This is a genomic window from Novosphingobium sp. CF614, from assembly GCF_900113255.1.
In the GTDB taxonomy this organism is placed as follows: Bacteria; Pseudomonadota; Alphaproteobacteria; order Sphingomonadales; family Sphingomonadaceae; genus Novosphingobium.
Map to the genome: position 1 here is coordinate 1 of NZ_FOOR01000007.1, position 57,671 is coordinate 57,671.

52 protein-coding genes (1 of these 52 running past the window's edge) are annotated in these 57,671 nt (G+C 63.7%); 31 read left to right on the top strand and 21 right to left on the bottom strand.

Going from position 1 to position 57,671, the window contains the following annotated elements:
• Nucleotides 1–409 precede the first annotated feature (409 nt).
• From BM052_RS09680 to BM052_RS09690, 3 genes are all read right to left on the bottom strand, one after another.
• Nucleotides 410–1,663, bottom strand: coding sequence for an HlyD family type I secretion periplasmic adaptor subunit (locus tag BM052_RS09680; RefSeq protein WP_177198416.1), 1,254 nt, complete (start codon nucleotides 1,661–1,663; stop codon nucleotides 410–412).
• 80 nt (nucleotides 1,664–1,743) lie between these two features.
• Nucleotides 1,744–3,453, bottom strand: coding sequence for a type I secretion system permease/ATPase (locus BM052_RS09685; protein ID WP_091146100.1), 1,710 nt, complete (start codon nucleotides 3,451–3,453; stop codon nucleotides 1,744–1,746).
• A gap of 178 nt (nucleotides 3,454–3,631) precedes the next feature.
• Nucleotides 3,632–6,055 carry a calcium-binding protein gene (locus BM052_RS09690; protein WP_091146102.1) on the bottom strand — a complete coding sequence of 808 codons (2,424 nt, stop codon included), beginning with the start codon at nucleotides 6,053–6,055 and terminating at the stop codon, nucleotides 3,632–3,634.
• 195 nt (nucleotides 6,056–6,250) lie between these two features.
• Between BM052_RS09690 and BM052_RS20415 the strand changes: the two genes are divergently transcribed.
• On the top strand, nucleotides 6,251–6,562 hold the full coding sequence (locus BM052_RS20415; protein ID WP_369821521.1) for an integrase core domain-containing protein: 312 nt from the start codon (nucleotides 6,251–6,253) through the stop codon (nucleotides 6,560–6,562).
• 333 nt (nucleotides 6,563–6,895) lie between these two features.
• Here the strand turns inward: BM052_RS20415 and BM052_RS09700 are convergent, their stop codons facing one another.
• The 9 genes from BM052_RS09700 to BM052_RS09740 form a co-directional block, all read right to left on the bottom strand.
• Complete coding sequence (locus BM052_RS09700; protein WP_255406059.1) at nucleotides 6,896–9,574, bottom strand: TonB-dependent receptor; 2,679 nt, start codon at nucleotides 9,572–9,574, stop codon at nucleotides 6,896–6,898.
• A 207-nt stretch (nucleotides 9,575–9,781) separates the two neighbouring features.
• Nucleotides 9,782–11,068, bottom strand: coding sequence for an MFS transporter (locus BM052_RS09705; RefSeq protein ID WP_255406060.1), 1,287 nt, complete (start codon nucleotides 11,066–11,068; stop codon nucleotides 9,782–9,784).
• A gap of 108 nt (nucleotides 11,069–11,176) precedes the next feature.
• The gene (locus tag BM052_RS09710) at nucleotides 11,177–12,178 is read right to left on the bottom strand and encodes an ABC transporter permease (RefSeq protein WP_091146112.1); all 1,002 of its coding nucleotides are present in this window, start codon (nucleotides 12,176–12,178) and stop codon (nucleotides 11,177–11,179) included.
• Between the two features lie 24 nt (nucleotides 12,179–12,202).
• Nucleotides 12,203–13,747 (bottom strand): sugar ABC transporter ATP-binding protein, encoded by a 1,545-nt coding sequence (locus BM052_RS09715; RefSeq protein ID WP_091146114.1) that lies wholly within the window; start codon nucleotides 13,745–13,747, stop codon nucleotides 12,203–12,205.
• 50 nt (nucleotides 13,748–13,797) lie between these two features.
• Nucleotides 13,798–14,601, bottom strand: coding sequence for a 5-deoxy-glucuronate isomerase (iolB, locus tag BM052_RS09720; RefSeq protein WP_091146116.1), 804 nt, complete (start codon nucleotides 14,599–14,601; stop codon nucleotides 13,798–13,800).
• Complete coding sequence (iolE, locus tag BM052_RS09725) at nucleotides 14,601–15,503, bottom strand: myo-inosose-2 dehydratase (RefSeq protein WP_091146118.1); 903 nt, start codon at nucleotides 15,501–15,503, stop codon at nucleotides 14,601–14,603. The genes iolB and iolE overlap by 1 nt, the downstream gene beginning before the upstream one ends.
• A complete protein-coding gene (gene iolD, locus BM052_RS09730) occupies nucleotides 15,500–17,332 on the bottom strand; it encodes a 3D-(3,5/4)-trihydroxycyclohexane-1,2-dione acylhydrolase (decyclizing) (protein ID WP_255406077.1) in 1,833 nt (610 codons plus the stop codon). The genes iolE and iolD overlap by 4 nt, the downstream gene beginning before the upstream one ends.
• Nucleotides 17,333–17,334: 2 nt before the next feature.
• On the bottom strand, nucleotides 17,335–19,263 hold the full coding sequence (iolC, locus tag BM052_RS09735; RefSeq protein ID WP_091146123.1) for a bifunctional 5-dehydro-2-deoxygluconokinase/5-dehydro-2-deoxyphosphogluconate aldolase: 1,929 nt from the start codon (nucleotides 19,261–19,263) through the stop codon (nucleotides 17,335–17,337).
• Nucleotides 19,264–19,397: 134 nt separating this feature from the next.
• Nucleotides 19,398–20,237, bottom strand: coding sequence for a MurR/RpiR family transcriptional regulator (locus tag BM052_RS09740; RefSeq protein ID WP_091146125.1), 840 nt, complete (start codon nucleotides 20,235–20,237; stop codon nucleotides 19,398–19,400).
• Nucleotides 20,238–20,339: 102 nt separating this feature from the next.
• Here BM052_RS09740 and iolG point away from each other — a divergent pair, with 102 nt between their 5' ends.
• From iolG to BM052_RS09755, 3 genes are read left to right on the top strand one after another with little or no spacing between them, the layout of a single operon-like run.
• Nucleotides 20,340–21,338 (top strand): inositol 2-dehydrogenase, encoded by a 999-nt coding sequence (iolG, locus tag BM052_RS09745; protein WP_091146127.1) that lies wholly within the window; start codon nucleotides 20,340–20,342, stop codon nucleotides 21,336–21,338.
• On the top strand, nucleotides 21,338–22,282 hold the full coding sequence (locus tag BM052_RS09750) for a substrate-binding domain-containing protein (RefSeq protein ID WP_091146129.1): 945 nt from the start codon (nucleotides 21,338–21,340) through the stop codon (nucleotides 22,280–22,282). The genes iolG and BM052_RS09750 overlap by 1 nt, the downstream gene beginning before the upstream one ends.
• A gap of 9 nt (nucleotides 22,283–22,291) precedes the next feature.
• Nucleotides 22,292–24,814 carry a glycosyl hydrolase 115 family protein gene (locus BM052_RS09755; RefSeq protein WP_091146131.1) on the top strand — a complete coding sequence of 841 codons (2,523 nt, stop codon included), beginning with the start codon at nucleotides 22,292–22,294 and terminating at the stop codon, nucleotides 24,812–24,814.
• 17 nt (nucleotides 24,815–24,831) lie between these two features.
• Here BM052_RS09755 and BM052_RS09760 read toward each other — a convergent pair whose 3' ends face one another.
• The 7 genes from BM052_RS09760 to BM052_RS09790 are packed head-to-tail and all read right to left on the bottom strand — an operon-like array spanning nucleotide 24,832 to nucleotide 35,033.
• A complete protein-coding gene (locus BM052_RS09760) occupies nucleotides 24,832–25,767 on the bottom strand; it encodes an ROK family protein (protein WP_091146134.1) in 936 nt (311 codons plus the stop codon).
• Nucleotides 25,767–28,037, bottom strand: a complete 2,271-nt coding sequence (locus BM052_RS09765) for a GH92 family glycosyl hydrolase (RefSeq protein WP_091146136.1) — start codon at nucleotides 28,035–28,037, stop codon at nucleotides 25,767–25,769. Before BM052_RS09765 ends, BM052_RS09760 begins: the two co-directional genes overlap by 1 nt.
• 3 nt (nucleotides 28,038–28,040) lie before the next feature.
• On the bottom strand, nucleotides 28,041–30,329 hold the full coding sequence (locus BM052_RS09770; RefSeq protein WP_255406061.1) for a GH92 family glycosyl hydrolase: 2,289 nt from the start codon (nucleotides 30,327–30,329) through the stop codon (nucleotides 28,041–28,043).
• Nucleotides 30,330–30,332: 3 nt separating this feature from the next.
• Nucleotides 30,333–31,496, bottom strand: coding sequence for a CehA/McbA family metallohydrolase (locus tag BM052_RS09775; protein WP_091146139.1), 1,164 nt, complete (start codon nucleotides 31,494–31,496; stop codon nucleotides 30,333–30,335).
• Entirely contained in the window at nucleotides 31,493–32,860 is a 1,368-nt protein-coding gene (locus BM052_RS09780; protein WP_091146141.1) for a mannitol dehydrogenase family protein, read from the bottom strand. Before BM052_RS09780 ends, BM052_RS09775 begins: the two co-directional genes overlap by 4 nt.
• Nucleotides 32,857–34,257 carry a glucuronate isomerase gene (gene uxaC, locus BM052_RS09785; protein WP_091146143.1) on the bottom strand — a complete coding sequence of 467 codons (1,401 nt, stop codon included), beginning with the start codon at nucleotides 34,255–34,257 and terminating at the stop codon, nucleotides 32,857–32,859. The genes BM052_RS09780 and uxaC overlap by 4 nt, the downstream gene beginning before the upstream one ends.
• A gap of 8 nt (nucleotides 34,258–34,265) precedes the next feature.
• Nucleotides 34,266–35,033, bottom strand: a complete 768-nt coding sequence (locus BM052_RS09790; protein WP_091146146.1) for a FadR/GntR family transcriptional regulator — start codon at nucleotides 35,031–35,033, stop codon at nucleotides 34,266–34,268.
• Between the two features lie 95 nt (nucleotides 35,034–35,128).
• On the opposite strand from BM052_RS09790, the gene manD reads away from it, so the two are divergent.
• Complete coding sequence (gene manD, locus BM052_RS09795; protein ID WP_091146149.1) at nucleotides 35,129–36,337, top strand: D-mannonate dehydratase ManD; 1,209 nt, start codon at nucleotides 35,129–35,131, stop codon at nucleotides 36,335–36,337.
• A gap of 12 nt (nucleotides 36,338–36,349) precedes the next feature.
• Nucleotides 36,350–37,270: a sugar kinase gene (locus BM052_RS09800; RefSeq protein WP_091146150.1), complete on the top strand. Its 921-nt coding sequence runs from the start codon at nucleotides 36,350–36,352 to the stop codon at nucleotides 37,268–37,270.
• A 1,040-nt stretch (nucleotides 37,271–38,310) separates the two neighbouring features.
• Here the strand turns inward: BM052_RS09800 and BM052_RS09805 are convergent.
• Together BM052_RS09805 and BM052_RS09810 are read right to left on the bottom strand one after the other, a co-directional pair.
• Nucleotides 38,311–39,396, bottom strand: coding sequence for a phage portal protein (locus tag BM052_RS09805; protein WP_255406062.1), 1,086 nt, complete (start codon nucleotides 39,394–39,396; stop codon nucleotides 38,311–38,313).
• 14 nt (nucleotides 39,397–39,410) lie between these two features.
• Nucleotides 39,411–41,342: a terminase large subunit domain-containing protein gene (locus BM052_RS09810; RefSeq protein WP_091146511.1), complete on the bottom strand. Its 1,932-nt coding sequence runs from the start codon at nucleotides 41,340–41,342 to the stop codon at nucleotides 39,411–39,413.
• Between the two features lie 181 nt (nucleotides 41,343–41,523).
• Here BM052_RS09810 and BM052_RS09815 point away from each other — a divergent pair, with 181 nt between their 5' ends.
• The 25 genes from BM052_RS09815 to BM052_RS09930 form a co-directional block, all read left to right on the top strand.
• Nucleotides 41,524–42,360, top strand: coding sequence for a GPO family capsid scaffolding protein (locus BM052_RS09815; RefSeq protein WP_091146153.1), 837 nt, complete (start codon nucleotides 41,524–41,526; stop codon nucleotides 42,358–42,360).
• Nucleotides 42,361–42,407: 47 nt separating this feature from the next.
• Complete coding sequence (locus BM052_RS09820) at nucleotides 42,408–43,511, top strand: phage major capsid protein, P2 family (protein WP_091146154.1); 1,104 nt, start codon at nucleotides 42,408–42,410, stop codon at nucleotides 43,509–43,511.
• 173 nt (nucleotides 43,512–43,684) lie between these two features.
• Nucleotides 43,685–44,443 carry a phage terminase small subunit gene (gpM, locus tag BM052_RS09825; protein WP_143084799.1) on the top strand — a complete coding sequence of 253 codons (759 nt, stop codon included), beginning with the start codon at nucleotides 43,685–43,687 and terminating at the stop codon, nucleotides 44,441–44,443.
• Between the two features lie 110 nt (nucleotides 44,444–44,553).
• The gene (locus BM052_RS19455; RefSeq protein WP_143084800.1) at nucleotides 44,554–44,763 is read left to right on the top strand and encodes a hypothetical protein; all 210 of its coding nucleotides are present in this window, start codon (nucleotides 44,554–44,556) and stop codon (nucleotides 44,761–44,763) included.
• Nucleotides 44,764–44,779: 16 nt separating this feature from the next.
• Entirely contained in the window at nucleotides 44,780–45,271 is a 492-nt protein-coding gene (locus BM052_RS09830; protein WP_091146159.1) for a head completion/stabilization protein, read from the top strand.
• Complete coding sequence (locus BM052_RS09835) at nucleotides 45,271–45,450, top strand: hypothetical protein (RefSeq protein ID WP_091146162.1); 180 nt, start codon at nucleotides 45,271–45,273, stop codon at nucleotides 45,448–45,450. Before BM052_RS09830 ends, BM052_RS09835 begins: the two co-directional genes overlap by 1 nt.
• Entirely contained in the window at nucleotides 45,447–45,659 is a 213-nt protein-coding gene (locus tag BM052_RS09840) for a tail protein X (protein ID WP_091146164.1), read from the top strand. Before BM052_RS09835 ends, BM052_RS09840 begins: the two co-directional genes overlap by 4 nt.
• Before the next feature lie 12 nt (nucleotides 45,660–45,671).
• On the top strand, nucleotides 45,672–46,160 hold the full coding sequence (locus BM052_RS09845; RefSeq protein ID WP_091146166.1) for a phage tail protein: 489 nt from the start codon (nucleotides 45,672–45,674) through the stop codon (nucleotides 46,158–46,160).
• Between the two features lie 3 nt (nucleotides 46,161–46,163).
• Nucleotides 46,164–46,646 (top strand): phage virion morphogenesis protein, encoded by a 483-nt coding sequence (locus tag BM052_RS09850; RefSeq protein ID WP_091146168.1) that lies wholly within the window; start codon nucleotides 46,164–46,166, stop codon nucleotides 46,644–46,646.
• A 69-nt stretch (nucleotides 46,647–46,715) separates the two neighbouring features.
• The gene (locus BM052_RS09855; protein ID WP_255406063.1) at nucleotides 46,716–47,621 is read left to right on the top strand and encodes a baseplate assembly protein; all 906 of its coding nucleotides are present in this window, start codon (nucleotides 46,716–46,718) and stop codon (nucleotides 47,619–47,621) included.
• A complete protein-coding gene (locus BM052_RS09860; RefSeq protein WP_091146170.1) occupies nucleotides 47,618–48,244 on the top strand; it encodes a phage tail protein I in 627 nt (208 codons plus the stop codon). Before BM052_RS09855 ends, BM052_RS09860 begins: the two co-directional genes overlap by 4 nt.
• On the top strand, nucleotides 48,244–49,605 hold the full coding sequence (locus tag BM052_RS09865; RefSeq protein ID WP_091146172.1) for a gp53-like domain-containing protein: 1,362 nt from the start codon (nucleotides 48,244–48,246) through the stop codon (nucleotides 49,603–49,605). The genes BM052_RS09860 and BM052_RS09865 overlap by 1 nt, the downstream gene beginning before the upstream one ends.
• Complete coding sequence (locus BM052_RS09870) at nucleotides 49,605–50,075, top strand: hypothetical protein (RefSeq protein WP_091146174.1); 471 nt, start codon at nucleotides 49,605–49,607, stop codon at nucleotides 50,073–50,075. The genes BM052_RS09865 and BM052_RS09870 overlap by 1 nt, the downstream gene beginning before the upstream one ends.
• Complete coding sequence (locus BM052_RS09875) at nucleotides 50,072–50,749, top strand: hypothetical protein (RefSeq protein ID WP_091146176.1); 678 nt, start codon at nucleotides 50,072–50,074, stop codon at nucleotides 50,747–50,749. The genes BM052_RS09870 and BM052_RS09875 overlap by 4 nt, the downstream gene beginning before the upstream one ends.
• Nucleotides 50,746–52,557, top strand: a complete 1,812-nt coding sequence (locus BM052_RS09880) for a hypothetical protein (protein ID WP_091146179.1) — start codon at nucleotides 50,746–50,748, stop codon at nucleotides 52,555–52,557. Before BM052_RS09875 ends, BM052_RS09880 begins: the two co-directional genes overlap by 4 nt.
• Nucleotides 52,558–53,295, top strand: a complete 738-nt coding sequence (locus tag BM052_RS09885; RefSeq protein WP_091146181.1) for a hypothetical protein — start codon at nucleotides 52,558–52,560, stop codon at nucleotides 53,293–53,295.
• Nucleotides 53,292–53,657, top strand: coding sequence for a hypothetical protein (locus BM052_RS09890; RefSeq protein WP_091146183.1), 366 nt, complete (start codon nucleotides 53,292–53,294; stop codon nucleotides 53,655–53,657). Before BM052_RS09885 ends, BM052_RS09890 begins: the two co-directional genes overlap by 4 nt.
• 1 nt (nucleotide 53,658) lies before the next feature.
• Nucleotides 53,659–53,910 carry a hypothetical protein gene (locus tag BM052_RS09895; protein WP_091146185.1) on the top strand — a complete coding sequence of 84 codons (252 nt, stop codon included), beginning with the start codon at nucleotides 53,659–53,661 and terminating at the stop codon, nucleotides 53,908–53,910.
• The gene (locus tag BM052_RS09900) at nucleotides 53,907–54,371 is read left to right on the top strand and encodes a lysozyme (RefSeq protein ID WP_091146187.1); all 465 of its coding nucleotides are present in this window, start codon (nucleotides 53,907–53,909) and stop codon (nucleotides 54,369–54,371) included. Before BM052_RS09895 ends, BM052_RS09900 begins: the two co-directional genes overlap by 4 nt.
• A complete protein-coding gene (locus BM052_RS09905) occupies nucleotides 54,368–54,955 on the top strand; it encodes a hypothetical protein (protein WP_091146189.1) in 588 nt (195 codons plus the stop codon). The genes BM052_RS09900 and BM052_RS09905 overlap by 4 nt, the downstream gene beginning before the upstream one ends.
• Complete coding sequence (locus BM052_RS09910) at nucleotides 54,952–55,524, top strand: phage baseplate assembly protein V (protein WP_091146192.1); 573 nt, start codon at nucleotides 54,952–54,954, stop codon at nucleotides 55,522–55,524. Before BM052_RS09905 ends, BM052_RS09910 begins: the two co-directional genes overlap by 4 nt.
• 18 nt (nucleotides 55,525–55,542) lie before the next feature.
• On the top strand, nucleotides 55,543–55,887 hold the full coding sequence (locus BM052_RS09915; protein WP_091146193.1) for a thermonuclease family protein: 345 nt from the start codon (nucleotides 55,543–55,545) through the stop codon (nucleotides 55,885–55,887).
• Between the two features lie 101 nt (nucleotides 55,888–55,988).
• Nucleotides 55,989–56,345, top strand: a complete 357-nt coding sequence (locus BM052_RS09920) for a GPW/gp25 family protein (RefSeq protein ID WP_255406064.1) — start codon at nucleotides 55,989–55,991, stop codon at nucleotides 56,343–56,345.
• 10 nt (nucleotides 56,346–56,355) lie between these two features.
• Complete coding sequence (locus BM052_RS09925) at nucleotides 56,356–57,513, top strand: phage tail sheath subtilisin-like domain-containing protein (protein WP_091146198.1); 1,158 nt, start codon at nucleotides 56,356–56,358, stop codon at nucleotides 57,511–57,513.
• 72 nt (nucleotides 57,514–57,585) lie between these two features.
• On the top strand, nucleotides 57,586–57,671 hold the 5' portion of the coding sequence (locus BM052_RS09930) for a phage major tail tube protein (protein WP_091146200.1). The gene runs 424 nt beyond the window's last position; only the first 86 of its 510 coding nucleotides appear in the window; it begins with the start codon at nucleotides 57,586–57,588; the stop codon falls past the right edge of the window.

The window sequence follows — 57,671 nt, forward strand, 5'->3', positions numbered from 1 at the left end:
GTCTTCGACACCTACGACGCCATCCTCGACGCCTGTTGCGACGCTTGGAACTGGCTCATCGCTCAACCAGAGCAAATCACTTCAATCGGGTCACGCAAATGGGCACAGGTCAATCAATGAAGCCGAGCGTATAACACCCCAAAAAAGACCGAGGATGCCGACCATCGGGTTCTGATCCGCTGGTCGATCCAGGAAGTCCGACGCATCGCCAACAAGCTGGCCATGCGCCAGATCCAGCCCGCACGTATCATCGCGTGGTCATGTTGGCGACGCGCTCACCAAGCCGCCGCAAGACGCGCTCATCTGAGGGTTAAAATGCAACTGTAATGCTAGGGCGGCTTTTGGGAGGAAGGATCTATGAGGAAGGCTCTATAAGCAATATGGCGAACGAGTTTGCGCCGTTACACGATCAATCTTCGCGCATGGCATGAGCGAGTTGATCAAACAGGGGTTTGAACAAATAGGACCAAACGGAGCGCCGGCTGGTCTCGAAGAAAATCTCCGCCGGCATGCCGTCGACCAGCGGCGCGGCAATAGCGTGGGCTAGCCGGCGGCGGTCGAAGCTGACATGGACGCGGAAATACGGCCGTCCGGTCAAGGCGTCTTGCCCTGGTTGCGCCGATACGAACACGACTTTCCCCGTCACATCCGGGGTGGTCTGGCGATTGAGCGAGGGGAAACTCACCCGCGCCGACTGGCCGATACGAATCTGATCGATGTCTCTGGGATTGACACGGCCCTCAATAACCAACTCTCCGGCATCAGGAACGATCTGCAGGATTGGCTGCCCCGGCGGGATCGCGCTGCCGATGGTCGTATAAGCCAGTTTGTCGATCACACCGGCCTGCGGCGCGCGCACCGCACTACGCTCGAAGGTCGATACGGCACTGGCGCGGCGAACCATCTGTTCGTTCGTCTGGGCGTTGACTTGCGCCAGTTCGGCCGCCGCGCCGGCGCGTACGTTGACTTCGACGCCGAGCATCTGTTCGCGCGTTTCCGCGATCTGCGCACGGACTTGCGCGATACTGGCCTGCAGCGCCGCGCGGTTCCCCTCGATCTCGACCGCCGCTCGCTCCAACTGGTTGAGCCGGCCGACCGTCACCAGCTTGCGCTCGTAAAGATTGCGAAGGCCGGCGAGCTCGGGCTCGATCAGTGCGGACTGCCGGCGATTGGCGGTGACCTGCGCCTCAAGGTTGCGAACTTGCGCCTCGCCCTGGGCAACCCGTTCGCGCAGCAGGGCGAGCGTGCTGTTGCGGCTGTTGAGGTTCAGGGCGAACTGCCTGCGTTCACGCTCGATCAGCGCGGTAACACCCTCGTCAGCGGAACCGGTAAGTTCAGGCGCGAAGCTGATCGCCAGGCGATTGTCCCGCTCCGCCTCCAGCCGTGCGCGCCGGGCGAGCAGTTCGTTCAGCCCCATCCCCGACCGGCTCGCATCGATCGCTGCGACGCTGGTGTCGAAGCGCATCAGGATCTGGCCGGAGCTTACACGATCGCCATCACGCACGTAGAGCCCGCTGAGCACGCCCCCGCTGGGGTGGATGATCGTCTTGACCCGCGACTGCACCGCAACCTGACCCACGCCGATCACCGCACCGCCGATCCGGGCGAACAGGCCGATCAGCAACAAACTGACCGCCAGTGCGCCGATCAGCAGCGCCGTCATTCGCACACGCTGCGCCAGCCGCTCGGCCGGGTCGCCGCGTACCCGTTCGAAACTGGATACCATAGCTTGCGCAGCGCTTATCACGCGTTTCCGCCCGGCACTACAGTAAGCGTACTCGTTGCGCTCGGCTGCGTGAGGCGGGTGACCATTTCGTCGCGAGCGCCGAAACCCTTGATCCGCCCCTCACCCATCACAAGCACATGGCTGACCGCCTGCAGCACGGACGTCCTGTGCGCGGCGACGATCACGATCGCGCCGCGCTGGCGGGCGTCAAGGATTGCCCGCGCCAGCGCGCGCTCACCATCGGGATCAAGATTGGCGTTGGGCTCGTCGAGCGCCAACAGAAACGGGTCGCCGTAAAGCGCGCGAGCAAGAGCGATGCGCTGACGCTGCCCGGCAGAGAGGTGCACGCCGTTCTCGCCTACCGACGTCGCATAACCTTGCGGGAACTGGAGGATCATATCATGAACACCTGCGGCCCGCGCCGCAGCGATCACCGTTTCGGAAGGAGCATCGGGGTCCATCCGTGCAATGTTTTCTGCGATTGTCCCACCGAGCAGTTCGACGCTCTGCGGCAGATAGCCGATCGCCGCGCCGATCACCGCGCGGTCCCACTGGTCAATCAAGGCTCCGTCCAACCGCACCGTCCCGCGCGCCGGCGGCCACACGCCGATGAGGCCGCGCAGCAGCGCCGATTTGCCCGCTGCACTCGGGCCGAGAATAGCTACGGCCTCGCCGGCGCTTGCGGCGAAGCTCGCCTCCATCACCACGATCCGTTCGCTGCCGGGTGGCATGAGGGTGAGGCCTTCGGCGGCTATGCGCTCGGTAGGGAGCGGCAGCACGACTGCGGGCGAAGCCTGTACCGGTGTCTCCGCAAGCATCCGGTTGAGCCGTGCCCAGCTCTCACGCGCGGCAACGAAGGGCCGCCACGCGGAGATCGCCTGATCGATCGGCGCCAGCGCGCGGCCTGCGATGATCGAGCTGGCAAAGATGATCCCGCCCGATGCCTTGCCATCGATCACCAGGATCGCGCCCACTGTCAGAACCGACGATTGCAGGAAAACGCGGAACACGCGGCTGACTGTTGAAAGCTGGGCGATCTTCTCGTTCAGCTCTCCTTGCATATCGAGGAACCGGACGTGAACTTGCGTCCATGCCTCGCCGATGCGCGCACCGATGCCGAGCCCTTCGATCAGCTCGGCGTGGCGCATCTGCCGATCCGCGGCGAGCCGCCTTGCATTGGCAGCCTGCGCCAACGCCTTAGCCCGGCCCTTGGTTACCCGCTCCGCACGCCAAGTCAGCAGCGCAAGCACGATGCCACCGGCCAGCGTTACAACGCCCAGCCAGATGTCGATCAGCGACAGTACTGCGAGATAGATGGCCACCCACGGCATGTCGATCAGCGCCGCGGGGCCGGTGCCCGTCGCGAAGGCGCGTATCTGGTCGAGATCGCGGATCGCACTCGCGCCGTGCTCCGGCTGGCGCAGCACACGCGCCATTTCTACCGCCTGCACCCGCGGTGTCATCACCCGGTCGAAGGCGGCGCCAATGTCCAGCAGCAGGTGCGCGCGCAGCGCTTCGAACAAGCCGGAGAAAAGGTATGCGATAGCAACGATGGCAAACAGCGTAAGAAGTGTCGCCAGTTGCTGCCCGGGCAGCACCCGGTCGTAGACCAGCATCAGGTAGATCGAGCTGCTGAGCGCAAGCACGTTGATCATCGCGCTCAGTGTCACCACTGCGCCGATGCCCGCGCGGAAGCGGCCAACGGCGCCTTGCAGTTCGGACGTCATGGTCCCGGCCGTGTAAAGCGGGAGTCAGCCGCCGCTATCCGGGCGCGACCCCCGCACGAAATCGGGAGGGTCGCCATCGCCCGGCAACCCAGGCCATGCGCGCTGAGCATAAGCAAGGTCAGTCCCCCTCTGCCAAGCGCTTTGCCGATCGTCATGGATCGCCAAAGCGTCCTTGCGCTTAACCGAAGTAAAAGTCGCTGCTCGTCAGATCAGCCTTGTTTACCCCTGTCATGACCATGGTCCAACCCGGCCCGAAGTTAAAGATGGTATTCCCGTTCACCGTGCTGGCGACGGCCATTACTTCGTCGAACGAATCATAGGCCGAGCCGAGATCGATGTAGACCTCGTCCTCAGTACCGCCCGTAACGAAATCTGCGATCCGTTCTTCGGCCGATGCCGGGCCGAAATAGAACATGTCGTCGCCAGCCCCGCCGACTAGCGTATCAGTGCCGCCTTCGCCGCTGATGAAGTCTCCGCCGCCGCCGCCTTCGATCCGGTTGTTGCCCGAATTGCCATAGAGGGCATCGCCGACCTCGCTGCCCCGGATATTCTCGAAATTGGAAATGACATCGCCGTAACCTTCGGCGCCCAGCGCGAGATTGTCAGCAAGAATGACCGTGACCCACTCGGTGGAACCGGCGAAGCTCAGTGTATCAACCCCGGCGCCGCCGTCCAGCGTATCGCCGCCGGCCCCGCCGTTGATCAGGTCGTTGCCGTTGCCGCCCAGAAGGGTATCTACGCCAACCCCGCCGATAAGCGAATTGTTCCCAGCGTTGCCCGTAAGGTGATCGCCAAAGGCACTGCCGATGACGCCCTCCACCCCGCTGAAGGTGTCACCCTCAGCGTCGCCACCGGAAGCGGCGCCGGTCAGCAGGTTTACCGTCACGCCTTCACCGGAGGTGCTGTAGGACGCCAGGTCCGTGCCCGTACCGCCGATCAGGGTGTCAGCGCCCACGCCGCCGATCAGGGTGTCGTTGCCACCCCTGCCGTCAAGGGTGTCGTTGCCGCGGCCGCCGATGAGAAGATTCGCTCCGTTGCTTCCCAGTAACGTGTCGCTGTGACTGCTGCCTTCGGCGTTGACGAAGCTCGACAGTGTATCGCCGGTGGCATCGCCGCCGGTGGCGGTTTGGGCCTGGAGGTCGACGGTTACGGCACGCCTGGAGCCGGCATAGCTCACGCCGTCGGCACCCGCGCCGCCGCGCAGGACGTCCGCCCCGGCACCGCCATTCAGCCAGTCGTCGCCGCCATCGCCGAACAGCGTGTCGTTGCCGCGACCGCCTTCCAGACGATTGTTAAAATCGTCTCCCGACAGCACATCGCCAAAGTCACTGCCTATCAGCCCCTCGATCGAACTGAAACTGTCGCCGATCGCCTCGCCCGCCGTGCCCCTGCCTGTGGCCAGATTGACCGAAACCGCTGCGTCTGCAGCGCCGTAGCTTGCCATGTCGAAGCCCAGGCCGCCGATCAGTTGATCGGCCCCGAGACCGCCGCCGAGGAAATCGTCGCCCATGCCCCCTTCCAGCACGTCGCTGCCGCCCCGACCACTCAGGTAATCGGTGTTGTAAGAGCCGGTCAGTGTATTGGCGCCATTGTTGCCGAAACCGCGAAAGACCGCCAGGTTACTGAGATTGACGAGATTTTCGACATTGAATCCCAGCTTGTAGGATTCCAGATCCCGAACTCCCACCGTGTCCGTACCTTCGCCGACGCGTTCGATCACCTTGTCGGTATTTGTCGACACTACGAAAAAGTCGTCGCCGATTCCACCTTCCATCCGATCGACACCAGGACCTCCATCAAGAAGGTCGTTGCCCGCGCCGCCATGCAAAGTGTCGTCGCCATAAGAGCCAAAAAGCTGGTCGTCCCCGCCAAGCCCGCTGAGCACATTGGCGTCGTCATTGCCGCTGATCTGGTTGTCCCGCTCATTGCCGGTCCCATTCAGGGCGCCGGGACCGTAGAGGCTGAGCCATTCGACATAGTCGCCGAGCGTATAGCTGACGAGGGAGAGCACGCCGTCATTGCCGCCGCCCAGGTTTTCCACTGCCGTATCGCCGGCATCATCAACGTAATACAAATCGTCGCCGGCGCCCCCGGTCATTGCGTCGATGCCACCTCCGCCGACCAGTACGTCAGCACCCTCGCCGCCATCGAGCGTGTCGTCACCGTCGCCGCTGTCGAGATAGTCGTTGCCGCCGAGGCCGGTCAGGACGTCGTTGCCCGAGCCCGAAATGATGATGTCGTCCTGGTTTAGGCCGGTGAGCGTCTTGTCTTCGACCGCATAGCCGGCATTGAGAATGTGCCAGCTCATCTGCGCGGATTCGCCGCTGAAGTTGTTGTACGCCGTAAAGTCCAGGGTGGCATCCGCATAGGAGTCGCCCGCAAAGCCTATGTTGATGTTCGCGAAGCCCGAATCCCAGCCATATCCGCTGCCATTCCCGTAATTGCCGGAGTTGGCGTCATAGTAGCTGAAATTCCAGTACGTTTCGTAGAACGATTCCCCCGTTTCCGGGTCGTTGTAGCCGGGAATGTAATAATCGACATTGATATCGAAAAGGCCGGAAGCCCTGTCCAATCCAATGCTGTAGGAGACTGATCCAGACATCTTCTCTCTCCACCCACTTGAGTCGATTTCATTGAAGAATACCTAGCACATAAATTGAAATGATCCAGTGTGCCATCCGCGCTTACGGACTGTGCATTTTTAAAATTATCCCCTCGTCACACATGTATTTTATTGCGCGTATATTGCCTTTTCCGCGTCCGGACCCCGACTGGTGAACAGATTCTATATCGACGGGTGTGTCACGGGAGATGTTCAATCTCGCCGCGGCGATCTTTCGCGATCTGTGGGACGAACAGGCGAACAGCGCCAAGGAGCGTAAGAAGGCGATGGCCAAGGAGGTCGCCGAAATCGACCGGACGGTTGCTCAGGTGGTGGACCGGCTCGAAGCTGCGGGCTGGCCTTGGCCGATGGATCACCTATTACAACACCCAGCGTCCGCACTCAGGACTGGCCGGGCGAACCCGGGTGGAGGCCTATCGGCGGATCGGGCAATCAGATCATGGGAGGCATGCCTCCCATGATCTGATGATCAAACAGGCGGCGTGAACGACAACCGGGATTAGCTTAACTCAGCCGCCAAACTGTCCAAGAAGGCGGGACCACCTCACGTCTGCCGTGAGGACGTAGGGATTGTCCTTGATTTCCAGTTGCGCAGCGATCACGTCGAGGGCCATCTGTGGAAATGGCCGAACACCGCCGTCCAATACCAGCGCTGCGCTTGTGCCTCAGCCGAGCGTCGACATCGGATGCATCGTCGGCAATATCGACGCCATGACGATAAACCGGAGGAAGAGAACGCATCATTCATCATATATGAAAGAAAGAAGCGATGCACCCAGAGAAGGAGAGGAGCGCATCGCTTCTTTCAAGCCACTTTTCTTATAGTTTAAGCGTGGCGGAAACGTAGTAGCTGCGGCCGACGAAGCTGCTTTCCTGCCAGATCGACGGATCGGTCTTGTAAGCCTCTTCACGGCTGTTGTTCAGGTTGATCACACCCGCGCTGAAGCTGAGGCGATCGTTGGGCGAGTAGCCGCCGCTGAGGTCGATCTGGGTGCGGGCGCGGACGGTGTGATCCTCGCGGGCGAAGAAGCTGTCGGCGTTGCTCTGGTCATATCCGCTACGATGGTTGATCGAGGCACGGATGTTGAAGTGCTCGTTCTCCCAGTAGGGCACCAGGTTCCAGGTGACCTTCGACAGGTTGCGGACCGTGTAGCCCGTGCCGATCGCCAATTTCTGCGGATAGACCCGGGTGAGGTTGGCCATGATGCCGAAGCCATCGACCGGCAGCAGGTCGTCGAAGTTCTGATTCCAGCTGACCTCGAAACCCTTGAGCTTGATCGTGCTCGGATCGTTCAGGTTCGCCGTGATGTCATAGATGGCTCCCGAGCTGTCGACGCAGTCGCCGGTCGAGTTCGTGGAGAGCGCGGTGCCCTGCCAGGAAGACGGGCAAACCAGAGTCGAATAAGTGCCGTTCTTGATCCACTTGTAGAACCCGGCGATCGTGATCGCGCTGCCACGGCCGTAATACCACTCGACGCCCAGGTCGAGCTGGTCGGCCGTGAGGGCCTTCAGGTTCGCCTGGCCGAGATTGATCGAGTAGGTATTCGTGCTCGAAGAGTACGACTGGGTCCGCGCCATCGGGGTGGTGGAGTCCATGATCGGACGGACCAGCACCTTGGCGGCGGCGAAGCGGACCTGCAGATTGTTGGCCGGTTCCAGCACCAGGTTCAGGCTGGGCAGGATGTTGCCGTAGTTCTGGCTGATGGTGTAGTCGCCGATGTCTGCTTGGACGTCGGTATAGCCATCAGTCCGCCCAGTGGTGACGTTGCCGTTCACCTTTTGCTTCGTGTGTTCATAGCGCACACCGATGTTGCCGCGTAGCGGCATGCCGCCGATCGTGGTGTCGATGTCGCCCATGAAGTAGCCCGACGCCATGTAACGGTTGACGCTGAAGCTGCCTTCCGGCGCGTAGATATCGGAGACCGTGAGCCCGGAGGCCTTCAGTCCGGCCGCCCAGGCCGAGATATCCGGGGCCACCCAGCTGTTCGGTATGGAGAACTCGCCGTTCATGAAGTTGGTGACGTTGATATTGGAGCTGGAAAGGGTCGGGAAGATGGTGGTCTGCGCCCCGGGGTAGGTGCCGTTGACCTTCAGTTGGTAAAGGTCGTGGCGGGTTACGTAACGGTTGAAGTTCTCGTCGCGGTACTTCGCGCCAAGGGTCAGCGTCTTGATCGGGCCGAGCGCCACTTCCTTGCTGATATCGACCTGACCCGACACCTCGCGCGAGGACATCAGGCGGGTTGCGCCGCTCGGATAGTCGTTGCGGTACAGGTTGGCCGGAGCATAGATCGACGGATCCGACAGGTTGGTGCTGCCGGTCGTGAAGATGATGTTATTGGGATCCGCGATGTTGATGTTCGCGGTCGGCACATAGATGCCCATAACCACGGCATCTTCCCTCCAGTAGGTATTGCCGCGGGTATAGTTGCCCACTCCTCGCACGGTCCAGCCATTGTCGCCGGTCCACTTCGCCGACAGGGTGTAACCCTGGCTGGTCAGCTTGCGATCTTCGTGCTGGCGGTTGTTTTCCAGCTGCAGGTTGTTTGCAGTTGTATCGACCGCGACGCCGTCCACCACCTCATTGGCGGTTACCGACGCAGTTCCTAGCGGAGTGCTGCCCGAGGTGTTGAAGAAGAAGACCTGCTGGTTGAGGTCGTATTCGGTCTTGTCGCGGGCCCAGATCCCCGTGGCCATGACCTCGAGGTTGTCAGTCGGCTGCCATTGCAGACCGCCGCTGGCCATCAACTGCTCGGTCGTGCGGTCGATGCGGCGATAGCGCAGGCGACGCGGGGTGAGGGTCGAACCGTTGATGTTGTTGGTCCACCAGCGGTCCATCCAGACGTAGTCCGCGCGGTCCTGCAGCTTCTGGTAGCCGACGTTCAGGTAAACCCCCAGCGTCCCGCCAGCCAACTGGTCGACATAGCTGCCGCTGATCTTGGGCGTGACCTTGCCGCCCGCGTATTCGGAATTCTGTCCCTTTACGGTCAGGACGATTTTGCGCTCGTTATAGTCCAACGGCTTGGTGGTCACGATATTCACCGTGCCGGAAAGGCCGCCCGCATCCATGTCGGCGGTCGGCGACTTGATGACCTCGATGGAACTCGCCAGCTCGGTCTGGATGATGTCGTAGCGAAAGCCGTCCGTGAAGTCGGCGGTCTTGAAGGTCTGGCCGTTGACCGTGGTCATCGCATACTGCGGCCCAAGGCCACGCACGCTGATCGTGGCGCCGCGCCCGTTGATGTTGGACATCTGGACGCCGGAGATGCGCTGGATGGCTTCGGTGATGTTCTGGCTGGGGAACTTTCCGAGATCTTCCGACGAAATGCCGTCCAGCACGCGAACGTCGTTGCGCTTCACCTGAAGGGCATTGTCGATCGATGCGCGGATGCCGGTAACGACGATCTCGCCGCCCGGCTCTTCCGGCGTCGCCTGGGCATCTGCCGATTGTGCGTAGGCCGACGTAGAAATCGCCAGCGCCGCGGTGCAGCCGGTCGCCATCAGCGCGATTCGACGCAAGCGAGCGCTCCGCATGCGGGTATCATGTGCAATTTTCATATTAACCCTCCCATTAATCCCCGAAAGACGGCTGGCGCCTTTATGGTCTTACCAATTTTATAGACAGATTTTTGATGGTTGGTCAAGATATGTTCATCAGCATGTGTGCCGTGAAAATTCCGGGCCTCATCAGCAAAGAGCGTAGGGCCTTCAGGCCGCGCCGAAGTCCGGGCCGATGGAATTGCGCTTGTCTGACAGCACGATCCAAAGAACGGCCATGCCGATCAGGTCCAAGCCCGCCAGCGCCACGAAAAGTGGGTTGTAGCCGTAGACATCGGCGCTCTTGCCGATAAGCAGCGTGAACAGCATCCCGCCGATCCACGCCATCGTTCCCGCCATTCCACTGGCGGTTCCCACGGTGCGGCTGGAGAAGATGTCCGAACACAAGGTAATCAGCGCACCGTTGAGCATCTGGTGTGCAAATCCGCCCACGCAGAACAGCGCGATGGCAACTCCGGGCGATCCGGACAGGCCAATGCAGGCCGGACCGATCATGCAGAGCGCGCCGACCGACATGGTGATCTTGCGCGAAGCGAGCATGCCTGTTCCCCTGCGCATCAGCCATGACGGCAGCAGGCCAGCGACGAGCGAACCCAGATCCGCCGCAACGAAGGGCATCCAGCCCCATAACGCCACGCTCTTGAGATCGAGGTTCCAGACCGCGACGAGGTAGAGCGGGATGAAGAAGTTGAACGTCTGCCAGGCCGGTTCGGCGAAAAACCTGGGAATGGCGATCGCCCAGAAGCCGCGCGACTTCAGCACCTCCATCCGGGTCGAGGGACGGCCGGCTTGCTCATCCCCCGCCTGCCCTGCGGAGATCAGGGCATGCTCCTCCACGCCAAGCCGTCCGTGACGGTCCGGGGTGTCGTATCCGAACCACCACAGCAGGGCCCAGCACAGACTGAGCGCGCCCGTGAACAGGAAGGCCGATTGCCAACCCCACGTCAGGATGCAGAACACGACCAGCGGCGGCGCGACGACGGCGCCTACGCTCGTGCCCATCTGGAACGCGGAGGTCGCCAGCGATCGCTCGCGCGCGGGAAACCATTCCGATACGGCCTTCGTTCCAGCCGGAATCGCCGCAGCCTCGGTCGCGCCGAGCAGGCCGCGGAATATCGCGAGCCCCTGCCAGCTGGAGGCGAGGCCATGCGCCATGTTGGCGAGCGCCCAGCCTACCGCGAAAAGGAAGAAACCAAGGCGCGTGCCCAGCAGATCAAGCACCGCTCCCGCCACGGTCTGCATCACCGTGTAGGCAAGCTGGAAGGCCATGACGACGTAGCTGTACTGCTCGGTCGACATGCCGAACTTTTCCGTGAGCGTGGGCGCGGCAACCGAAAGCGTCGAGCGGGCCAGATAGTTCAGGATCGTGCCCAGCGTGACCAGGCCGATGATCCACCATCGCAAATGGCGGATGCGCGCTTTTCCATTCCCGCTCAAATCGTGCTCCCCCAAGGCTCGCGGACCGGGGCACTCGCCAAGCGATCGCAAATTGGTCTTACCATTTGGCAGGACACATGGATGATGTCAAATCCGCTGGTGGAACCCTCAGCCGATGCGCTTCTTGGCGTAGGTGTCGAAGATCACGGCCAGAACTATGATCACGCCGATCACGATCTGTTGGTAGTACGCATTGACCCCCATCATGACGAGACCGTTCGAGAGCACGCCAATCAGAAGCGCCCCGATCAAGGTGCCGCCGATGCCACCCACGCCACCGGCCAGACTGGCTCCGCCGATGACGACGGACGCAATGACGCGCAGCTCGTAACCGACGCCGCCCACTGCTTCGGCGGAATTGAGCCGCGCCATCAGCAGAAAGCCTGCAAACCCCGAAAGACATCCCACGATCACGTAGACACTGGTTTCCAGTCGCTTGATGTCGAGGCCACTCAGGCGCGCGGCCTCGGCATTACCACCGACGGCGTAGATCTGGCGGCCAAACCGGGTATACCGTTGCACGACGTATCCGACGAATGCCACCAATGCGAACACCGCCACCGGAACCGGCACGCCGAGGATGGCGCCGGTGCCCCACCAGCGCACCCCTTCACTGAAACCGCTGATCGGTCCGCCGTCGTTGACCAGCAGCGTGGCGCCCCGCCACACGGTCATGCCGCCCAGCGTGGTGATGAAGGCCGGGACATTGAACCAGGTCGTAACCTTGCCATGGACAAAGCCGACCAGCGTTCCAACAAGGACCGCGATGCAAAGGCCGAGCAGCCAATCGGGGCCGAAAGCCCAGCCCGAGAGGTTCATCGCCCAGGCCGCGCAGATCGACGCGAGAGCCAGGGTCGATCCCACCGCCAAGTCGACGCCGGCAGTGATGATGACGAAGGTCATTCCCACCGCGATGACTCCGTAGATAGAGACGTCCGCCAGAATGTTGCCGATGTTGCGCAGTGAAAGGAAATGCGGGTTCTGGGACAGGAAAAACAGGCACATGAGGACCAGGAAAACCCCGGTCCCATAGCGATTGAGGAACTCGATCGTCGACGACCTGCGCGGTGCAAGCTCTTGCGTGGCGGGCTCCTGAACTCTGGCGTCCATCGTTTTTATCCCTGTCTGCATGGTTCAGGCCGCAACTGGCGGGCGGTCCTGCCCGACCGTCATAAGCCGCATCAATGTTTCCTCGTCGGCACCGTCTCCCGGAACCACGTCCATGATCCGCCCTTCACGGAACACTGCGATCCGGTCGCTGACAGCCATGACCTCCGACAGTTCGGAGGATATGACGATCACCCCCACTCCATTGGCGGCCATGTCCGCCAGCACCTGATGCACTTCGGCCTTGGCGCCGATGTCGATGCCGCGCGTGGGTTCGTCCACGATCAGAACACGCGGCGCCAGCGCCATGCAGCGGGCCAGCAGCACTTTCTGCTGGTTGCCGCCGGAAAGCTTGCCGATCGGGGTCGACTGGCTAGGCATGCGAATACTCAGCGCCTTGCGATAATGCTCCACCAGCGCCTTCTCCGCTGCGTCGTCGACAAAGATCTTCCAACGGGCGAGTGCCGGCAGGTTGGGCAGAACCATGTTCTGGCGAACGGAATGGTTCAGGAAGCATCCTTGTTGCTTGCGATCCTCCGGCACCAGCGCGATTCCTTTGCGTAACGCTTCGCCGGGAGAACGCAGCGGCCGCATTTCGCCGCCGCCCAGCCACAATACGCCGTCGTCGCAACGGTCCGCACCGAACACGATCCGCGCCAGTTCGGTCCGTCCGGCTCCGACCAGGCCTGCGAAGCCGAGTATCTCGCCCGCGTGAACTTCGATCGAAAGGTCCCTCAGTTCGGTCGCATGCGGATCGCGGCTGCTGCGCGCCCTGTTGATGTCCTCCACCTTCAGGACGACCCGGTCCGTTGCAGTGCTGACGGGACGGCGGATGAACTCCACGTCACGCCCGACCATCAGCCGGATGAGATCGGGAATGCCGTGCTCCGCCACAAGGCCATCCGCAACGAAGCAGCCGTCGCGAAGGACCGTGAAGCGGTCGCATACTTCCATCACCTCGATCAGCCGATGCGTCACATAGATGATCGAAACGCCCCTGGCCCGGAGATCGGCGACGATCCGGTGCAGCACCCGCACTTCGCGGTCGGACAGGGCCGCCGTGGGCTCGTCCATGATAATCAGCCGCGCCTGAAAGGTCACGGCGCGAGCAATTTCCACCATCTGCTGTTCAGCTACTGAAAGCGAGCGGACCCTGGCCCTGGGATCGAGCCTGAGCCCAAGATCCGAAAGGACTGCTCGGGTATCGTCAAACAGCCTGCGCCAGTCGATCAACCCGAAGCGCCGGGGCTCGCGGCCGAGATAGATGTTCTCGGCCACGGACATCTCGGGCAGTAGGTTGAATTCCTGATAGATGGTAACGATGCCGAGCTGCTGACGCTTGAGCGGCGTGTCGAAAGGAGAAAGGACGGTGCCGTCGAACAGGATGCTGCCGCCATCCGCCGCTTGCGCGCCAGCAAGTATCTTCAGGAGCGTGGACTTGCCCGCACCATTCTCGCCCAGCAGCGCATGGACCTCTCCCTTGCGCACCCGCAGGTTCGCCCCGCCGAGGGCACGAACGCCGGGAAACGACTTTTCGATGCCTTCAGCATCGAGCAGCGATCGCTCCGTCATCTTCATCCTCTCGTTGCGGCCGTCTCTATCCGGCTCGGGTCTTGTCTGTGTCAGCGCCCCATCAGCCAGTCGTGCGCGGGATCGTTATGGAATATCCATTGCCGCCGGGGCCCCGCCATCACGTTGAGGTAATAGAGGTCGTAACCATGCGGCGCCCCCACCGGATGATAGCCGCGCGGAACCAGGACGACGTCGCCATCCTCGACATGGACCGTCTCGTCGATGCTGCGATCATCGGTATAGACGCGTTGGAAGGCGAAGCCCTGCGGGGGATCTAGCCTGTGGTAATAGGTTTCCTCCAGCATGGTCATGGCATCGCCGGCATCTTCGTCATGCCGGTGGGGGGGATAGCTGGACCAGTGCCCTCCCGGAGTGATGACCTCGGTGATTAGCAGGCTTTCCGCGAGTTCCGTTTCCGGCAGGATGTTCCGTACCCGGCGCTGGTTGGTTCCCTTGCCGCGTACCTCGACGCTCATCCGGTCCGACGGGATCGAACGGACTTCGCCTGCCCCACCGGCCGGAGCGGAGCAGATGGCAATTTCGCATTCGTCCAGCGCGATCACGGTGCACGGAAGGCCCGCCGGAACGTAGACGGCGCCTGGCGCGCTGTCGTCGAATACGCTCTGGCGTCCACCCAGAGCGGCAAATTCATGCCCATCGGCGCCCACGTCCGCGCGGCCGGTCAGGACCATCACGCAAAGCTCGCGCCCCGGCTGGACGAACTCGACCCGCCTGCCGGGAGCAAGCCGCCTGACCTCGAAACCGACATAAGCCCACCCCGCGCTCTGCGGTGTGATATCGATCATGCGCCCTTCGGCATCGGGTGCCCGGGGGCGTACGAGCAGCCGGGACATCATGCGCTCTCCCTTGCGAATCCTGCCAAGGCGGCTTCGCGCTTGAGCGTGGCGAGCCCCAGCGTGGCGTATTCCTTCGGGTCTGCCACGGCCGGATCCTGCTCCGCCTCGATCACGACCCAACCTGAATAGTCGATAGCCTTGAGCGCGCGCATGACGGCACCGAAGCTGATCGAGCCGTCTCCCGGCACCGTGAACATGCCCGCGAGCACGCCGTCGAGGAAACTTTCGCCGCCAGCCATGACAGCCTTGTGCACCGTGCGGCGAATATCCTTGGCGTGCACGTGGCTCACGCGCCCAGGATAGCGGTTTATCAATTCGACCGGATCATTTCCACCGAGCACGGCATGCCCGGTATCAATCACGAATCCCGCCGCCTCACCGGTCGCCGCCACGAAAGCCTCGATATCCGCGGGCTTCTCGACGCAGGTGCCGAGATGGTAGTGATAGGCGAAGCGCATTCCACGCGCCTGCACATATTCCGCGATCCTGGTCATCCTCTCGCCGAAGCGCGCCCATTCCCCTTCAGGCACACGCGGCTGCTCGCGCAAGGGATGGCTGCGATTGCCGTGCACGGCGTTGGAGCATTCCGCCGCGATGAAGACGTCGCACCCCATGGCCTCGATCAGGGCTAGATGGTCCTGCATCGCCGCGATTTCGGCATCGGCATCCCGGGCGAGCAGATGCGTGGAATACCAGCCGCCGATCAGCGAGAGCCCATATCCGCCGAGCAAAGGCCCGAGTTCCTCCGCGCGGCGAGGGAATTTTCCGCCAAGTTCAACCCCTTCGAAACCAATGTCGCGACAATCCCCGAACAGCTTCTCGAGCGGTGTATCGCCGCCCAGTTCAGGCATATCGTCATTCATCCAGGCGATCGGGCTGACGCCCCAGCGAATTTTCACGATTTTTCTCCGAGTTCCCGACGTGCGACGTGACGTTCATATTCCCGCCGCGCCATTGCGACCTTGTCCGATGCCGAGACTTCGGGAACGGCCACGTCCCACCAGGCACCGCCGGCATCTGTCACGGTCATCGCGTCCGTCTCGATCACAAAGACGTTTACGCCGCGACCACGCGCGGCCAGCCCTACTTCGAGTTCCTCGATCCCGGCGACCTTGCGCGCCTGTCCTCCCAGACTCGCCGCATGGGCGGCGAAATCCACGGAAGGCATGACTTCATGCCGGGTATCACGCCACAGGTTGTTGAACGGCTCACCACCGCAAGCCTGCTGCAGCCGATTGATGCACCCGAAGCCGCAGTTGTCGAGCACCACGACCGTCAGGTCGAGCCCCATGGCAACGGCCGTGGCGATTTCTGAGTTCGCCATCAGGTAGCTCCCGTCACCCACCATGACGACGACGTCCCGTTGCGGTTCGGCCAGCTTGGCGCCGATGCCGCCGGCAATCTCGTAGCCCATGCACGAAAAGCCGTATTCGACGTGGTAGCCGCCCGGCGTACGCGTGCGCCAGTTCTTGTGCAGTTCGCCCGGAAGGCCGCCGGCAGCGCAGACGACTACCGCGTCGTCCGCCACGTTGCGCCACACGGCGCCGATCACTTGCGCATCCGATGGCAGAGCCTCCCGATCCCCTGGGGCCGCCGTCGCGGCGTCGCAGGCGACATCCCATTCCTGCTTCAATGCGGAAACGTCCGATGCGGCGCGCCACTCGGTCAGCGTATTCAACTCGTCCAGCACTAGCCGCGCGTCACCGACAACGCCCAGAGCGCTATGCTTTGCCGCATCGAAGGGCTGCACATTGACCTGAACGAGCCGGCACCTGCCGCCGTCGACCAGGGCTCTTGAGCCGGTGGTGAAATCCTGCAGGCGCGTCCCCATCCCGATGATGAGATCGGCTGTCTCGATTGCGCGGTTTGCGGCCGAGGTTCCAGTAACCCCCACGGCACCCAGCGCGAACGGGTGATCCCAAGCAAGGCTGCCCTTGCCCGCCTGCGTCTCCACCACCGGAATTCCCGCCTTTTCCGCGAAACCTGCCAGTTGCCTTTCCGCCCCGGAATAGAGCACGCCGCCGCCGGCCACGATTATCGGAGAGCGTGCGTCCCGCAGGGCCGCGACCAGCCCATCCATTTCCTCACGATCCGGTGCCGGACGGCGGATGCGCCAGACCTTCCGTTTGAAGAACTGCTCCGGCCACTCGCAAGCCTCTGCCTGCACGTCCTGGCAGAACGAGATCGTCGCCGGACCACACAGCGCGGGGTCGATGAGCACGGCCATGGCACGTGGCAACGATACCAAAAGCTGTTCGGGTCGGGTTATCCGATCGAAAAAGCGCGAAACGGGCCGAAAGCAATCGTTGGCGCTGACGGTCGCGTCCTCGAAATCCTCGATCTGCTGGAGGACAGGGTCCGGCCTGCGGCTGGCGAAGACATCGCCTGGCACAAGAAGCACCGGCAGACGGTTCACATGTGCCAGTGCCGCGGCCGTGACCATGTTGAGCGCGCCCGGACCGATCGAAGTGGTGCAGACCATCGCCCGGCAGCGGCGGGATTGCTTGGCGAAGGCGATGGCGGAATGCACCATCGTCTGTTCGTTATGTGCGCGCCAGGTGGGTAGACTGTCCCCCATTCCATGCAACGCCTCCCCCAGTCCGGCGACATTGCCGTGGCCGAAGATCGCCCACACGCCGGCGAAGAACGGCAGATCGCCCTCCGGCGCGGAAACGTATTGTGCCGCAAGCCACCGTGTCATGGCCTGCGCGGCCGTCAGGCGCACCATGTTCACGCCGCGCTCTCCCTTGCGACTGCCTTGCGCGCCTCACGCCATCCCCGAACGAGAATGCCGAAGCGTTCGACCAGCATGTCCAGCGCCTGCGCGTCGTCGATTTCGCCTGCAAGCCACTTGCGCGCCGCCTCGGCCCAGATCGTGCGTCCCACCGCAAAGCCTTTCACCACCGGAACATCGCGCACGGCGGCGAAAGAGCGGAGAAGAACCTCGTCCGGAGCCGCCAGGCCCAGGATTACCACGCCGCGGCACCGGGGGTCATGCTTCAGGATGGCATCCTGGATGTTCGCCCAGGTCTCCACGTCGCTCGCAGGTTCAAGCTTCCACCAGTCCGGACGGACGCCAAGGTCGTAGTACCGTTCTATCATGCGCGACACTGTGTCGGGCGCGCTTTCCATGCCTTGGGGAACGATCACTTCCAGCAGCAGTTCGTGCCGCGTCTTGCGGCAGGCGTCATAGAGGCGCGCGACCTGCCGCTCCTGCCGCTCGCGCAGGATCACCTCATCATCGGGGTGCGCGAAGACGAGGCATTTGGCCACGTGGTTGTAGGGCCATTCGCAAAGCTCCGTGGCCACGTCCGCCGAGGATTCGAATTCCAGCGGCCGCGATCCGGGTAGTTCGATGGGGCGGCCGATCCAGTATGGAAAGTCTGCCGCGCGCTCCAACCCGCGCATGCCGAAGCGTCCGTCGAGCAAAACCCCGAAGGCCGGATCGCCCTGCGCCAGCCGGTCCACCGCATCGAGTGCCAGCGCCTTGAAGGCGGGTATGCGGCCTTCATCGGCGCCAAGCTCGCGCGCCATGTCTACGAGCTGCGAACGGTGGTCCAGCGCCAACACCATGAGTTCGGGCAAGTCCGGATAACGGGTCGTGGCCCAGTGGAGATGCTCCAGGGCCACGTCCTCACGCAGGCGGTAGGGGCGATCCTCCGCATCGAGGAACTGCTGGAGTTCCTCCCAGGTGGGCATGGCCGGTGCGCAGCCATGGCGCGAGACCACGATCGCGCCGCAAGCATTGGCCCAGGTACAACAGGTCTCGATCTGCTCGCCCGCCAGCCAGCCGCGCAGGAACCCGGCCATGAAGCTGTCGCCCGCACCAAGGACGTTGAACACCTCGATATTGAATCCCGCCCCGGCAATGCCTTCGTCAAGGCTGTCCGGGATCGCTCCGTCGAAGCAGATGCAGCCAAGCGCTCCGCGCTTCAGGACTATGAGCGCATCCGAACCGGCGCGTATCGTGCGCAGGGCCGTCAGGGTATCGGTCGAGCCGCCGAGGATGTGAACTTCCTCCTCGGTTCCAACGATCAGGTCGCACAGGCCGAGGAATTCCTGCAAGCGCGCGGAAACGGCCGCATCGGCGACGAACCGGTCCTCTCCGTTGTCGCGCGAGGTCAGGCCCCAGAGGACCGGACGATAGTCGATGTCGAAGACGACCTTTGCGCCGCCGGCCCGCGCCATTTCGCAGGCCTTGCGGCATGCCGCCGCAGTCGTCGGGCTGGAAATGTGGGTGCCGTTGAACAACACCGCGCGGGTATCCGCGATCAGCCCGGGTTCGATGTCGTCCACGCCCAGGGCCATGTCGGCGCAGTTCTCGCGGTAGAAGACGAGCGGAAAATCGACCTGGTTCCGGATGCCGAGAATGGCCAGCGCGGTAAGGCGTTCCGCGTCCGTGGCAACGCCGCGAACATCCACGCCCTCCCGCTCGAGCTGCTCACGGATGAAACGGCCGAAGTGATCGTTCCCGACTCGCGTGATGAGCCCCGGCCGCATGCCGAGCCGTGCGACGCCGACCGCCGTGTTGGTGGGGCTGCCGCCGACGTACTTGGCGAAGGACTGCATGTCCTCCAGCCGTCCGCCGATCTGCTCGCCGTACAAGTCCACGCTCGACCGTCCGATCGTGACGATATCGAGCGCTCCCACCTCGGCCATTTCCTTGCTCCCAACACCATTCAGAATTCTATTTTCAATCTGACTCGATATTGGAATTCATATTCCATCCACAAGAAAGTGCAATGGCTTTCAAAAGCCGGACCTGACCACAGCCTCCTCCCCGGATTCGTCAATCAGGCGCTTATCTTCGTTAATTCAAAGGCATAGGAAATCGCCAAGGCCTGCACCAGGCACATCGATCCCGACAGCGTCCTGAAGCCGCGAACTTCCGTATCGCGGACTTGCAGCAGGCAATTGGCCGGTTTCGCAACCGGTCCGACCGGCGAATCCGTGATTATCGCGATGGGCGTGCCAGCCTGGGCGACATGCTCCGCAAGGCTCACCATTTCATCGGCATAGGGGCTGAAACTGATTCCCACCAAAAGATCACCCTTGCCGATGCGATTCGCCTGTAGACCGGCCATGCCGCCGATTCCGTCCACCAGAATCGCACGCTTGCCGCCTCGTTGCAGCGAGTAGGCCAGATAGGCGGCAACCGGAAAACTGCGCCGAAAGCCCGCAACATGTACCGTCTCTGCCTCTCGCAGCATCGCGACGCATTCCTCGAACCGGTCATGATCCACCGATTGCAGAAGATGTTCCAGGGCAAGCGCGGAGGCCCCGGCGAATTCCGCCAGCAGATCGACGGGGCCCGGCAAAGGCGTGTCCTCCGCGCCTTCGAGGAATTCTCGGGCGCGCCGATGATAACCGCTTTCGGGCCGGGCCGCGAGAAGCTGGTCCTTGAGCAGGCGCTGCATCGAAGCCGCGCCATTGAAACCAAAAGTCTGAGCGAACCGGACGATGGCGGAAGGCGGCGCGCCCGTCCTGTCAGAGATCACTGCCAAGGTCTCTACCCCGGCACTGTTGGGATCATCCAGAATGTAGCGGCCAATCTGCTGGAGGCGCGGACTGAGTTCATCGAACCGCTCAAGGATCGCTTCCCGTAACTGTTGCGCACTGTCGGTCGCCGCCATATCGTCATCTCTCCTACTCCGACCCATACTACAGACATTCCAGTTGACGGCTATATGGAATATGTGTTCCATTAACCGGAAATCGCGGAGAGGATTCCCGGAATGTTCAAGGTCGCCCAGTTCGGCGCAGGGCGCATTGGCGCCATTCATGCTCGCAACATCGCGGCGCATCCGGCCCTTTCGCTGGAATATGTGGTCGATCCCATCCAGGAAAGCGCGCGCGCCCTGGCCTCCACCTACGGCGCAAAGGTGGCCTCGGCGGAAGAGGTCTTTGCCAATCCGCAGATCGACGCGGTAATCGTCGCCAGCTCGACAGACACGCATCTGGACCACTGCCTGGCGGCAGCACGGGCCGGAAAAGCCGTATGGTGCGAAAAGCCGCTTGATCTCGACCTCGATCGCCTCAAGGCAAGGCTGGCCGATCTGGAACCGATCGCGGACCGGTTGCTGCTGGGTTTCCAGAGGCGCTTCGACCCCACCTTCCGGGCGCTGCACCGCCGACTCAACGCCGGGGAAATCGGCGAGGTCGAGACCGTCCACGTGACCAGCCACGATCCCGCGCCGCCGCCGGTAAGCTACATCAAGGTCTCGGGCGGCATCTTCAAGGACATGACGATCCATGATTTCGATGTTGCCCGCTGGATACTGGGCGGCGAAATCGTCAGCGTCTTTGCCTCGGCCAGCAACCTGGTAGACCCCGCAATTGGCAAGGCCGGCGACTTCGACGTGGCCAAGGTGATCCTTCGAACGGCCGGCGGGAAGATCTGCGTCATCTCCAACACGCGCCGTTCGGGCTATGGCTACGACCAGCGAATCGAGGCCTACGGTCAGAGAGGACGCCTGGCCGCCAACAACATGACCGAAACCCAGGTGGAAACCTGGACCGAGGCCGGAGCCGCCGCCGATCGCTTCGAAAACTTCTTCCTGACGCGCTACGCCCAGGCCTATGCCGCCGAGGCCAATCATTTCGCGGACATCCTGGCCGGCACCGCAAAGCCCTTGGCCGGGATTGCCGATGGCCTCGGCGCCCTGGAACTGGCCGTTGCAGCGGAACAGTCCGCGCGCACGGGCCTGCCGGTGCCGATTTCGAGCCTGGGCTGATGCGGCGGCTTCGCCGAACTGCGGCCACGCTCTCTCTAGCCCTGCTCGCCCTGACGGGCTGCAACAAGAGCAAGGGCGAGTTCCAGGTCGCCGCCTCGTTCCACAACCTGTCCGAGCCCTTCTTCGTCGCCATGCGAAGGAACGCCCAGGACGAGGCGCGCAAGCTGAACGTCGATCTCTTGATCCTTGACGGGCAATCCAACTCCGCCAAGCAGACCGCCGACATCCAGGTGGTGACCGCCACCGGCACGCGCGGCTTGATCCTGGCGCCCACCGACGTCAACGCGCTGACACCGGCGGTGAACGACGTCATCGACCTGGGAATTCCCGTTGTCACTGTCGATCGAAGGGTCGACAGGAGCAAACGCCCGGTACAGCATTTCGGCGCAGACAATGTGGCGGGCGGGCGGCTCATGGCACAGCATGTAATCGCCATGTTCCCCCAAGGCGCCCGTATCCTCCTGCTGACCGGCGCGCCCGGTTCGAGTTCGGCGATCGATCGCACCAAAGGCATTCATGAAGCCTTCAAGGCCGCGGGACCGCGCTATGCGTTCGTTGCCGAACAGACCGCCAACTGGCAGCGCGAACAGGGGCTTACGGTGACCCAGAATATCCTGACCTCGCTGGGCGGCCAACGGCCCGACGTCATCATCTCGGAAGATGACGACATGGCGCTCGGCGCGCTCGAGGCGCTGCGCAGCATTGGAGCGCAAGGGATAAAGGTGATCGGTTTCAATGCCACGCCCGAAGCGCTCAGGATGATCCGCGAAGGGCGGATGGAAGCCACTGTGGAACAATCTCCCAGCCGCCAGATCCGCATCGCGCTGGACCAGTTGGTGGCCCGGATCCGCACCGGCAAGCCGATCAGCGGCGCCAACATCACACCGATCCTGATTACGAGGCAGAACCTCGGCCAGGCTGAACGCATCAACGAACTGAAGTAGGACGAGGGCATGAGAAGCGCCATCAGGCACGCGCGAGCAAGCTGGTTGGGCATGGCCGGCGCTCTGGCATTGGCCACCGGCTGCTCGGGAACAGTCCTGGCCGCCCCGGCCGAAAGCATAGTCAGTTCCGCGCCGGTGAAGGACGGATTGGCACTGGTTGAGCGCGGCACCGCGGTTCCGATCCTTCTCGATCCGGACGAGCCTAGTGTCGCCAGCATCGCCGCACAGGATCTTGCCAGCGATATCGCGATGGTCACCGGGCAGAAGCCCGAAGTGCGCAAGACGATCATGGCGGACGCGAAGTTCGCGATCATCGTAGGCACACTCGGGCAGAGCAAACTGATCGACGCCATGGCCCGGTCCGGCCGGCTTTCCACGGCGCAGATTGCGGGAAAGTGGGAAAGCTTCCTGATCGCAACTGTGGACAAACCGCTACCCGGCGTAGCCAAGGCGCTAGTAATTGCCGGCAGTGACCGGCGCGGCACTGCCTACGGCGTGTTCGAACTCTCCGAGGCCATGGGCGTCAGCCCCTGGGCCTGGTGGGCGGACGTGAAACCCCGCCATCGCGATGCGCTTTATGTCGTTCCCGGCCTGCGCCGGTTCGGGCCGCCCTCGGTCCGCTATCGCGGCGTGTTCGTGAACGACGAGGACTGGGGCCTCTTCCCTTGGGCGAGCCAGACCTTCGATCCCCAGTACAAGGACATCGGCCCCAAGACCTATGGCCGGATTTTCGAACTGCTGCTGCGGCTCAAGGCGAACACCTTGTGGCCGGCGATGCACAAGACGACGAAGGCGTTCAACCTGGACCCAGAGAACGCGAAGCTGGCCGATGAATACGGCATCGTGATGGGCTCATCCCATGCGGAAGCCATGCTGCGCAACAACGTCGGCGAATGGACGGCACCCGGGAAGGACTACAACTATGCGACCAATCGCGAGGGTGTGCGCACTTATTGGGAAGAGCGGGTGCGTGCGAACGCGACGGATGAGAACATCTGGACCATCGGCATGCGCGGCGTTCACGACACCGGCATGGTCGGCACTGTATCCATGGCCGACAAGGTGACACTGCTGGACCAGGTGATTGCCGACCAGCGCGCGATGCTGGATCGCCACGTTCCCGGCGGTTCGGCCAAAGCCGCGCAGATCTTCGTGCCCTACAAGGAAGTGCTCGACATCTATCGGGCCGGCCTGAAGGTGCCGGACAACGTGACGATCGTCTGGCCGGACGACAACTTCGGCTACATCCGCCAGTTCCCCAGCCGGGCCGAAGCCACCCGCCCCGGGGGCACCGGGGTCTATTATCACCTGTCGTATCTCGGTTATCCGCTCGCCTACCTATGGCTTTCGACAACGCCGCCCGCGCTCGTGCGCGAAGAAATGGTACGGGCCTACGACCAGGGCTCGCGAAGCCTCTGGATCGTCAACGTCGGCGATATCAAGCCAGCGGAAATCGGCACCACGCAGTTCCTGGACATGGCATGGGATATCGGGCGCTGGCGGGATGTGAACCAGAAGGACTACCTGCGGCACTGGCTGGGTGAAGCCTTCGCCTCCACGGCCATCGGTGACCGCGCTGCCATGATGATGGACACCTATTTCCGGCTCAACTTCGAACGCAGGCCGGAGCACCTCGAATGGCCCGCGCATGAGGAGGACCGCCACCTTTCCGGCTTCACGGTGGCGGAAGTGAACGATCGCCTGCGCCGCTGGCGCAGCCTTGCCGCCGAAGCGGAAACCCTTGGCAAGGATATCCCGGCCGATCAACGCGATGCCTGGTTCGAACTGGTCGAGTTCCCCATCCGCGCGGCCTCGGCCGCCAACGTGCGGTTCTTCGCGGCGGAGCGCTATGACGAGCTAGTTGAGGTCGATCCGCCCATGGCGCGTTCGGCCGGCGGCGCCGTCGCCTGGGCGGAGGACGAGATCAAGGCCCTGACCGATCGCTACAACAACCAGACGGCAAACGGGAAATGGCACCATATCATGCCCGCCGAACCCGCCGACAGCCAATGGCGCATCTATCGCCCGCGCCCGATCGTCACCCCCGCCGAGGCACTGCGCGCCAGCCCCGACGCCTTCTTCGCCGAAGTCGATAAGAGCCCTGACCCGGCATCGGCGGTCGTCGAGGCGGAAGACACGCCGGCCAAGGGCTGGCGCCTGATCGAGGGCCTTGGCCGTGGCCGCGGCGTCCTGATGGCCGACAAGCCCGGCGCAAGCTGGTCCACCAGCTTCACCCTGTCCCGTAGCCAGTCGGTGGATCTGGGCATCCTGCCGCTGTTCCCCGACGGCGAGGAGCGCGACCTTAAGCTGGATGTCAGCATCGATGGAGGCCCGTTCCGCTCCATCGCCGTTCCCCGCAAGGTCGGCAGCACCGAGTGGGTTTCCGGCGTACTCGACAACCTGCTGAAAGTACCTGTTTCCGGTCCGCTATCGGCGGGACGTCACCAGATCGCGGTCACCGCCAGAAGCGGAGGCATCGCGCTCGACCGGCTACTGCTGAAGGAGGCGGGCGTAGCGCAGTCTTCCCATTGACATCGCGAGAGCCGGGTTCAGCCGCCACCGGCAATCTGGCTGTGGATCGGCATCAGCCGCCATGTGTCGGAACTGCATTCCAGCGAGTGCCCGGCGGCTTCCAGCGCGACCGCGAGAGCCCCGAGAAGCCCGGAATTGTTGCCCAGCCCGGGGCGCGTCACGATCTCGTCGACATTTCCCGCGAAATACTCACCTCCCCTGGAGCGAGCGTAGTCGCGGATGCGTTCGATCAGTCCGGGCGTGGCCATCACGCCGCCGCCAAGCACGATCCGCGCCGGGGCCAGGATCGCCTGATAGGTGACGATCGCTGCCCCAAGATACCATGCGACGATATCCGCGCCCTCATGGTCGGGACCCAGATCGGACAGGTTCGCGGCCCAGCGGGCCATGACCGCCGGGCCAGCCACCAGTCCTTCCAGGCAGTCGCCATGGAACGCGCAATGTCCGGGAAAGGCGGTATCGTGAGGATGGCGCGGCAAGGGGATATGCCCCATTTCCGGATGGGTCATGCCTTGCAGCAGTCGCCCGCCGGCTACGAAACCGCCGCCCACGCCGGTGCCCACCGTTAGATAGAGTAACGATCCAAAGCCCCGCCCGGCGCCCCAAGTTGCCTCCGCGAGGGCAGCCCCGTTGACGTCGGTCTCCAGTCCCACCGGGCACCCGAACGCTCGGGCGAACGGGGAAACGAGATCGGTTCCACTCCACAAGGGTTTCGTGGTGCGGGTGGTCGAGCCCCATTCCGCATGCGCCCGGTCGAGATTGAGCGGCCCGAAGCTGGCCAGGCCGATCGCGGCCAGATCGTAGCCCTGATCCGCGAGCCATGAAATGCTCTGACCAAGCGTCTCCTCGGGAGAAGTGGTTGGCAACCGGTGGCGCGCCAGGATCGTGCCGTCCGCGCTGGCCACGCCTAGCACAAACTTGGTGCCGCCCGCCTCGATGAGCCCGTAGTACATTACTTTTCCCCGATTCCACTGCCGACCGCGTGATCGACAAGTGCCTCCTGCCGGCCCCAGGCACAAGGCTTGCGGCTCAGCGATAGATGAAGCTCGCCGCCAGCCATGATCTCACCCTGGCTCAGCCATGCATGGTCCAGCGGCTTTCCATTTAGGCGCGCTTTGCAAATATAGACCGCATCGGGGGCTACATTCGCGGCAACGATCGTAAAGCGTCTGCCGTCTTCCATCATGATCGTAGCGCGCGGCTGATGGGGCGCGTGCAGGTAGAACAGGTCGGAGGCCAGCTTGGGAAACAGGCCGATGCGGTTGAACACATAATGCGATCCCATCGCGCCGCTGTCCTCATCGCCCGGATAGGCATCGGGCCTAAAACGAGTGAACACCTGGTTAGCCCAGTAGCTTGCCAGATCGGGACGACCCACTTCGATGAAGAGCCAGGGCGTGGCGAAGGACGGCTCGTTCGTGATGTCGATCAGCCCGCTCTTGAGCGCGTGCTGCAAGCGTTCGATGAACCGTTCGCGCCCGCCCATGACACGGACCATTCCGGCTACGTCATGCAGGGCGCCGAACGAATAGATCCATGCCGTGCCTTCGTAGAAGCCCACGTTGTTATAGATCTTCCCGTCCCAGCCCAGCTTGGGATCAATCGCCTGGAAGGCGCCGTCCGGACCGCGCGGGATGATAAAGCCAGTGAAGCCGTCGCTGCCGACATCGGGGTTCCAGACCTTCTGCCAGTTGGCGGATCGCTTCATCAGCGTCGTCGCCAAGGGCTGATTGCCGATCTTGCGCGCAAGCTGGGCGGCATAGAAGTCATTCAGGGCATAGGCCAGGGTGGAGGAACCGGACTTGGCCCGCTGGTTGTCGGGCTCCGGGCTCTGGTCTCCGGCGGCGAAATAGCCTTCGATCAGATAACGCGGGCTGCGCTGCTGGGTGGCATTGAACAACGCAACCTGCGCGGCCTTGGTCCAGTCGACACCTGCCACGCCGCGCAGCAATGCTTCGCCCAGAACGTTGTCCACTTCATCTCCGCCCTGGCCGACATGGTAGTTCCGCCCGGCGATAAAGGCGGTGTCCACTGCGCCGAACCGCTCGAAAGTGCGGACGAACGAGCGGATATTGCCGGCATAGTCGCTGGGCCGGACCAGCGACATCAGCGGGAATACCGTGCGATAGGTATCCCACAGGGTATAGTCGTCATCCCAGAACGGCGTCCCGCGATCCTCATCAGGGCGGTCCGTGGTGCGGTTCCGGGGCAGGATCATGCCGTGATAGAGCGCGGTATAGAACCGCCGCTTGTCCGCCTCCCCGACCCCGTCGATGGTGACCCGGCCAAGCTCTCTATTCCAGGCTTCGCCGGCGGCCTGCTTGACTGCCTCGTAGTCCCATCCCGGAATTTCGGTTTCGAGATGATCGAGTGCCTTTTGCCCGCTCGTGAAGGAGACGGCGATCTTCATCTGCACCGGCTGCCCGCCGGTGTCGCCGAATTCCAGCCAAGCGCCCAGCCGGTGATCCGCCTGCGATGCGGCCATGGTCGTTCCGGGATTGACCACTCCGTCGATCGCCGTGCCCCAGCGAAGCGGTTTGCGGTCCACCCGCGCGGCGAACCAGATGTCCACCAGCGCGGGGGACCAGTAGCCCTTTGCCCGCACCCGCCCGGTGACGGTTCCGGTGGCGGGGTCGAGGCGGACGTCCGCCATGTCGCTCGCCACCGTGCCGCCGACTTTGCGGGTAACGTCAAACACCAGGCTGGCGGGCTCACCCGCCGGGAACGAGAAGCGATAGATCGCTGCATCATGCGCCGGCGCAATCTCGACGCGAGTGCCGTAGCGTTGCAAAGTCACGGCATAGCTGTCCGCCGCGGCGTGCTCGTCCCGCTTGGGTGAGGCATGCGCCAGTTCGTCAAAAGTGACAGGTCCCGTTTGGGGAGAAACCAGGAACGTCCCGTATGTGGTGACGCCACCCGAACCCTGGGAGTGGAGTTGCGCGAAACCCGTGATCGGCTGCCCCGCGTTGTAGCCCGCATTGCTTGTCTGCGATGCGATCTGATCCGGACCGACCGGCACGAGGGACAGCGTTTCCGGGCTCGGGTGGATCGATCCAGCGGGCAATGAAGGGCCGATGATCGTATCGCCCTGATTGTCGTTCCCGGTGCCCACGCTGGGATCGACGTAGGAGGACAGCGCGCGGCCAGCATCCGCTCTTGCCGTCCCGGAGACGAGAACGGCGGCGGAAAGCAGCAAAGCTGCCGAAATCGAAGACCTGCGCATTACTTACTCCGTCTTGAGAGGCCACGCACCCGGCTTTTTGGCCATCTCGAGTTCCAGCACACCGCCGGCCGCGATTTCGGCATGGCTCAATATCGCCCGGTTCAGACGTTTGCCGTTCAGCTTGGCATCTACCACATAAAGATTGTGCTCGCTCGCCATGGGCGCGACGACCGTGAAGCTCCTGCCACTTTCCAGATGAATGAGGCTGCGAGTGAAGATCGGGCTGCCGATGTAATACCGGGTGGTGCCGGCGACCGGATAGAGCCCCGTGCTGCTCCACACGTACCACGACGACATGGCGCCCGCGTCGTCGTTGCCGGGAAGGCCATCACGGGACAGGTGGTACTTCGTGGCCAGAATATGCCGGACCCGTTCCGCTGTCCGGTCAGCGCGGCCGGCGTCGATGTAGAGGTAGGGCGCGAGGATGTCGGGCTCGTTGCCCTGCTCGTATTGGCCGGTGTCGAACAGCGTATCGAGCCAGCGCACGAAAGACTCCCGCCCGCCCGTCATCGCGATCAGGCCATCGACGTCCTGCGGCACATAAGTCGAATACTGGCGGCTGCTGCCTTCGTAGAAAGGCGCTTCCCACCAGGGCATCGACTTGTCTGGATAGAGGTATTCGCAGGTGAAGTTCTCAAGCCAGCGCCCGTCGGCATAGCGCGGCCGGATGCAGCCCAAATCCCTGTCCCACAGGTTCTTCCAGTTCGCCGAGCGTTGCAGGTAGCGCTGCGCATCAGCCGTTCGGCCGAGCTTGCGCGCGGCCAGGGCAATCGCATAATCGTTGAAGGCATATTCCAGCGTGCGCGAGGCCGAACGCGTCTGGCTGAGCGAAACGTAGCCCTTCGATAGGTAATCGCCGAGCACCCGACCTTGATGGAAAGGGGCATCGGATTCGACCTCCCCGTCCTTGCTCAGGGCCTGCCATGCCAACTTGGTGTCGAAGCCGCCCAGATCCTTCACGATGGCATCGGCGATCACCACGTCGGCGTTCGATCCGCCCTGGGTCATGCCGTTGGCCCCGGCAATGCGTCCGTCGGGAAGCCAGCCGGTCCCCTTGTAGGTATCCAGCAGCGAACGCACCATATCGCGCTGGCGCTGCGGCTGGATCAGCGTCAGCAATGGATGCAGCGTGCGGAACGTGTCCCAGATCGTGTAGAAATCTTCGTAGTGCGGTTCCTCGGACGGCCACCACACGTTCTCACCGCTCAGGTCGTGCGGCATCGTATGGCTGCGGTAGAGCGCGGAGTAGAAAATCCGCCGCTGTTCCTCGCTGCCGCCCGACACTTCGATGCGCCCCAGCGCATCGCGCCACAGCGCAGCGCTGTTCGCATGGATCGCATCGAAATCCCAACCGGGGATCTGCCGGTCCAGGTTCGACGCCGCCTGGTCCATGCCGACGAAGGAGACCCCAAGCTTTACCTGCACCGGCTGGCCATCGTAGGCGCCAAACTGCGCCCAGAGGCCGGTGCGGCGAGCGAAGTCATCGCGCAGGTCGTACTCCGTCATCAGCCCCAGGCGATCCTGCGCCGATTTCGTCTGCGCTTCGCCGTCGAGCGATTCCGGCCCCTCGTTCAAGACGGTCTCGCCCTGACGCGCCCGCCAAGTTCCGAACCGCCGCGCGGGCCGATCGAAGCGCGCGGTGAAATAGAGCTTGTAGGGCGCCGGGTTCCATCCGCCCTCGAAACTCGCCCAGCCCCGCACGGTCTTGTTGTCGATCGCCTCGACATGAACGGCCGTAGCCCGCTGGCCTTCCCCGTAGAGCGGAATGATCGAGGTAGCGTCGAGGATCACGTTGCCCTGCGCCGACCCCTTGGGAAAGGTGATCCGCATGATGCCAGCAAGGCGTGTCGCGGTCAGTTCGACACCGATGGAAGTCGGCTGCGAATTGCCTATCGTGACGCGGTAGTACCCCGGAGACGCCGCTTCGTTCCGTCTGGCGAAGTGCAGGTTGTGCCCCCCGATCTCGCCCACGGTGGGGGTGATGCGAAAGTTCCCGTATTTGCTCCGTCCACCCGTGCCGCTGACATGGGTGAAACTGAACCCCATGATTGCAGTGTTGGAATCGTAACCGCTGGTGGGCGCATCAACAGTGTCCGGGCTCAGCGATACGAAGCCGAACGGCACGCCAGCGCCCGGCACGGTGTTGCCGCCATGATCCGCGCCGACGAAGGGATCGGCCAGGGCAACGGGGTCTTCAGCGTGGACCGGCACCACGGCCGAGAACAGCGCGACCGCTGTCGCGATCGACCAGATGCGGCGGACAGGGCGATGGGAATGCGAGATTGTGCCCACGGCTCAGAAATTCGGATCGAAGTTGAAGAAGATGGGATTCGACAACGCCACCATCGTGCCCGTGATCCCGGCCGACATCGGGACGGCGGGATAGGCTGACTGCGGCCCCTGCACTTCCACCCGGTAATAGCTGCGTCCCCTTTCCGGCGGCGTATCCGTGAACGTCACTTCCGGCTTTTCGGCATCGACCGCATAAGTTCCGAAGGTCTCGCCGTTCCTGACGACCTTGACCTGATATGCGGCCCAGGGAATGTCGCACTGTGCCAGCTTCACATGGAAGATCACGGCCTTGCCGGTCGCACGCAGGCTATCGCCCATCATGGCATCGGGGCTGCCGTCGCCATCATGGTCGACCGAGAATTCGACGCGCGGAGCGTTGGGATTGGCACTGATCGAGGAATGCCCAACGGTCAGGGCGTCCACCACGCCCTGCCTGTCCCGCGTCCGTGCGTAGACCCACGTCGTCGGCGTGCCGATGTAGTTGGCAAGCCGCTCGATGCTGTTGGAAGAGCGGTCGGCGGAGGTGTCTGGCCAGCCGTGATGAGCATCGCTGCCTCCGCGCGCGGGAAGCTTGCGGCCCGATTTCAGCATATCGTCCCACACCGCCAGCGAGGGAATATTCTTCGCCCAGTTGGAACTGTTCCAAACCTCGATCGAATCAACGAGATCGTATGAGAAGCCGAAATGATCCTTGTTGGTGGGGTGATTGGCCGAAAGGTGCACCTTCATCCGCCGCTTGAGGGCAAGAATATCCGCATCGCGCGCATCGCGGATCCGGTGGAACTGGACCTCGTCGAACGGGCGGGACGAGAACACGTTGCCGTGCCCCCTGTCGGTGGTCCATTCGGCGGCGTAGAGCAGCACCACTTTGTCCGAACGCCATTCGGGGGCGGCCCAGGTGTGCGCAGCGACATCGCCATCAACGTGATTGTCGTGATCGGTGATGGCCAGGAAGTCGAAACCCTGATCTTCCGCGAAACGGACGATCTTGCCGATGGAATTGTTGCTCGAATCCCGGCTGTGGTGCGAATGGATGTGAAGGTCACCCTTCAGCCAATCGCCCCGCATCGACGTGCCGCCGGCGGAATCCGCCGCCGAAATGCCTGTCGCGTGTAGCGCAAGCAGGCCGGAAACAGCGGCCAGGACAACCCGCGTCGCAAGGCTCATAAGCCCTCGATCACCGCTGCGGTGTCTTCCGAGGTAGGAGTCCAGATCGAACTCAGCGCCCCGTCGGGGCCGAACAGGGCTGGTACGATGCCCGCGACACCGGCCGCTTCCCAGATCGCCTTGATCTCCGCCGCGCGCGGATCGTCGACCGGGCCATTATCTCCCCTGGCATGTCGCAGCCATCCCGCCAAAGCAGCCAGGATGGCGGGGCATGACCTGCCCTTGCGCTGCTGCGCGGCGAGCGTTCCCAGCCAGCGCTGCGGAATCTTCTGGCTGCCGTCCATGGCGATCTGGATGAGCCTGTGCTGCAGGGCCGGATTGGCGAAGCGGGCAAGCAGGTTTGCCGCATAAGCCTGAAGGTCTTGCCCTGCCGCCGCTTCGAAACTGGTCGCGGCCTCCTCACGCATCAACCGTTCGACCATCGGCCCCAGAACCGGATCCCCCACGGCTTCGTGGACATAAGTGTACCCGCGGCCGAGCCCCAGATAAGCCAGCGCGGAATGGGCGCCATTGAGCATCCGCAGCTTGGCTACCTCATAGGGCGCGACATCGGAAACCAGTTGCGCGCCGACATCCTCCCAGCGCGGCCGGTCTCCGGCGAAACGATCCTCTATCACCCACTGGCTGAACGGCTCGGTCACTACCGTCGCCTCGTCGCGCTGGCCTAGTTCGGCGGCCACGGCATCGCGGTCGGCATCGGTGGTCGCGGGAACGATGCGGTCGATCATGGTTGCGGGGAACGTGCAGTGCACATGCACCCATTCACCCAGTTCCGGATCCATGCTCTGCAGATATTCGCCGACGAGCCGCTGCAGCTGCTGGCCGTTGTCTGCCAGATTGTCGCAGGAAAGCAGCGTCAGGCCGGGCAGACCAGCGTCACGCCGGCGAGCGAGGCCGTCGCGCAGGAACCGATAGATGCTGTCCTCCCCGGCCAGCGTCAGGTCGAGCGAACCATCGGGCGCGCGACAATAGCCCTTTTCGGTGACCGTGAAGCTGACGATCCGCGTATCTGCCGAGGCCATCCGTTCGACCACCGCATCTGGTTCCCGGCGCGCCACCAGCACTTCGCGCACAGACCCGACAATCCGCAAGGTCACACCCGCTGCCGATCGCTCCATGACCGTGTAGAGACCATCCTGGGGATTCATCTGTTCCGCCACATCCGGTGAACGCAGGGACACGCCCGAAATCATCCAGTCACGCTCGCCGGCCGCCATGGCCAGATCAGTGTACCAGGCCTGATGGGCGCGATGGAATGCGCCGATGCCGAAGTGCACGATGCCCACGCGCTGCCCGTGGCGATCGTAACCGCAGCGCTGCACGCCCGCACCAGCCTGCGCGAGAGAGGCGAACGAAAGTCTCACAGCCGGTAGGCCCGCCTGACGAGATTGTACGTCAGGTCGCGGGCGAGTTTCGCGGCTTCCCAATCTTCCAGGCGATGTTCCATGACCAGTTCGGCCAGGAACCCGCAGTCGATCCGGCGGGCGACATCATGCCGCGCCGGAATGGAAAGGAAGGCACGCGTATCATCATTGAAGCCTACCGTGTTGTAGAAGCCGGCGGTCTCCGTCGTCATCCGGCGGAAGCGGCGCATCCCTTCCGGGCTATCGTGGAACCACCACGCCGGGCCGAGCTTAAGGCACGGATAGTGCCCGGCAAGCGGGGCCAGCTCACGGGCATAGGCGCTCTCATCCAACGTGAAGAGGATCAGCGACAGGCGAGGCTCGTTTCCGAACCGGTCGAGAAGCGGCTTGAGGGCGCGGACATAATCGATCCGCGTCGGGATATCGCCCCCCTTGTCGCGGCCGAACTGCTCGAACAGCCGCGCATTATGGTTGCGGAACGAACCGGGATGAAGCTGCATGACCAGCCCGTCCTCGATCGACATCGCCGCCATTTCGGTCAGCATCTGGGCACGGAACAGCTCAGCCTCTTCGGCAGAAAAGCTTCCAGAACTGACCTTGCGGAACAAGGACTCCACCTCGGCGGATCCGAGGTTGGCGGTTTGGGCGGTGGGATGGCCGTGATCCGTGCTGGTGGCGCCCATGCTCGCAAAAAAAGTGCGGCGTTTGCGATGGGCAGCAAGATAGCCTTGCCAGGAGAAGCAATCCTCTCCGGTTATGTCCGAAAGCAGCTTCAGGTTATCACGGAAGCCTTCGAATTCGGGATCGACCACCGGATCCGGGCGATAGGTGGTTATAACCTTTCCCTGCCAGCCAGAGGTTTTGATCGCGGCGTGATGCTCCAGCGTGTCGAGTGGACTCTCGGTGGTTGCGATCACCTCGATGTTGTAGCGCTCGAACAGCGCGCGCGGACGGAATGCCGCGGTCGCGAGGGCATCGGTGATCGTATCGTAGTAAAGGTCCGCGGTATCCGCATCTAGCCGCACGCCGATGCCGAAGGCCTCGGCAAAGACCCAGTCGAGCCATAGGCGCGAAGGCGTGCCGCGAAACAGGTAATAACGCTCGGCGAACAGCCGCCAGGCTGCGCGCGGGTCCACGTCGGGATTGCCCACGCCCAGATCCTCCATCGCCACGCCCTGCGAATAGAGCATGCGGAACACGTAGTGATCGGGGACGAGCAGCAGCTGCGTGGCGTTGCCGAATGGAGCATCGTCGGCGAACCATGATGGATCGGTGTGGCCATGCGGACTGCAAATAGGCAGGTGCGCCACTTCCCGGTAAAGGTCCCGCGCCAGATCACGGGTGGCGGGGTTGGCCGGAAACAGGCGGTCGGGATGGAGAGTCAAAGGACGAGGCATGAGGTCTCCTACGCGGAGAAGCGCGCGTAACGTTCGCGTTTCGCCTGAGCGGCCTTTCTCGCCTCCGCGATCTGGCGTTCTTCGGTGGCGAACAGGAGGCTGTCGATCACCTGGGTAAGGTGAGCCCGCATCGCCGCGCGAGCACCATCGGGGTCCCGCCGCCTCAGGGCATCGAGAATTGCCGCGTGTTCGACCACCACCGGTTTGATATTGGCGGAGCGGGCCTTGGCATGGAGCAGCGCGGCCTCGGGTGAAGCGGCACGTAAGTCCCACAGCCGTTCGATCACGTCATAGATGGCAGCATTCCGGGTGGCGCGAGCGATTGCGACGTGGAACTGGCGATCCGCCCTTTCCGTCCCATCCGGGTCGGCGTTCTCCCGGGCGATCTCCTCCACCAGTCGCGCGATCTCTGCCAGATCCTCTTCGGTGGCCTGCGTCGCGGCAAGCGCGGCAGCTTCGCTTTCGAACAGTAGCCGGGCCTCGCTCAGTTCGAAGCCCGAGACGTTGAAGCCTTCGGCGGCGCTTCCTTCCCCCGCGCCGGGAAGCTTGCGCACATGGGCCCCGGAGCCCACGCGGACCTCGATCAATCCCTGCACTTCAAGGGCGATAAGCGCTTCGCGCACGGTGGGACGGCTGACGCCGAACCTGGCGGCCAGCTCACGCTCGGCAGGCAGGCGCGCGCCCACAGGATAGAGCCCCGATGCCAGTTCCTGGCGAAGATCGCGGACCAGATCCTGATAGAGTCGATCCTGCCCCTTGTCTGCACTGTTGCTCATGGAAATCCTTTTGGTCTGACCAATATTATTGACAGGATGGTATAAGGCCGTCAAGCTGTATGCCATCCTGTCCTTTGATGCGACCCGAGACCGTCATGAAAATCACATCCGCCCGAGTCATTGTTACGAGTCCGGGACGCAATTTTGTTACACTCAAGATCGAGACGGACCAAGGTGTCTACGGCATTGGCGACGGAACGCTGAACGGCCGGGAAAAGTCCGTGGTCTCCTATCTCGAGGATCACGTCATCCCCTGCTTGATCGGAATGGACCCGCAGCGGATCGAGGATATCTGGCAATATCTATATCGCGGCGCCTATTGGCGGCGAGGGCCGGTGACGATGCGGGCGATCGCTGCGGTCGACGTGGCGTTATGGGACATCAAGGCCAAGATGGCGGGCATGCCGCTGTACCAGTTACTGGGCGGGCGCAGCCGCGAGCGGGTGATGGTCTATGGTCATGCCAATGGCAGCGACATTGCCGAGACGGTCGAGGCGGTCGGCCATTACATCGACCTGGGCTACAAGGCGATCCGAGCGCAGACCGGCGTGCCGGGCATCAAGGATGCTTACGGGGTCGGGCGCGGCAAGCTGTACTACGAACCGGCCGACGCCGCGCTGCCGTCGCTCACCGGTTGGGATACGCGCAAGGCGCTCAATTACGTGCCCAAGCTCTTCGAGAAGCTGCGCGCAACCTATGGCTTCGAGCATCACCTGCTCCACGACGGCCATCATCGCTACACCCCGCAGGAAGCAGCGAACCTGGGAAAAATGCTCGAGCCCTACCAACTCTTCTGGTTCGAAGACTGCACGGCGGCGGAAAACCAGGAGACGTTCAAATTTGTGCGCCAGCACACCGTTACCCCGCTGGCCGTGGGCGAAATCTTCAATACGATCTGGGACGCCAAGGACCTGATCCAGAACCAGCTCATCGACTACATCCGCTGCACTATCGTCGGCGCCGGCGGCGTCACGCACTTGCGCCGGATTGCCGATTTTGCCGCACTCTATCAGATCCGCACCGGCAGCCACGGCGCCACCGACCTCTCGCCGGTAACCATGGGGACCGCACTGCACTTCGATACATGGGTGCCCAATTTCGGCATCCAGGAATACATGCGCCACACTGAAGATACCGACGCAGTGTTCCCACACGACTACCGCTTCGAGGACGGGCACCTGATCTGCGGTGAAACCGCTGGACATGGTGTCGATATCGACGAGAAACTCGCCGCCAGATATCCCTACAAACCCGCCTACCTGCCCGTCGCAAGGCTGGAGGATGGCACCATGTGGAATTGGTAGGCATACTCAACGATGGCACGGATCGTTTGTCTCGGCGAAGCCATGCTGGAACTCTCCCGAGCAGGAGAGTCCTGGCAGATGGGCTACGGCGGAGATACGCTCAACACCGCCATTCACCTTGCCCGTGCCGGTCACGACGTCGCGTACATGACGGCGCTGGGCAACGACCTGTTCAGCCGGCATTTGCGATCGGCCTGGGCGGCGGAAGGGCTTGATTGCAGCTTAGTCATGACCCACCCCGTGCGGCATGCGGGACTCTATGCCATCGTTACCGACGATGCCGGCGAACGCAGCTTCACCTATTGGCGCGATACCAGCGCGGCGCGGGCCATGTTCGAACTGGACGCTGTCGGCGCCGCCATGGCCAAGGCGGAAAGAGTCGACTTGTTCTGTTTCTCGCTGATCTCGTTGGCGATCCTGCCTCCCCAGGGACGCGATGACCTGCTGAAACTTGCCGCGCGAGTGCGCGACAACGGCGGGCTCGTCGCTTTCGACGGCAACTTTCGTCCACAGTTGTGGGAGACGAGGGAAACCGCAATCCTGCTGCGTGATCGGGCCATTGCCCTTGCCGATATGGGCCTGCCCACGTTCGAGGATGAAGCGGCGCTTTCAGGCGCGGAAAATCCCGATGCAGTTGCACGGCACTGGCACCAGCTGGGCTGCGGCGAAGTGGTCGTCAAGCTCGGTCCCGATGGATGCCGACTTCCGGACGGTACGCCTCTCCCGCCATCGGCACGGCTCGACCCGATCGACACGAGCGGCGCCGGCGATGCATTCAACGGCGGTTACTTGGCAGCCCGCGCACAGGGCGCGTCGGTTGCCGAAGCCGCCCGCTCGGGGCACGACATAGCGGCTTGGACGGTCATGCGACGCGGAGCAGTTCCGCCACTGGACAGCACGGCTCCTTATTCACGATGTTTTCCGGATGATTGATCACAGCCGTCGGCGATTATCTCACCCGGTGAAGCCAGTCTCGCCGAATGAGTGCCTAACATTACAGTTGCACTTTTTCCTTGAGATGAGCGCGTCTGGCGGCGGCTTGATGGGCGCGTCGCCAGCATGACCATGCGATGACGTAGGCGGGTCGGATACGGCGTTGGGCAAGCCTGTTGGCGATGCGTCGGGCCTCCTGGATGGACCAGCGGTGTTGCTCCGATCCCCCATTGGAACCCCACCGCGAGATAATGGGCCTGCGCTACCACTTAAGTTACTGAAGAGTGGTGCGCCCGACAGGATTCGAACCTGTGGCCCCCAGATTAGGAATTAGAGTGCCGTGCTGATTTATATAGGTTTTTTTGTAAACCTCGCCCCTCAGGAACCCCGCTAATCCTTGGCCACAAGCGCAGACTGTAAACTCGCGTCAGCGCAAGCAAGCGCACTATCCATCCGTGCACTAGAAGCGGGATCAACGATCTCAAGCTTTTATGGAAAAACGGCGTGGAACCGCCGTCTACCGAGATATTGAGGGTATCTCTCACAATCACATAACATTCCTAACATTCCTTTATTTTCAAAACGTTATAACATAATATAATCATAATATTGATATAATCATATTAGGTCTAAGGAAGATAATATTGCGCTCCGATAAAATTCTTTAAAAACAGTGATATAAGGTTTTTGGCCGAAAAATATTATGCCATGTTAGGCCTTAGGCATAACATAGAGAACGGTAGTTTTCTGCGGGTTTCAGGCATACTTTCGGGGGAGATTAGGAATATTAGGTCTTTGCGAACCACACCCCCCTCCGCCAAATCGCAAGGCCATCCCGGAAGATGCAAGAAAATCGACGAAGAAGCCGAAAGCGAGGTGTGGGGGCGAGCGCGGCGCGCGGTTGCTAGAAGCTGTGTTGCCTGGGTGCGTAATATTGTTACGCTTCACGGGTCGTTTTATGAACGGCGCGGACATGCCAAAGACCCGGCAGGCGCTGTCCAGCGCGCCTGCCGGGTCTTTGAGTCAGTCTTTGTGAGAGGTCAGCGGGTCGCTGCCGGCTTCCTGATGCCGTCCTGGGTGATGACGCTGCCGTCGCTGCACATGTAGTCGCGGAAGGACAGGACCTGGGCGCCGAACCAGTCGTTCATTCGCAGCATGCGGCGGATGATGGGGATGATCTCGGTTCCGTAATAGGCGTCCAATGTCTCGCTCACCTTGCCGAATCCTGAGGCATTCTGCGGGATCACGCCGATCAGCACCGGCGGCGTGCGATGCGCTGCCAGCATGTCGTCCCGGCTGATGTTCTTGATGTTGGAGAATTCGTCCTTTGCGGTCACGTCGGCGATTGGAATGACCTGTACGCCATCCTTCTTACCTTTCGGGATATAGAGAAACATGTTCCGGAAATTGCCGATTCCCTTGGCCTGGGACATCTTGTCACTGATCGCATCGGCGGTCTGAGTGTCCGCCAACGGCTCGCTGACATAGAGGATGAATCCGGCGTGGGCGCCGTTCAGGTAGTAGCGCCGACGAAACAGCGTCGCGTTCTCGGACAGCAGGCCTGACTGCAATGCCGCCAGCCATTCCGGCATCCCATAGATTTCCTGGGCCACGTCCGGCTGCTGCAGGTGGAACATTCGCCCCGCCTCGAACTCATGGATGTCGCCGATCGGGCCGTTGACGAACCAGTAGACGCCCGGCTTCACCCCGGCACGGGTATGCATTGCCGGCGAATATCCCACACGAGCGAGCCGCCCGGACATGTTCGGCACCCATTCCAGATAACCGTTGCCCATTTGCAGAAAGTCCAGCGCGAACCGCTCGAAAGCATCCGCGCCCAGCCACCGCGATGTGACCTGCTGGGCCACCAGCAGGTTGACCTTAAGGCCCAGCGCGCTGCGGTGATAGGGGCTCATGTTGAAGGTCTGTGCCAGCCTGCCCACCGGCAGCGGCGGCTCATACCAGCGGCCGTTGTGCCAAATCTCGAAATACTGGGCCAGTTCGCGCCGATCGAGCACGCTTTCCGGATCCCCGAACGAGAACATCTCGCTCTTGTAGTTGACCTGGTCGGCCTCGATCTGCTCGACCACGTCGGTGGAAGGCAGCGTGCTTTCGGTTGCGGTCATTGCATCGGCTCCTGTCAATCGAAGAACACAACCGTCCCGCCCGCGCCCTCACTGGCGCTGCCGGCGTCGAGCGGCTCGTTGGAAAGCGCGTTCAAAAGCGCCCAGGCCACGTCGGCATGGCCGACCTCGCCATTGCGCCGCGCGATATAGGTCACGCCCTTCTGACTCCCGGTCAGCGCCGGGCGGATGGCGATCAGGGCCTGCATAAGGTCGGTCCAACCGGCGTCGAATTCGATCCGCTGGGCTCGGAACAGGTTCTGCCCCTTGATGACCAGCGCGGTCTTGCTGGCCACCGAATATTCGATCTTGCGCACGGTGGGGAACCAGTGGCTCACCAGTTCGGCCACCGCGCCGCCGTGGCCGGTGGTGTCGATCGCGATATCGGTGACGTTGTAGCGCGCGTGGACTTCCTTGATGAAGTCGGCTTGGCCCGCATAGTCGCGGCCGTTGAGGCGATATTTCTCCAGCACGCGGAACTTGCCCCGGCCGGGATCGTCGGGCGGCGCCACCACCACCAGCGCGGCATCGTCGCGGCCCTGTTTGTTCGGGTCGTATCCGATCCATACCGGCTTGTCGCCGAACGGCCGGCCGCCGGGAATGTCCACCAGCGCCGGCTTGAAATCACGCCACTTGAGGAAGCTGTCCACCCGCGCCGGCGCGATCCGGGCATAGGGAAAGCTGCTCTCGGTATCGTCGACATCTTCGCATTCGTAGAGATTGCGGAATGCTTCCTCGGAATATTCCCGGCGCAGATCGTCGACGTCGATCAGCCGGTTCAGGCCCATCGCGCAGGCGTCATGGATGGTGAGAATCTGCTGCCAGGACCCGTCCGGCATCCGCGCGCCATGGCGCAAATTGCGCAGGCTGATGTCGAACGGCTGCTGTTCGCCTTTGCCGCGGCCCCGGTTCCACTCCTCGCCAGACCAGAAGGCATAACTTTCGTGCGTCTTGGTCGACGGCGTCGAGAAATAGGTCTTTTTATAAACCTTGTGCGTCGCCATGCCGCTGGCGACGCGGTTCAGCTCCCCGAAACCATGAACCCAGGCGTATTCGTCAAAGTAGAAGTCGCCGCTCTCGCCCTGGGCAGTGGCCGAATTGGTTGAAAGAAAGTAAAAGCCGACCTGATCCAGCGATGGACCTGTCGGTTCGCCATCTTCATCGGCCGGATACTGCCCGACGAAATCGATCTGGATGATCTTGCCCTTGAGCTCCACCCCGGTGACACGGCGCACCCAGCTTACGATTTCGCGCCGGAATTTCAGCGCCTGGCGTTCGGACGCGGAAAGAAAAATCTGGTTGCGGGGCCGCTCGTCCTCTTCCAGCCTGGCCTTGCCACGGCCGTCCAGCACGGCCTTGGCCACTTTGGCCAGCGCCTCTCTGGCGAAATACCATGTCGCCCCGACCTGCCGGCTCTTGCGCAGCTTGCGGACGCGCTCGTCTCGGCGCGCCCACCACAGTTCCTGGTATTCGAAATTGCGATCGTGGAAATCGTCCAGCAGCGCCTGGTACTGCTCCAGTGTCAGGAAATTGCGCCGTTTCTCCGCCTGCTTGACCCTGGCCTCCGGCCCGTTGCGCGCGGCGATCCGTTCGTTGAGATCGCCTTCCTTGCCGGTTACCGAATATTTCTCGATCCGCGCCGCGCGCTCCAGCTGCCGCATCAGGAAATCGATGCGCTTCATATCGCCTTCGTTGAAAGGCTCCTTGTCCAGCAGCGTCGCGATCTTCGCCTCCACCCGGTCGGCGATGATCTTCACCGGCGGATCGTCGTCCCACCGCTCGCGGCTCTTCCAGCTCGATATGGTGCCTTCCGCCAGGTCCAGTTCGGCCGCGATGTCTGTGATCCGCCACCCGCGCCAATAGAGCGATCGCGCCTCCCGGCGCTGCGCGCGCGCCACCTGCCGGGTGACTGCGCGCTCTTCGGGTCCTGGGGCTTGGGCAATGTGCATGGCCTTGCCATGCACCCGCCAGCGCGGCCGTTGTCGAACCTGTCTGGTGGTAGGACCGGGTTCTACATGCCCACCGCGTTGCCAGTGCCCCCCCGAATGGGCCTCAAGTCGCCATCAGACGACGAGTCAGACGATACGGGGGCGATGAACCGGCCCCGCGACCACACCGGAGCCGATCGCCATGAAGACCAAGCCCTTCCTCCTCGCCACCGCCGGCTCGACGGTCGACGGCCGCACGATCGACGACAAGCTGCTGAAGGAAATGGCATCGAGCTACGACCCCAAGACCTATGGCGCCCGGCTCAACATCGAGCACATTCGCGGCATTTCCGGCGACAAGCCGTTCCGCGCCTATGGCGACGTGCTCGAACTCTCGACCGGGGAGGTAGACGTCAACTTCAACGGCAAGACCGAAAAGCGCCTGGGCCTGTTCGGCAGCTTCGACGTGACCGACGATGCCAAGGCGCTCAACGATGCCGCGCAGAAGGTCTATCCCTCGATCGAGATCGAGCCGGATTTCGGCGGCAAGGGCTTCGCCTACCTGATGGGCTGCGCCCTTACCGACAGCCCCGCCGCCATCGCCACCGATCGCCTCAAGTTCAACCGGCGGATGCCCGGCACCATCCATCTCTCGCGGGACGAAGCCGCACTGATCGAATTTGCCGAGGACAAGACCGGCGACGCGGCGGATGGCCTGGTCCAGAAATTCGGCACCATGCTGGAAGGGCTTTTCGCGAAGTTCACGCCCGCGAAGCCGGCCGCCGATCCCGCCGATCCCAAGACCGGACAGGAGGCCGCTGCCTTCGATTTCGCGCAGCTCAAGCCGGTGTTCGAACAGTTAACCCAGGCCGTCACCGCCGAAATCGGCGCCCTGCGCACCGAACTGCGCGAGGAGGTCGACGGCCTCGCCGTCCAGTTCAAGCGCCTCGAGGAAGATCGCGAGGAGACCCCCGCCAACACTTACCGTGCCCGTCCCAAGTCGGACGGCAACGCCGGCAATTACGCCGGCATCTTCTGAACGCCCGCCCCGACCGCACCCGCCTTTACTGAAACAGGACCATAGACATGGCGCACTACAATCTCTCCGATCGCGGCCGCCGGCAGCTTGACAGCATGTTCACCGCCATCGCCCAGCTCAACGGCGCGCATCGCGGCGTCACCCACCAGTTCGCGGTCGATCCCACCGCCGAACAGCGGCTCGAGGATCTGCAGCGCGAGCAGGTCGGCTTCCTGCAGCGTATCAACGTGATGGGCGTGCGCGACTTGGTCGGGCAGGTCATCGGCATGACCACCAACAACTTGATCGCGAGCCGCACGTCGCGCGCCAACCTGCCGCGCAAGCCGAAATATGTCGGCAGCCTGCAGGACCGCAAATACCAGCTCTACGCCACCGAGTTCGACACCTGGATGCCCTGGGAACTCATCGACGCCTGGTCCAAGTTCCCCGATTTCGCCCGGCGCTATGCCCGCCACGTCGCCACCTCGGTCGCGCTCAGCCGGATCATGGTGGGCTGGCACGGCGAAACCGCCGAGGCCGATAGCGACGCGGCCACCAACCCGCTCGGCGAAGACATCAATATCGGGTGGCTGCAAAAGCTTCGCCTGGAAAAGCCCACGCACGTCATGGGCCGCGCCATGGTCACCGCCGGCGGCGTCACCACCGCCACGGGCGCCGCCGCCCCGATCTACATCGGCCCGGCTTCGGACGTCGCCGATGGCGACTACAAGAACATCGACGCGCTCGCCTACGAACTTATCTCCGGCATGCCCAGCTGGGCGCGCAGTTCCACCGATCATGTCGTGGTGCTCAGCCAGGACCTGGTCGACGAGAAGTATTTCCCGATGGTCAACCGGCCGCTCGCCGATACGATCGATGGCGGAAAATCGACCAGTGACCAGACGGTGTCCGATATCGTCATGTCGCAGAAACAGATCGGTGGCCGCCCGGCCGCGATCGTGCCGTTTTTTCCGGAAGGCACGATGCTGATTACGCCGCTGAACAACCTGTCCATCTACTACCAGGAGGCCTCCCGCCGCCGCTACATCCGCGACGAACCGGAAAACATGGCCGATCTGGTCGACTATAATTCCGTCAACGAAGGATACGTCTTCGAAGACACCGATTTCGCGGTCATGGCCGAGAACATCACCTTCGGCGTCCGCCCGTAATCGAGAGGCACGTAATACCCGAGAGGCGTTGACGGCGGTATCTGGCATCCGGGCCGGACCGCCTGAGCCCAGTGCATAGCAGGGAGGTGTGGGGACCTGCGCAAGCGCCCCATCGCCAGCGCCTGCGGCCGCCGCCGGATAGAGCGGCCACCCCATGCAGAGGAGAGCCCCGCGTGATCAGACCCTTCAAAAAGCACCAGCAGATGGTCCACGCCCTCCAAAGCGGCGCCTCGATCGCGGCCCAGTCTACCGCCGCTCCCCCCGAGCCCAGCTCCGATACCGAATCGGGCCAGGAATACGCGGCCCTGCGCGTGCTGCTGCATGACAATCTGCGCACCCTGTCGGACGTCCAGTCGATCGAGGCGCGCAACCCGATGAAGGTGGAGATGGCGAGGCACTTCGCCCCCTGGATCGAGGGCGCGCTGAAGGCCGGGGAACAAGGCCTGGCCGCGCAGGATGAAATCCTGGTCACCAATATGATCTGGGCGATCGACTATCGCGATTTCGATTACGCGCTCACCCTCGCGGCCCATGTCCTGAAGTACAACCTGGTGCTGCCCGAACGCTACAAGCGCACCCCCGCCTGCTTCGTGGCCGAGGAGATCGCGACGATCGCCCTGGACCAGCACGAGGCGGTGTGCCTGGAGCACCTGATCCAGACCCGCACTCTGGTCGACGGCGCCGACATGCCCGACCCGGTCATGGCCAAGCTGCTGAAGGCGATCGGCCGCGCCTGGGAACGCCGCGCCGAATCGTTCGATGCCGCTGCCGACAATGCGCCGGCCGGCGGCAAGGCCGCCTACCTCGACGAAGCGCTGACCCAGCTCAAGCGCGCGTTCGAACTGGACCGGACGGTGGGCGTGAAAAAGGACATCGAACGCACCGAACGCGCGCTCAAGGCGGCGACGCTTGCCGCCGATCAGGATTTATGAACCGCCCCACGGCGCTCGGGGGGCGGATGGCCTGACCGGCGGTCGCTTGCGGCCCGGCGGTCGAGCCATCCCCACCCCCCGAAAATCTGAAAATCTATAGGAGAAATGTGATGACAATTTCCGTAAGAATCAGCGTCAATGGGAACTATAAGTGCCCCATCAGCTACAAGCAGGGCGATCGGGAAGAGAACCATGTCGTATCAGGATACGGTCGTGACACACCAAACGAACTCTATATTCATTTCTTCCACGGACCGGATGTAATGACTCTCAGTGTCGGCCCGGAAGAACCCGATAACGGCTCTGCCTCAGCCGATTAGAGGTTAACAGGCAATCATGACCGGCCTGATTTCCTCCCCCGTCCCCGCGCCCGATCCGGAGGCGGCGCAGGTTGTCGCCGATGGCTGGTTCCCGCCGATCGCGCTCGCCGATGTGCGCGATCGGCTGCGCCTGGGCGAGGGCACCGTGTCCACCGCGCGGCTGACCGAGGCGATCGAGGGCGGCATGGTCCACGCCTTGCGCGAGCTGGCCCAGTGGCGCGCCGCCCGCGTGCTGGACGGCGCCGGGGAACTGGCGGATGTGACCACCGACCAGCTCAACGGCCACAACTACGCGGTGCTGCTGTGGCAGCGGGTGGTGCGCTATTTCGCCGGCGCCGATCTCGCCGCCGATTACCGCGACGTGTCCGCCACCGACCAGGGGCTGGACCGCGCCGCCGAAAAAGACCTCACCAGCGACGAACTGCGCCGCCGCGCCCTTGCCGCCGTTGCCGACTTGCGCAGCATCGGCGGCGATCCGGTGGCGCGCAACCGGGTGGAGCTGATTTGATGGCCGCCGATCTCACCATGCTCGAAAAACATGCGCTCGAACTGTCGGCTGAGCTGTGGAATGCGTTCATGGCTTTACCCGTCCAGCACGTCGACGATATCGCTGAATTTCGCCACAAGCTTCACGATCTTCAACGCATAGTCCTGTCACGTCCGGCGCATCGGACAATGCAGGAATGACCACCGCCACCGCCCGCGCCGGCGAAACCATCGATGCCATCTGCTGGCGCGAGCTGGGCCGCACGCGGGACGTCACCGAACAGGTGCTGGCGCTCAATCCGGGGCTCGCCGCGCTGGGCCCGGCCTTGCCGGCCGGCACCACCGTGATCCTGCCCGAAGTCGCGCAGATCGCCCCGGCCTTGCGCGAAACCGTCAATCTCTGGGACTGAGAGACTGAAAGCATGCGGAAGATCGATACCCTGCGCGCCGCGATCACCGCCGCCCTGCCGGAACTGGCGCAGAACCCCGATCGCCTGCGCATCTGGATCGAGCGCGGCGCCGCCCAGTGCCGGGACACCAGAACCGAGGCTTTCGGCTTCGCCTACCAGGCCAATGTCCTGATCGTCGAGATGGCCAGCGATATCGCGGTGCTGGCGCTGGCGATCTTCCGCTGGCAACGCGTCAACCAGCCCCACCTGCTTGCACCTGGCAAAGACGGCTTCAGTTTCGACGTCGATATCCTGGACAACAAATGCGCGGACGTGCTGCTGCAAATCCAGATCGAGGAGAACGTTACCGTCACCCCGGTCGAGGGCGGCGGCTCGCAGCTCGCCTACCTGCCGGAGCCGGACCCGCTGTTTGACGACGATCTCGGCCTGGGCGATACCGATCCGATCCCGCTGCTCACCGGCGTCGAGGTGGCCGAAGACCTGCCGCCCTGGGATGACTGATCGGTGGCGGAGGACCTGCGCGAACTGGAAGAATGGCTGGGCGGGATCGTCAATGGCCTGGAACCCGCCCGCCGCCGCCGCGCCGCGCTGAAACTGGGCCAGGCGCTGCGCCGCGCCAACCTGCTGCGCATCGCCGCCAATGTCGAGCCCGAAGGCGGGGCGATGGCGCCCCGCAAGCCTCGCCTGGATCGCGGCGGCGGCCTGCGCGGCAAGGCCGGCGGCAAGATGTTCCGCCGCCTGCGCCTGACCCGTTCATGGAGAATTGCCGCCGACGCCGAAGGCGTGGAAATCGCCCCTGCCTCGGCCGCGATCGACCGCGTCGCCGCCGTTCACCATTTCGGCGAGACCGATACCGTCGGCCGCGATCGCAGGGGCGGCCGGATTCGCGCCAGGTATGCCGCCCGCCGCCTGCTCGGTTTCGCGGAACAGGACCGCGCGCTGGCGCTGGAAATCGCCGCCGCGCTGCTCGATCCCGACGCGTCCTGATCCGGACAAGACCCTGTAGCACCGGCTCCTACCGGCCCACCCCCTTCCGCGCGCGCGGCATGACGGGCCATGTCGGACGCCATGGTCGGTTCGATCGCCTCATCCTCCGCCGTCGATCTTTCGGCGCTGCCGCCGCCGGTCCTGGTCGCGCAGCCCGATTACGAGACGCGCCTGGCCGCGAAGCTCGCCGGCCTGATCGTGGCCTATCCGGCATTTTCGGCACTGGTCGAAAGCGACCCGGCCATGAAGCTGCTCGAATCGGACAGCTATGACGAGACGGTGCTGGCCCAGGCCTTCAACGACGCCGCGCGCGGCCTGCTGCTGGCTTTCGCCACGGGCGACAACCTCGACCAGCTCGGCGCGCTGGTGGACGTCGCGCGCCTCACCCTGACCGAGGCGACCGACACCGCCGCTGCCGTGATGGAAGGCGACACCGCCTTCCGCCGGCGCATCCAGATCGCCCCGCATGCCTTTTCGGTCGCCGGGCCTGACCTGGCCTATGTCTACCACGCGCTCTCCGCCGATCCGGACGTGGCGGACGCCACTGCCGTTTCGCCCAGCCCCGGGGAAGTGGTGGTGACGGTGCTCTCCGCCAGCGGCACCGGCGTGCCATCGCCCGAAGTAATCGCCGCCGTGGATACCAGGCTTCAAGGCCCGATCCGCCCGCTCACCGATCACGTCACCGTGCAGGCCGCGGCGCTGGTCGATTTCGCGGTGGAGGCGCAGCTTTACGTCTTCGCCGGCCCGGACCAGACGCTGATCCTCGATACCGCGCAGGCCGCGCTCACCGCGCACCTCGCCGCCATCCGCAAGCTCGGCCGCGACGTCTCTCGATCGGCGCTCATCGCCGCGCTCCACGTCGGCAATGTCCAGCGCGTTGAGCTGCTGCAACCGGCGATCGATCTCGTGATCGATGACGGCCAGGTCGGCAACCCGACCTCGGTCTCTGTCACCATCGCGGGGACCGAGCTGTGAGCCTGCTGCCCCCCAACGCCACTCCGGCCGAGCGCGCGCTGGAAAGCGCCATGCTCGCCGATATCGATCTGTCGGCGGTGGGCACGCTGTGGGATCCGGCTACTTGCCCGGCCGATGTCCTGCCTTTCCTGGCCTGGGGCCTCTCCATCACCCATTGGGATACCGACTGGAACGAGGCCGAGAAGCGCGCGGCCGTCGCCGACGCCATCCCGTTTCACAAGATCAAGGGCACCCGCGCCGCGGTGGAACAGGTGCTCGCCCGCTTCCATCCGCTCCTCAGCCTCACCGAATGGTGGCAGACTGACCCACCCCGCGCGCCGCATACCTTCGAAGTCCGCGCCCCGGCCGATATCGGCGCCACCTTCCTCACGCCCGAAACCGCCGAAGCGATCATCCGCGATGTTGCCGCCGCCAAGCCGCTCCGCGCGCATTTCGATTTCGTGCAGGTGCTGGAAGCGCAGGCTGGGCTCTACATGGCGGCGGGCGGCATGACGGGGACCATGTACCGGTCCGATTACACGACCATGATCGACACGAGCCGTGACTGGTCGCTGGTCCTGCAAACCGAAGATGGCGAACCGATCCTGACCGAAGACGGCCTCGATTACCTGGAGGATGAATAGTGGCCGTCCATGTCCTCAAATTGACCGATGCCGGCCTTGCCGCCGTCCAGGCCGCCAGCGGCACCGATCCGGTTTCGATCATCGAACTCGGCCTCACCAACACGCCCTTCGATTACGCGCCCACGCTCGAGGCGCTTCCCGGCGAGTTCAAGCGGCTCGACGTGGCGAGCGGCGTGGCTGCCGCGCCCAACATCACCCACCTGACCGCCTACGACAACAGCACCGATGTCTGGACGGCCAGCGGGCTGGGGCTGTTCCTGGCGGATGGAACCCTTTTCGCGGTCCACGCCAGCGCCGATCCGGTCATGTCCAAGGTCGGGCTGGCCTTCGCGCTGCTGGCCTTCGACATCGCCTTTGACGCGGACCTCGCCGCCAACATCTCCTACGGCAACGCGATCTTCGCCTATCCCCCGGCGACCGAGGAAACGCGCGGCGTCGCCCGCCTCGCCACCCAGGAGCGCGTCGATGATCTGGCGGACGCCGGCGACGACGCCGAAACCATCGTCACCCCCAGGACATTGCGTTCGCGCCTGGCCGCGATGCTGGCGGCGATCAACGCCAGCATCGCGGCCGTCATCGCCTCCCTCAATGCCGAAACGACGGCACGGACAGACGGTGACAATGCGCTGAACGCCGCGATCGGTGCCGAGGCCGCTACCCGCGCCGCCGCCGACGATGTCCTGAACACGGCGATCGGCAACGAAGCGACGGCGCGGGCGGATGGTGACAGTGCGCTCAACGCCGCGATCGGCGCCGAGGCCGCTACCCGTGCCGCCGCCGACGATGCCCTGAACACGGCGATCGGCAACGAGGCGACGGCGCGGGCGGATGGTGACAGTGCACTCAACGCCGCGCTCGCCGCCGAAGCCACCGCCCGCACCAATGCCGACAATGCGCTTGCCGCCCACACTGTCACCGGCGCCGGCCTCGTCAGCGGTGGCGGGGCGCTTTCGACCAACCCGAGCCTCACCGTGAGCGCGGCGAGCGGCGCGCAGCTCCAGGCGGCGCTGGCCAACGACGTGGCGGTGACGCCCGCCGCGTTTGGGGCATTGCCGCGCGCGGACGGCGCCACCGCCTACGAGGTGCATCCCGGCGGCACGCTGATCCAGCGCGGCCAGCGTCGCACCACGTATACGACGCAGCAATCGGTGACGATCACCTTCCCGATCGCCTTCGCCGACACCGATTACGATTTGCAGCTTACCCCAGTGATCCCTGCCGCCGGCAACTACGACAATTATTGCCAGGAGGTGGATGGCACGCGCTCCACCACTGGCGTGCAGATCTATCTCCAGGACCCATCCAGCGGCGCATCGTCGAACCTGGCCGGCTTCAACTGGCGCGCGGAAGGGAGAGCCTGATGGACCACGAAACATCACCTATCCTCTGGAGCCCGGGCACGCGCGGTTTCTACCTGCGCGGCATTTCCGCCGCGATCCCGGAAGACGCCCGGCCGCTTGAGCGTGACATCCACGCGTCCTTGCTCCACCAGCAGACTCAAGGCGCCACGATCGAGCCCTGCTCACGGACCGGACGTCCCCGCGCCCGCCATGAACGGCTCAGCATCGCGGACCGCCGCGCCGCGCTCGCCGCCGCCGTGAAGAACGAGGCCCGCCGCCGCATTGATGCGGTGAGCCCCGCCTGGCGCCAGATCAACGACTTGCGAGCGCCGAGCATGGCGGCCACCGAACGCTTCGCCGCGATCGATGCCATCCGCGCTGCCTCGGCCGCGATCGAGAAACTGCTAGCCGGCATGGCCGCCGCCAACCTCGACACTTTTCCCATCGCCGAACACCCGCTTTGGCCCAAATTCCAGGACTCCGTGGCATGACCAAGCTCAGCCTGATCCCGGCGGCGGCGGCGCTGATCGACTATGACGGCCGCAGCGTGGCCGACGTGCTGGCCCAGCTTGAATACGCCGGCCTGGCTATCACTTCGATGACGGCCGTCCCCGCGCAGATCGAAGCGGGCGGCAGCGCCGACGTCACTGTATCCTGGACCCTGCTCGGCACCCCGACCGGGCAGACCCTCGAAGGCGTCACCGTCGCGGTCGGCACGCTGAGCAAGCTTTTTCCCGGCGTTTCGGCGGCCATCACTTATGACCTCTACGTCGAGGACACCGGCGCCCCGGGCGGGACCGCGAGCGACACCCGGCAGGCCAGCGTGGCCTGCCTGGACAAGGGCCATGCCGGCACCATCAACAAAACGGACGGCGCGACGCTGACCAGCGCCGAAGTCAACGCGATGGCGCAATCCTGGTTCGAAACCGGCTCGCTCAGCCGCACCCGCAATTTCACCACCGCGGCGGACGGCGCGATCTGGGTCTCTATTCCAGCGGCATTCGCCGATCCGGCAACCTTCAAGGTGAATAACAATGTGATCGTGCCGGTCAAAACCACGCGGTCCCATACGACTGCAACCGGACAGGTCGTGGCTTATGACGACTTCCTGCTCAGCGATGTGATTTCGGCCGGCACGGCGATCGTACTGGAGATCATCGGATGAGCGTCATTCAGCAAGTCTTCGCCAAGCTCAAGCACGCCGGAGGGCTGAGGTTTCTGGATGCCTCGGACATCGAGGAGACCGCTGACGCCAAAGTCATGACGGCGAGCGAACGTGCGATCACTGCGCGCTTCGGCGCGCCATCTCTCTCCAATCCCGCCATAATTGGCATCGATGACAACAAAAATGCATGGATATATTTGACGCCATCCGACTTCATGTGGAAACCGCTGGCCGATATCAAGGCCGTCACGGACCAGCTTGCCCCGGTCGCCGGAGGCATAACGAGTGTAACGGCGGCCACCCCGACTTTCTCGCTGGCAGACGGTGCAGGTGCCGTGTGGGCGTCGTTCACGCCGAGCGAGTGCTCCTACAAGCCGATCAATGATTTGCAGGCCGTCACGGACCAGCTCGCCCCGATCGCTGGAGGCATAAAGAGTGTAACGGCGGCCACCCCGACTTTCTCGCTGGCAGACGGTGCAGGTGCCGTGTGGGCGTCGTTCACGCCGAGCGAGTGCTCCTACAAGCCGATCAATGATTTGCAGGCGGATGTTGCCGCGCTCCAAGCCGGGCAGGAATCGACCATGTGGGCCGAGCTCTACCCGGTGGGGCAGGCGCTGCACATGATTTATTACGGCCAATCCCTGACAGCCGGCCGCGGAGCCGCCGCCATATCGACCAGTCCACTCGCCTACGCATATCGCTACGTCGGCGGCGTCGCTGCGCAGGACAACATCGGATCGTCGTCGAGCGCAACGAACCACGCATCCATCGTCGCACACATTGAGACTGACATGACAGACGGGGGACGCGGCGCGTTCCTATATGGCGAAACGCCCGCGTACGGCGGCGCGATGATGTTACACCAGCTTTATGCCGCTGATGGGTTCGATATGGGCACGGACGCGCCCGTGCTGCTGTCGTCGGTGCCGGCGATTGGCGGACAGAGCCTGGTCAACCTGATGCCGGGCGGCGCTAGTTCTGGGTGGACGTTTCTGACCGACGCTATCGGCTATGCTCCGGCGCGATGTCTTGCCGACTTAAGCCGCGCTTACGGCGGCCTGGGCCTGGGATGGAATCAGGGTCAGGCCGAAATCGGTCTGGGAACGCCGGGGGAAACGTACAAGACGAATATGATTTCCATGCGTGCGTCTGCTGAGGCGCTAGTGCAGGCAGCGGAAGGTAACACCCGGCCATTTCCAATATTCATTGCTCAGGTAGCGGCCCATCCGAATTACAGTGTCGCGGACCCGATTATCGCCCGGGCGCAGCTAGAGCTATGCCAGGAGCAGGCCTATTTTGCGCTAGCCTGCCCTGATTACATCTTCACGCGGCAGGCCGATGGGATACACATCACGGCTACGTCCGAGCTATGGATGGGCGCCTACCAAACGCTCTGCGCCTATCGCTGGTGCGTGAAGGGTGAAAAGCCAGTGCCTCTCGTTCCGACTGCGCAGCGCCTCGGCGCGCGCACGATCGCACTGACATTCCCGGTTGCCTCGGGTCGCAAGTTGCAATGGGATACCGCAATCGTTGCGGCGCAAACTAATTACGGCTTTACGGCGGTGAACACGGCGACCAGCGCGGCGCTGACTATCACTGGCGTAACCATCGGCGGGGCGGGGCGGGTCGCGTACCTGACTTTCTCGGCCGACCTGCCTGCCGCCGCTCAAATCCGGTACGCGTGGCAGTCTGGCGATGGCAAGAAAGGCGCGGGCAATCTGCGCGATGATGACCCGCTGGTGTTTGACCCGAGCGGACACAACCTGCCCATGCATACGTGGGCGCCGATTTTCGACTTGGAGGTATAAATGGCTAAAGCGATTGTCATTAAATGCGACGGCGTCGCATCGTACAGTTTCGGAAAGATTGTCGAGGTCAATGATGATACCGGGGCGCTGTTCGCCGCGTACATCTTCGGCGATGACTACGTAGGAAGCAGCCTCTTCGACTATGCGGACAACGGTCACGATTTGACGAACAGCTTTGCTGCGTTCGGGGAAAATTATGCTTCTGTCGGCGGCGGTGCCCGATTGCTGCTGCCCTTCAGCGGCGCTGACGTTGCTGCTTTCGCCTCGGCGATCACAGTTATCGTGGTCCACAAGACGCCGGCCGCAAACACGGCTTTTCTAGTGTCGAATTACGTCAACGGGTCGACTCCTGCGATCGTTATCGCCGCGCCCAATAATGCGGCGGCCCGCACCTATTCGGTCGGCGCCACCGCCCAAAACACACAAATCGCGACGGACCCCACCCGAGGCGATCAGTTCGTTCTCAGCGCCGCCACGTGGACACCGACTCAGCATTCTGTCCACTACATCAAAAATGGCGTCGCCACGCATAATGCTGTCGCCGCCTGGACCTCGACCGCCCCGTTCGGGGGTGCCAATAATCTCACCATTTCGACGCTGGTCGCCGGCGGCTTCGACGGAGCCAGCGATGTGGCGGCGGTGCTGGTCTATGACAGGGTCCTGACCAATGCGGAGATCGAGGCCGAGCATGACATGCTGGCGGTCCTGCTGACCGTTGGCCTCACGCCGATCGCATGACCGACCTCTTCGCCATCGTCCCGAACTGGCTTCCAGGCTGGCTCAGCGCCGGGGCGGCGGCGGGCGGTGGTTTCGGTGTCATCAAGTGGGGTCTGGAGTTTCTGGGGGGCCGGATGGACAAGCGCGAGGCGGCGATCGACGCCGGCACGCAGATGCTGATCGCCAGTCTGGAGGCCCGGCTTAACGCGCTTACCGCCCGCCTCGACAAGGTCGAGACTGAACTGGCCGATTGCCGCCGAAAGCACGCAGAGGCGGAGGCGAAGGTGATGCGCCTTGAAGCGATGCAGCAGGGCTATGGCCGGGCGCGCGAACAGGCGGCGCTGATCGTCGCGGCCGAGCGGCTTGAGCAAAGGGGGATTTGAGATGACCCGGAACTGGCTTCGTCTGGCCGAACTGATCGCGCTCGTCGCCCTGGGCGGCGGCCTGCTGGTGCTATGCGGCATGATGATTTCGCAGGACAAGATGGGCGAGGCATTCGGCACCGCCCTGCTGGCCTTCGGCTCGATCGTGCAGGCGATCCGCAACCAGTCCCAGGCCCACGCCATGAACGCGATGGCCGATCATCTCGCCAAATCGGTCCCCGCCAGGGAAGACGCAGAGGAGCGCATGCCATGAAGCTCGGCCCCAAAGGCAAGGCCCTGATCCAGAAATGGGAAGGCTGCGCGAAAAAGCGCGCCGATGGCCGGTTCGCCGCCTATCCCGACCCCGGCAGCGCGGACGGCAAGCCCTGGACGATCGGATGGGGCTCCACCGGGCCGGACATCGGCCCCGGCACCGTCTGGACCCAGGCGCAGTGCGACGCCCGGTTCGCCCGGGATATCCAGCGCTATGTCGATGACGTGGCCCGCGCGATCGGCACCGCGCCGACATCCCAGGACCAGTTCGACGCCATGGTCTCCTTCCATTACAACACCGGCAGGATCGGCGCGGCGACGCTGACCAGAAAGCACCGGGCCGGGGACCACGCCGGCGCCGCCGCCGAGTTCGGCAAGTGGATCTACAACGCCGGCAAGCCCATGAACGGCCTGAAATCCCGCCGCGCCGACGAAGCCCGGCTCTACCGGGGCGAGGCATGACCGCGCTCTGGCTGGCGCTGCGCTGCGTGCGCTCCGGTTTCGCCGCCGGCGGGCGCTGGGCACTGGCCAGCAACGTGCACCTGATGATCGTCCTGGCCGCGCTGGTCGGCGCCTGGGGCTGGTGGGGCTGGCACCGCAATGCGCTGTGCGAACGCCAGCTGGTCAAGGCGAACCGGATCATCGCGGCGATGCGATCGGCCGCCGAACAGGCCGCCCTCGATCAGGCCAGGGTCAACCATGCGCCGGCCGAAACGTCCAGACATATCGCGGAGGACAGCAATGCGAAGAGCCCCGAATATTACGCGCAGGTTGCCCGTGCCGGCACTGCTTATGCTGCTGCCCATCCTGTCGGCCTGCGCTGCCCGTCCGGTGGAAGTGCGCCCGGCCTTGCCGATCTGCCCGGAGCCGATCGTGCTGCCCCGATCGATGACCGATCCGGTCAGGCTGCCGGCATGGTTGCCCTCTCCGCTGCCGATTTCGACCTCCTCAACGCCAACAGCGCCCGCCTCGCCCAGGTGCGCCAGGATGCCCAGGCCCTGATCGCCGCCGGCGTGGCCGCGCCTTCGGATTCCGCGCCGCGATGAAACAGCAGGAAGACATCCCGGCCGATCTCTCCGAACTGATCCGCCTGGGCACCATCGCCACGGTGGACCTCGCCGCCGGCACCTGCACCGTGCTTTATGGCAATCCGGACGATGACGACGGCGGCGCCGAAACGCCCGCCATCCGCTGGGCCGCGCCCCGCGCCGGCAGCACCCGCATCTGGTCTCCCCCCACCGTGGGCGAGCAAGTGCTGCTTCTGGTCCCGGACGGTCAGCTCGCCGGCGCCGTCGCGCTGCTGGGCATCACCCAGGACAGCTTCCCGCCGGCGGGAGACAGCTTGACCGAAGTCATGCTCTTCGCGGACGGCGCCCGGATCGCCTATGACCCGGAAGACCACGCGCTCACCGCCATCCTGCCCGATGGCGGCACCGCGACGATCACCGCCCCCGGCGGCCTCACCATCAACGCGGACGTGACGATCACCGGCAACGTCACCCTCAACGGCAAGCTGGATGCCAGCGAAGACGTGACGGCGGACGGGATCAGCCTCAAGAGCCACAAGCACGGAAACGTCCAGTCCGGCGGCTCCCAGACTGGCGAGCCGGTCTGATCCTCGATAGGCAGGCGCATGTCCGCGCTTACCATCCTCGCCTCCGCCGCGCTCTGCGTCGGCTCCGTCCACGATGGAGACACCTTGCGCACTTGCGCCGGCGAGCGCGTGCGCATCGCCAATATCGATGCGCCGGAAATGCCGGACAGCCCCAAATGCACCGGCCGCACCCGCCGGGGCTGGTGCGACTATCGCCTGGCCGAACGCAGCCGGGACGCGCTCGCCGGCCTGCTTGCCGCCAGCCCGGCCAGGCTCCGGCGCATCGGCCGCGACAAGTACGGCCGCACTCTCGCCATTGTCACCGTGAACGGCCAGGACGCGGGAGAATACCTGATCGCCAGGGGCCTCGCCCGCCGCTGGTAGCGCCCTTCGTCGCGCATCTGGCCGGGTAGCACCGGCTCCTACAAAGCCAACCTCTGGCATCATCCGCGCCGAAGGCGCTTGTGTCCCATCTCATGAACGGGATGAACGTCACAACCGGCCAGGCGCTTGACGGCACCGCGCACCTTGCGCAGTCGATCGCCGACATCCTCGGCACGCCGCTGGGCTGGCGGGTCATGCGCCGCGACTATGGCTCGCTGCTGTTCGACCTGATCGACCAGCCCATCAACGCGGCCACCGTCATGCTGCTGCGCGCCGCTACCGCCGTTTCGCTGCGACGCTGGGAACCCCGGCTCAAGCTTTCCAAGGTCTCGCTATCCGGCACCCCGGCGGACGGCACCCTAACGATCACCCTTTCGGGCACCCGCACCGACGTGCCGGCGCCCAACGCGCGCACCACGCTTTCCATCCCGCTCCCCGCCATCCTGGCCAGCAGCTGAAGGACCCGCCATGCCCCACGGCCTTACCATCACCGAATCGGCAACCGGCGCCCGGTCGATCCTGGCGCCCAGCCTTTCCGTCATCGGCATCATCGCCACCGCCACCGCCGCCGCCGGGCAGGCGACAACCGATCTCGACGCGGCCTTCCCGCTCAACGTCCCGGTCCTGGTCACCGACGTCGATACCGCGTCCGGCAATGCCGGCACCGGCGGCACGCTCAAGTCCGCGCTCGAGGCGATCGGCGACCAGACCAGCCCGATCGTCGTCGTCGTCCGCGTCGCCGTCGATGCCGACCAGGCGGACCAGGACGCCAACGTGATCGGCGCCACCACCGGCAACAGCTACACCGGCATCCAGGCGCTGCTCGCCGCCGAAAGCGTGGTCGGCGTGCGCCCGCGCATCATCGCCGCCCCCGGCCTCGATACCCAGGCCGTCACCGCCGAACTGGTGGTGGCCGCCAAGAAGCTGCGCGCCATGGTCTATGCCGCCGCGATCGGAGACGACGTGGCCGAAGTGGTGCTTTATCGCGACAACTTCGGCGACCGCGAGCTGATGCTGATCTGGCCGGACACCTCCACCACGATTCCGGGTGACGCCATCGCCCGCGCGGTCGGCCTGCGCGCGCTGATCGACGAGGAGCAGGGCTGGAACAAGACGATCAGCAACGTCACCATCGGCGGCGTCACCGAAATCTCCAAGCACGTCCACTTCGATCTGCTGGACACGTCCACCGATGCCGGCGTGCTGAATGATGCCCAGGTCACCACCCTGATCCGCAATACCGGTTACCGCTTCTGGGGCAACCGCACCTGCGCGGGAGAGGATCAGCCCGAATTCGCCTTCGAATCGGCGGTACGCACCAGCCACGCGCTGCAGGACGTGATCGTCTCCGTGTTCCTCCCTTTCTTCGATCGCCCGATGACGGTGGCGATGGTCAAGGACCTGCTGGAAACCTGCAACGCCGCCATGCGCCAGCTCAAGGCGCAAGGCCGGATCGTCGGCGCGCTGGCCTATTTCGACAAGACCAAGAACTCGGCCGAACAGCTCGCCGCCGGCCGCCCCACCATCGGCATCAAGTACACGCCGACCGCGCCGATGGAAAACCCGATCGTAGAGCTCATCAACACCGCAGAATTTTACGAAGGCTTCGCCGATCAGCTCGTCTGATCGCACCACGCTTATTCGCTTCGCCGCTCATCCTGGGCCTGTCGAAGGATTGAAGGAAAAAGGAACCGCGCCATGGGCCTCCCCCGCAAGCTCATCAACATCAACGTCTTCGTCAACGGCCGGGGCTGGCTGGGCGAAGTCTCCGAATTCGAGGAGCC

Coding starts and splice junctions, on each gene's coding strand:
- BM052_RS09680 (WP_177198416.1), bottom strand. CDS start 1,663: ATGACGGCGCTGCTGATCGGCGCACTGGCGGTCAGTTTGTTGCTGATC.
- BM052_RS09685 (WP_091146100.1), bottom strand. CDS start 3,453: ATGACGTCCGAACTGCAAGGCGCCGTTGGCCGCTTCCGCGCGGGCATC.
- BM052_RS09690 (WP_091146102.1), bottom strand. CDS start 6,055: ATGTCTGGATCAGTCTCCTACAGCATTGGATTGGACAGGGCTTCCGGC.
- BM052_RS09700 (WP_255406059.1), bottom strand. CDS start 9,574: ATGGCGACCGGCTGCACCGCGGCGCTGGCGATTTCTACGTCGGCCTAC.
- BM052_RS09710 (WP_091146112.1), bottom strand. CDS start 12,178: ATGGACGCCAGAGTTCAGGAGCCCGCCACGCAAGAGCTTGCACCGCGC.
- BM052_RS09715 (WP_091146114.1), bottom strand. CDS start 13,747: ATGACGGAGCGATCGCTGCTCGATGCTGAAGGCATCGAAAAGTCGTTT.
- iolB (WP_091146116.1), bottom strand. CDS start 14,601: ATGTCCCGGCTGCTCGTACGCCCCCGGGCACCCGATGCCGAAGGGCGC.
- iolD (WP_255406077.1), bottom strand. CDS start 17,332: ATGGTGCGCCTGACGGCCGCGCAGGCCATGACACGGTGGCTTGCGGCA.
- iolC (WP_091146123.1), bottom strand. CDS start 19,263: ATGGCCGAGGTGGGAGCGCTCGATATCGTCACGATCGGACGGTCGAGC.
- BM052_RS09740 (WP_091146125.1), bottom strand. CDS start 20,237: ATGGCGGCGACCGACAGTGCGCAACAGTTACGGGAAGCGATCCTTGAG.
- iolG (WP_091146127.1), top strand. CDS start 20,340: ATGTTCAAGGTCGCCCAGTTCGGCGCAGGGCGCATTGGCGCCATTCAT.
- BM052_RS09750 (WP_091146129.1), top strand. CDS start 21,338: ATGCGGCGGCTTCGCCGAACTGCGGCCACGCTCTCTCTAGCCCTGCTC.
- BM052_RS09755 (WP_091146131.1), top strand. CDS start 22,292: ATGAGAAGCGCCATCAGGCACGCGCGAGCAAGCTGGTTGGGCATGGCC.
- BM052_RS09760 (WP_091146134.1), bottom strand. CDS start 25,767: ATGTACTACGGGCTCATCGAGGCGGGCGGCACCAAGTTTGTGCTAGGC.
- BM052_RS09765 (WP_091146136.1), bottom strand. CDS start 28,037: ATGCGCAGGTCTTCGATTTCGGCAGCTTTGCTGCTTTCCGCCGCCGTT.
- BM052_RS09775 (WP_091146139.1), bottom strand. CDS start 31,496: ATGAGCCTTGCGACGCGGGTTGTCCTGGCCGCTGTTTCCGGCCTGCTT.
- uxaC (WP_091146143.1), bottom strand. CDS start 34,257: ATGCCTCGTCCTTTGACTCTCCATCCCGACCGCCTGTTTCCGGCCAAC.
- BM052_RS09790 (WP_091146146.1), bottom strand. CDS start 35,033: ATGAGCAACAGTGCAGACAAGGGGCAGGATCGACTCTATCAGGATCTG.
- manD (WP_091146149.1), top strand. CDS start 35,129: ATGAAAATCACATCCGCCCGAGTCATTGTTACGAGTCCGGGACGCAAT.
- BM052_RS09800 (WP_091146150.1), top strand. CDS start 36,350: ATGGCACGGATCGTTTGTCTCGGCGAAGCCATGCTGGAACTCTCCCGA.
- BM052_RS09805 (WP_255406062.1), bottom strand. CDS start 39,396: ATGACCGCAACCGAAAGCACGCTGCCTTCCACCGACGTGGTCGAGCAG.
- BM052_RS09810 (WP_091146511.1), bottom strand. CDS start 41,342: ATGCACATTGCCCAAGCCCCAGGACCCGAAGAGCGCGCAGTCACCCGG.
- BM052_RS09815 (WP_091146153.1), top strand. CDS start 41,524: ATGAAGACCAAGCCCTTCCTCCTCGCCACCGCCGGCTCGACGGTCGAC.
- BM052_RS09820 (WP_091146154.1), top strand. CDS start 42,408: ATGGCGCACTACAATCTCTCCGATCGCGGCCGCCGGCAGCTTGACAGC.
- BM052_RS19455 (WP_143084800.1), top strand. CDS start 44,554: ATGACAATTTCCGTAAGAATCAGCGTCAATGGGAACTATAAGTGCCCC.
- BM052_RS09830 (WP_091146159.1), top strand. CDS start 44,780: ATGACCGGCCTGATTTCCTCCCCCGTCCCCGCGCCCGATCCGGAGGCG.
- BM052_RS09835 (WP_091146162.1), top strand. CDS start 45,271: ATGGCCGCCGATCTCACCATGCTCGAAAAACATGCGCTCGAACTGTCG.
- BM052_RS09840 (WP_091146164.1), top strand. CDS start 45,447: ATGACCACCGCCACCGCCCGCGCCGGCGAAACCATCGATGCCATCTGC.
- BM052_RS09845 (WP_091146166.1), top strand. CDS start 45,672: ATGCGGAAGATCGATACCCTGCGCGCCGCGATCACCGCCGCCCTGCCG.
- BM052_RS09855 (WP_255406063.1), top strand. CDS start 46,716: ATGTCGGACGCCATGGTCGGTTCGATCGCCTCATCCTCCGCCGTCGAT.
- BM052_RS09870 (WP_091146174.1), top strand. CDS start 49,605: ATGGACCACGAAACATCACCTATCCTCTGGAGCCCGGGCACGCGCGGT.
- BM052_RS09875 (WP_091146176.1), top strand. CDS start 50,072: ATGACCAAGCTCAGCCTGATCCCGGCGGCGGCGGCGCTGATCGACTAT.
- BM052_RS09880 (WP_091146179.1), top strand. CDS start 50,746: ATGAGCGTCATTCAGCAAGTCTTCGCCAAGCTCAAGCACGCCGGAGGG.
- BM052_RS09885 (WP_091146181.1), top strand. CDS start 52,558: ATGGCTAAAGCGATTGTCATTAAATGCGACGGCGTCGCATCGTACAGT.
- BM052_RS09890 (WP_091146183.1), top strand. CDS start 53,292: ATGACCGACCTCTTCGCCATCGTCCCGAACTGGCTTCCAGGCTGGCTC.
- BM052_RS09895 (WP_091146185.1), top strand. CDS start 53,659: ATGACCCGGAACTGGCTTCGTCTGGCCGAACTGATCGCGCTCGTCGCC.
- BM052_RS09900 (WP_091146187.1), top strand. CDS start 53,907: ATGAAGCTCGGCCCCAAAGGCAAGGCCCTGATCCAGAAATGGGAAGGC.
- BM052_RS09905 (WP_091146189.1), top strand. CDS start 54,368: ATGACCGCGCTCTGGCTGGCGCTGCGCTGCGTGCGCTCCGGTTTCGCC.
- BM052_RS09910 (WP_091146192.1), top strand. CDS start 54,952: ATGAAACAGCAGGAAGACATCCCGGCCGATCTCTCCGAACTGATCCGC.
- BM052_RS09915 (WP_091146193.1), top strand. CDS start 55,543: ATGTCCGCGCTTACCATCCTCGCCTCCGCCGCGCTCTGCGTCGGCTCC.
- BM052_RS09920 (WP_255406064.1), top strand. CDS start 55,989: ATGAACGTCACAACCGGCCAGGCGCTTGACGGCACCGCGCACCTTGCG.
- BM052_RS09925 (WP_091146198.1), top strand. CDS start 56,356: ATGCCCCACGGCCTTACCATCACCGAATCGGCAACCGGCGCCCGGTCG.